General features: G+C 72.6%; 52 protein-coding genes (1 of these 52 running past the window's edge). 12 read left to right on the plus strand and 40 right to left on the minus strand.

Annotation, left to right across the window (positions count from 1 at the left end; genetic code table 11):
• The 3 genes in view from ACIGW2_RS17730 to hisI are tightly spaced (at most 25 nt apart) and all read right to left on the minus strand, a layout consistent with a single transcriptional unit that may run on beyond the window.
• Window positions 1-463: the 5' portion of a TIGR02234 family membrane protein gene (locus tag ACIGW2_RS17730; protein ID WP_392176166.1), read on the minus strand. 194 nt of this gene lie to the left of the window's left edge; only the first 463 of its 657 coding nucleotides appear in the window; the start codon lies at window positions 461-463; the stop codon falls past the left edge of the window.
• Between the two features lie 25 nt (window positions 464-488).
• Entirely contained in the window at window positions 489-2015 is a 1527-nt protein-coding gene (locus ACIGW2_RS17735; protein WP_399844377.1) for an anthranilate synthase component I, read from the minus strand.
• Between the two features lie 11 nt (window positions 2016-2026).
• On the minus strand, window positions 2027-2395 hold the full coding sequence (gene hisI / locus ACIGW2_RS17740) for a phosphoribosyl-AMP cyclohydrolase (protein ID WP_361588263.1): 369 nt from the start codon (window positions 2393-2395) through the stop codon (window positions 2027-2029).
• A gap of 119 nt (window positions 2396-2514) precedes the next feature.
• On the opposite strand from hisI, the gene ACIGW2_RS17745 reads away from it, so the two are divergent.
• The gene (locus ACIGW2_RS17745; RefSeq protein WP_361588264.1) at window positions 2515-3150 is read left to right on the plus strand and encodes a TIGR03085 family metal-binding protein; all 636 of its coding nucleotides are present in this window, start codon (window positions 2515-2517) and stop codon (window positions 3148-3150) included.
• 29 nt (window positions 3151-3179) lie between these two features.
• Here the strand turns inward: ACIGW2_RS17745 and ACIGW2_RS17750 are convergent, their stop codons facing one another.
• The 10 genes from ACIGW2_RS17750 to hisD all read right to left on the minus strand — a co-directional run bounded on the left by ACIGW2_RS17750 (window position 3180) and on the right by hisD (window position 10907).
• Entirely contained in the window at window positions 3180-4418 is a 1239-nt protein-coding gene (locus ACIGW2_RS17750) for an MFS transporter (RefSeq protein WP_399844380.1), read from the minus strand.
• A complete protein-coding gene (locus tag ACIGW2_RS17755) occupies window positions 4415-5002 on the minus strand; it encodes a helix-turn-helix domain-containing protein (protein ID WP_391655158.1) in 588 nt (195 codons plus the stop codon). The genes ACIGW2_RS17750 and ACIGW2_RS17755 overlap by 4 nt, the downstream gene beginning before the upstream one ends.
• Before the next feature lie 152 nt (window positions 5003-5154).
• Window positions 5155-5910, minus strand: a complete 756-nt coding sequence (gene hisF, locus ACIGW2_RS17760; protein WP_361588270.1) for an imidazole glycerol phosphate synthase subunit HisF — start codon at window positions 5908-5910, stop codon at window positions 5155-5157.
• Window positions 5907-6302, minus strand: coding sequence for a RidA family protein (locus ACIGW2_RS17765; protein ID WP_391655157.1), 396 nt, complete (start codon window positions 6300-6302; stop codon window positions 5907-5909). Before ACIGW2_RS17765 ends, hisF begins: the two co-directional genes overlap by 4 nt.
• A complete protein-coding gene (gene priA / locus ACIGW2_RS17770) occupies window positions 6299-7030 on the minus strand; it encodes a bifunctional 1-(5-phosphoribosyl)-5-((5-phosphoribosylamino)methylideneamino)imidazole-4-carboxamide isomerase/phosphoribosylanthranilate isomerase PriA (protein WP_356070317.1) in 732 nt (243 codons plus the stop codon). The genes ACIGW2_RS17765 and priA overlap by 4 nt, the downstream gene beginning before the upstream one ends.
• A 2-nt stretch (window positions 7031-7032) precedes the next feature.
• Window positions 7033-7680 (minus strand): imidazole glycerol phosphate synthase subunit HisH, encoded by a 648-nt coding sequence (hisH, locus tag ACIGW2_RS17775; protein WP_391655156.1) that lies wholly within the window; start codon window positions 7678-7680, stop codon window positions 7033-7035.
• Window positions 7677-7841 (minus strand): hypothetical protein, encoded by a 165-nt coding sequence (locus ACIGW2_RS17780; protein ID WP_356070270.1) that lies wholly within the window; start codon window positions 7839-7841, stop codon window positions 7677-7679. The genes hisH and ACIGW2_RS17780 overlap by 4 nt, the downstream gene beginning before the upstream one ends.
• Window positions 7842-7843: 2 nt before the next feature.
• Complete coding sequence (gene hisB, locus ACIGW2_RS17785; protein ID WP_030492957.1) at window positions 7844-8437, minus strand: imidazoleglycerol-phosphate dehydratase HisB; 594 nt, start codon at window positions 8435-8437, stop codon at window positions 7844-7846.
• On the minus strand, window positions 8434-9567 hold the full coding sequence (locus tag ACIGW2_RS17790) for a histidinol-phosphate transaminase (RefSeq protein WP_391655155.1): 1134 nt from the start codon (window positions 9565-9567) through the stop codon (window positions 8434-8436). The genes hisB and ACIGW2_RS17790 overlap by 4 nt, the downstream gene beginning before the upstream one ends.
• Window positions 9564-10907, minus strand: coding sequence for a histidinol dehydrogenase (gene hisD, locus ACIGW2_RS17795; protein ID WP_392176159.1), 1344 nt, complete (start codon window positions 10905-10907; stop codon window positions 9564-9566). Before hisD ends, ACIGW2_RS17790 begins: the two co-directional genes overlap by 4 nt.
• Before the next feature lie 193 nt (window positions 10908-11100).
• Between hisD and ACIGW2_RS17800 the strand changes: the two genes are divergently transcribed.
• The 4 genes from ACIGW2_RS17800 to ybaK all read left to right on the plus strand — a co-directional run bounded on the left by ACIGW2_RS17800 (window position 11101) and on the right by ybaK (window position 15316).
• Complete coding sequence (locus ACIGW2_RS17800) at window positions 11101-12702, plus strand: oxidoreductase (protein ID WP_361588279.1); 1602 nt, start codon at window positions 11101-11103, stop codon at window positions 12700-12702.
• Window positions 12703-12913: 211 nt separating this feature from the next.
• Window positions 12914-14023 carry a hypothetical protein gene (locus ACIGW2_RS17805; protein ID WP_391655153.1) on the plus strand — a complete coding sequence of 370 codons (1110 nt, stop codon included), beginning with the start codon at window positions 12914-12916 and terminating at the stop codon, window positions 14021-14023.
• 5 nt (window positions 14024-14028) lie between these two features.
• The gene (locus tag ACIGW2_RS17810) at window positions 14029-14766 is read left to right on the plus strand and encodes an LON peptidase substrate-binding domain-containing protein (RefSeq protein ID WP_392176156.1); all 738 of its coding nucleotides are present in this window, start codon (window positions 14029-14031) and stop codon (window positions 14764-14766) included.
• Window positions 14767-14818: 52 nt separating this feature from the next.
• On the plus strand, window positions 14819-15316 hold the full coding sequence (ybaK, locus tag ACIGW2_RS17815) for a Cys-tRNA(Pro) deacylase (protein WP_356070287.1): 498 nt from the start codon (window positions 14819-14821) through the stop codon (window positions 15314-15316).
• Between the two features lie 69 nt (window positions 15317-15385).
• Here the strand turns inward: ybaK and ACIGW2_RS17820 are convergent, their stop codons facing one another.
• The 4 genes from ACIGW2_RS17820 to ACIGW2_RS17835 all read right to left on the minus strand — a co-directional run bounded on the left by ACIGW2_RS17820 (window position 15386) and on the right by ACIGW2_RS17835 (window position 19219).
• Window positions 15386-16021 carry a DUF2567 domain-containing protein gene (locus tag ACIGW2_RS17820; RefSeq protein ID WP_399844385.1) on the minus strand — a complete coding sequence of 212 codons (636 nt, stop codon included), beginning with the start codon at window positions 16019-16021 and terminating at the stop codon, window positions 15386-15388.
• A gap of 66 nt (window positions 16022-16087) precedes the next feature.
• Window positions 16088-16915 (minus strand): ABC transporter permease, encoded by an 828-nt coding sequence (locus ACIGW2_RS17825; protein ID WP_399844387.1) that lies wholly within the window; start codon window positions 16913-16915, stop codon window positions 16088-16090.
• A gap of 31 nt (window positions 16916-16946) precedes the next feature.
• Window positions 16947-17927 (minus strand): ABC transporter ATP-binding protein, encoded by a 981-nt coding sequence (locus ACIGW2_RS17830; RefSeq protein WP_391655150.1) that lies wholly within the window; start codon window positions 17925-17927, stop codon window positions 16947-16949.
• 11 nt (window positions 17928-17938) lie between these two features.
• Complete coding sequence (locus ACIGW2_RS17835) at window positions 17939-19219, minus strand: NYN domain-containing protein (RefSeq protein WP_391655149.1); 1281 nt, start codon at window positions 19217-19219, stop codon at window positions 17939-17941.
• 228 nt (window positions 19220-19447) lie between these two features.
• Here ACIGW2_RS17835 and ACIGW2_RS17840 point away from each other — a divergent pair, with 228 nt between their 5' ends.
• Complete coding sequence (locus ACIGW2_RS17840) at window positions 19448-19621, plus strand: hypothetical protein (protein WP_356070295.1); 174 nt, start codon at window positions 19448-19450, stop codon at window positions 19619-19621.
• A gap of 117 nt (window positions 19622-19738) precedes the next feature.
• Here the strand turns inward: ACIGW2_RS17840 and dnaE are convergent, their stop codons facing one another.
• The gene (gene dnaE, locus ACIGW2_RS17845; protein ID WP_356070298.1) at window positions 19739-23278 is read right to left on the minus strand and encodes a DNA polymerase III subunit alpha; all 3540 of its coding nucleotides are present in this window, start codon (window positions 23276-23278) and stop codon (window positions 19739-19741) included.
• Window positions 23279-23434: 156 nt separating this feature from the next.
• Between dnaE and ACIGW2_RS17850 the strand changes: the two genes are divergently transcribed.
• From ACIGW2_RS17850 to ACIGW2_RS17870, 5 genes are all read left to right on the plus strand, one after another.
• A complete protein-coding gene (locus tag ACIGW2_RS17850; RefSeq protein WP_361588287.1) occupies window positions 23435-24760 on the plus strand; it encodes a DUF2252 domain-containing protein in 1326 nt (441 codons plus the stop codon).
• 62 nt (window positions 24761-24822) lie between these two features.
• Window positions 24823-25509, plus strand: coding sequence for a hypothetical protein (locus ACIGW2_RS17855; RefSeq protein ID WP_399844390.1), 687 nt, complete (start codon window positions 24823-24825; stop codon window positions 25507-25509).
• Between the two features lie 51 nt (window positions 25510-25560).
• Entirely contained in the window at window positions 25561-26376 is an 816-nt protein-coding gene (locus ACIGW2_RS17860) for a thioredoxin domain-containing protein (protein ID WP_399844393.1), read from the plus strand.
• A gap of 121 nt (window positions 26377-26497) precedes the next feature.
• Window positions 26498-28147 (plus strand): alkaline phosphatase D family protein, encoded by a 1650-nt coding sequence (locus ACIGW2_RS17865; protein WP_399844395.1) that lies wholly within the window; start codon window positions 26498-26500, stop codon window positions 28145-28147.
• A 314-nt stretch (window positions 28148-28461) separates the two neighbouring features.
• The gene (locus ACIGW2_RS17870; protein WP_391655145.1) at window positions 28462-29427 is read left to right on the plus strand and encodes a zinc metalloprotease; all 966 of its coding nucleotides are present in this window, start codon (window positions 28462-28464) and stop codon (window positions 29425-29427) included.
• Between the two features lie 69 nt (window positions 29428-29496).
• On the opposite strand, the gene ACIGW2_RS17875 is transcribed toward ACIGW2_RS17870, so the two are convergent.
• From ACIGW2_RS17875 to ACIGW2_RS17900, 6 genes are all read right to left on the minus strand, one after another.
• On the minus strand, window positions 29497-30066 hold the full coding sequence (locus tag ACIGW2_RS17875) for a dienelactone hydrolase family protein (protein WP_356070309.1): 570 nt from the start codon (window positions 30064-30066) through the stop codon (window positions 29497-29499).
• Between the two features lie 51 nt (window positions 30067-30117).
• On the minus strand, window positions 30118-31704 hold the full coding sequence (locus tag ACIGW2_RS17880; protein ID WP_391655144.1) for a Na+/H+ antiporter: 1587 nt from the start codon (window positions 31702-31704) through the stop codon (window positions 30118-30120).
• A 515-nt stretch (window positions 31705-32219) separates the two neighbouring features.
• Complete coding sequence (locus tag ACIGW2_RS17885; RefSeq protein ID WP_391655143.1) at window positions 32220-32687, minus strand: GNAT family N-acetyltransferase; 468 nt, start codon at window positions 32685-32687, stop codon at window positions 32220-32222.
• Window positions 32684-33625, minus strand: a complete 942-nt coding sequence (locus ACIGW2_RS17890; protein WP_391655142.1) for an RluA family pseudouridine synthase — start codon at window positions 33623-33625, stop codon at window positions 32684-32686. The genes ACIGW2_RS17885 and ACIGW2_RS17890 overlap by 4 nt, the downstream gene beginning before the upstream one ends.
• Window positions 33626-33642: 17 nt before the next feature.
• Complete coding sequence (lspA, locus tag ACIGW2_RS17895; RefSeq protein WP_361588302.1) at window positions 33643-34209, minus strand: signal peptidase II; 567 nt, start codon at window positions 34207-34209, stop codon at window positions 33643-33645.
• A gap of 67 nt (window positions 34210-34276) precedes the next feature.
• The gene (locus ACIGW2_RS17900) at window positions 34277-35056 is read right to left on the minus strand and encodes a TraR/DksA family transcriptional regulator (RefSeq protein ID WP_391655141.1); all 780 of its coding nucleotides are present in this window, start codon (window positions 35054-35056) and stop codon (window positions 34277-34279) included.
• A gap of 575 nt (window positions 35057-35631) precedes the next feature.
• Here ACIGW2_RS17900 and ileS point away from each other — a divergent pair.
• Complete coding sequence (gene ileS, locus ACIGW2_RS17905) at window positions 35632-38772, plus strand: isoleucine--tRNA ligase (protein ID WP_399844399.1); 3141 nt, start codon at window positions 35632-35634, stop codon at window positions 38770-38772.
• A gap of 185 nt (window positions 38773-38957) precedes the next feature.
• Here ileS and ACIGW2_RS17910 read toward each other — a convergent pair whose 3' ends face one another.
• From ACIGW2_RS17910 to rsmH, 16 genes are all read right to left on the minus strand, one after another.
• Window positions 38958-40031: a DivIVA domain-containing protein gene (locus tag ACIGW2_RS17910; protein WP_356075876.1), complete on the minus strand. Its 1074-nt coding sequence runs from the start codon at window positions 40029-40031 to the stop codon at window positions 38958-38960.
• 67 nt (window positions 40032-40098) lie between these two features.
• Window positions 40099-40389: a YggT family protein gene (locus ACIGW2_RS17915; protein ID WP_356075879.1), complete on the minus strand. Its 291-nt coding sequence runs from the start codon at window positions 40387-40389 to the stop codon at window positions 40099-40101.
• An 81-nt stretch (window positions 40390-40470) separates the two neighbouring features.
• Window positions 40471-41091 carry a cell division protein SepF gene (locus tag ACIGW2_RS17920; RefSeq protein WP_265861641.1) on the minus strand — a complete coding sequence of 207 codons (621 nt, stop codon included), beginning with the start codon at window positions 41089-41091 and terminating at the stop codon, window positions 40471-40473.
• 138 nt (window positions 41092-41229) lie between these two features.
• A complete protein-coding gene (locus ACIGW2_RS17925) occupies window positions 41230-41961 on the minus strand; it encodes a YggS family pyridoxal phosphate-dependent enzyme (protein WP_361588306.1) in 732 nt (243 codons plus the stop codon).
• A gap of 8 nt (window positions 41962-41969) precedes the next feature.
• Window positions 41970-42698: a peptidoglycan editing factor PgeF gene (pgeF, locus tag ACIGW2_RS17930; protein ID WP_391655139.1), complete on the minus strand. Its 729-nt coding sequence runs from the start codon at window positions 42696-42698 to the stop codon at window positions 41970-41972.
• 4 nt (window positions 42699-42702) lie between these two features.
• Window positions 42703-43917 (minus strand): cell division protein FtsZ, encoded by a 1215-nt coding sequence (gene ftsZ / locus ACIGW2_RS17935; protein WP_361588309.1) that lies wholly within the window; start codon window positions 43915-43917, stop codon window positions 42703-42705.
• A gap of 280 nt (window positions 43918-44197) precedes the next feature.
• Complete coding sequence (locus ACIGW2_RS17940; RefSeq protein ID WP_399844403.1) at window positions 44198-44977, minus strand: cell division protein FtsQ/DivIB; 780 nt, start codon at window positions 44975-44977, stop codon at window positions 44198-44200.
• A 23-nt stretch (window positions 44978-45000) separates the two neighbouring features.
• A complete protein-coding gene (murG, locus tag ACIGW2_RS17945) occupies window positions 45001-46092 on the minus strand; it encodes an undecaprenyldiphospho-muramoylpentapeptide beta-N-acetylglucosaminyltransferase (protein WP_356075895.1) in 1092 nt (363 codons plus the stop codon).
• A 6-nt stretch (window positions 46093-46098) separates the two neighbouring features.
• Window positions 46099-47439 (minus strand): putative lipid II flippase FtsW, encoded by a 1341-nt coding sequence (gene ftsW, locus ACIGW2_RS17950; RefSeq protein WP_361588311.1) that lies wholly within the window; start codon window positions 47437-47439, stop codon window positions 46099-46101.
• 55 nt (window positions 47440-47494) lie between these two features.
• Complete coding sequence (gene murD, locus ACIGW2_RS17955) at window positions 47495-48934, minus strand: UDP-N-acetylmuramoyl-L-alanine--D-glutamate ligase (RefSeq protein WP_361588313.1); 1440 nt, start codon at window positions 48932-48934, stop codon at window positions 47495-47497.
• Entirely contained in the window at window positions 48916-49986 is a 1071-nt protein-coding gene (gene mraY / locus ACIGW2_RS17960) for a phospho-N-acetylmuramoyl-pentapeptide-transferase (protein WP_361588315.1), read from the minus strand. Before mraY ends, murD begins: the two co-directional genes overlap by 19 nt.
• Window positions 49983-51413, minus strand: a complete 1431-nt coding sequence (murF, locus tag ACIGW2_RS17965; RefSeq protein WP_361588317.1) for a UDP-N-acetylmuramoyl-tripeptide--D-alanyl-D-alanine ligase — start codon at window positions 51411-51413, stop codon at window positions 49983-49985. Before murF ends, mraY begins: the two co-directional genes overlap by 4 nt.
• A gap of 4 nt (window positions 51414-51417) precedes the next feature.
• Window positions 51418-53115, minus strand: coding sequence for a UDP-N-acetylmuramoyl-L-alanyl-D-glutamate--2,6-diaminopimelate ligase (locus ACIGW2_RS17970; RefSeq protein WP_399844406.1), 1698 nt, complete (start codon window positions 53113-53115; stop codon window positions 51418-51420).
• A 121-nt stretch (window positions 53116-53236) separates the two neighbouring features.
• Window positions 53237-55201 (minus strand): peptidoglycan D,D-transpeptidase FtsI family protein, encoded by a 1965-nt coding sequence (locus ACIGW2_RS17975; RefSeq protein WP_391655136.1) that lies wholly within the window; start codon window positions 55199-55201, stop codon window positions 53237-53239.
• Between the two features lie 3 nt (window positions 55202-55204).
• A complete protein-coding gene (locus ACIGW2_RS17980) occupies window positions 55205-55729 on the minus strand; it encodes a septum formation initiator family protein (protein WP_399844513.1) in 525 nt (174 codons plus the stop codon).
• Between the two features lie 47 nt (window positions 55730-55776).
• The gene (gene rsmH / locus ACIGW2_RS17985; RefSeq protein ID WP_391655135.1) at window positions 55777-56736 is read right to left on the minus strand and encodes a 16S rRNA (cytosine(1402)-N(4))-methyltransferase RsmH; all 960 of its coding nucleotides are present in this window, start codon (window positions 56734-56736) and stop codon (window positions 55777-55779) included.
• Between the last annotated feature and the right edge of the window lie 198 nt (window positions 56737-56934).

The following is a 56934-nucleotide window of genomic DNA, read 5'->3' on the forward strand; positions in this document are numbered from 1 at the left end:
CGGCGGTGACGTACGGCCAGACGGTGTGGCTGAGGCCGTTCACGGCGGCGGCCGTGTTGCCGGTGATCCGGGCGGCCTCGGCGTCCAGGGCGGCGCTGTCGGAGGCGCCGAGGACGGCGGCGAGGGCCGCGCCGGCGCCGCTCAGGGCGAGCAGCGCGGCGACCATGGTGCGGCCGGTGCGGCGGACCGCGAAGACGGCGACGAGGGCGGCGAGGCCGACGATCGCGAGCGCGGTCGGGACGCCGGTGACGGTGCCGCCGTCGGCCTCGACGGGGACGGTTCCGCCGCCGACCGACGCGGTGCCCTCGGCCCAGATCTGGCCGGCGGAGAGCAGTACGACGGTGGCTCCGAGGGCGCCGAGCAGCAGGGCGGCGGCCAGGCCGCGGCGGGCGCCGGAGGGGGCGGCGCCGCCCGTTCGGGCGGCTCGGGGCTGGGGTACGGGTACAGCACTCACGTACCCCACTATCCCCTACCGGCTCGCCGTTCGTTCATCCGGTCGTGTGCATCCGGTTCGCCGTGTGGACGGCGCGGAGCACCGCGGCGGCCTTGTTGCGGCACTCGTTGTCCTCGGCGACCGGGTCGGAGTCGGCGACGACGCCGGCTCCGGCCTGCACGTAGGCCGTGCCGTCGCGCAGCAGCGCGGTGCGGATGGCGATGGCGGTGTCGGAGTCGCCGGCGAAGTCGAGGTAGCCGACGCAGCCGCCGTACAGGCCGCGGCGGGCGGGCTCCAGCTCCTCGATGATCTGCATGGCGCGCGGCTTGGGCGCCCCGGAGAGGGTGCCGGCCGGGAAGCAGGCGGTGAGGACGTCGAAGGCGGTGCGGCCCTCGGCGACCCTGCCGGTGACGGTGGACACGATGTGCATGACGTGCGAGTAGCGCTCGATGGACATGAAGTCGACCACCTCGACGGAGCCCGGTTCGCAGACCCGGCCGAGGTCGTTGCGGCCGAGGTCGACGAGCATCAGGTGCTCGGCGCGCTCCTTGGGGTCGGCGAGCAGCTCCTCGGCGAGCTCGTTGTCCTCCTGCGGGGTGGCGCCGCGGTGCCGGGTGCCGGCGATCGGGTGCAGCATCGCCCGCCCGTCCTCGACCTTGACCAGGGCCTCGGGCGAGGAGCCGACGACGTCGAAGCCGTTCTCGAAGCGGAAGAGGTACATGTACGGGGACGGGTTGGTGGCCCGCAGCACCCGGTAGACGTCGAGCGCGGAGGCGGTGCAGGGGGTCTCGAAGCGCTGCGAGGGCACGACCTGGAAGGCCTCGCCTGCCCGGATGCGCTCCTTGATGTCCTCGACGGCGTCCTGGTAGGCCGGGCCGCCCCACTGGGCGGTGTACGCGGGCAGCTCCGAGGCGGGCAGGGCGGCCGGGGTGGTCGCGACGGGGCGGGCCAGGTCGGCCTCCATCGCGTCGAGCCGGGCCACGGCGTGCGCGTACGCCTCGTCGACGCCGGTCTCCAGGTCGTTGTGGTTGATCGCGTTGGCGATCAGGAGCACGGTGCCGTCCCAGTGGTCGAGGACGGCGAGGTCGCTGGTGAGCAGCATGGTCAGCTCGGGCAGCCTCAGGTCGTCCCGGCCGTGCTCGCCGATGCGCTCCAGGCGGCGCACGATGTCGTAGCCGAGGTAGCCGACCATGCCGCCGGTGAAGGGCGGCATGCCGGAGGCGAGGTCGCGCGTGGGGGTACCTCCCATGCCGCCAGGCATAGGGGGAGTGTGCAGGGTCTCGACGGTGGCGCGCAGCGCGGCGAGCGGGTCGCCGTCCACGGGGACGCCGACGGGCGGGGTGCCGAGCCAGTGGGCCTCGCCGTCCTGCACCGTCAGCGTGGCGTCGCTGCGGACCCCGATGAAGGAGTAGCGGGACCAGGAGCGCCCGTTCTCCGCGGATTCGAGGAGGAAGGTGCCGGGGCGTTCGGCGGCGAGCTTGCGGTAGAGCCCGACCGGGGTGTCGCCGTCCGCGAGGAGCCGGCGGCTGACGGGGATGACGCGGCGGTCGGCCGCCAGCTTGCGGAAGGTCTCGAGATCCATGGCGCCAGACCCTACTCGGCCGCGAGCAGCACGTCGGTGTCGAAACAGGTACGGGTCCCGGTGTGGCAGGCGGCGCCCACCTGGTCGACCTTGACGAGGATGGTGTCGGCGTCGCAGTCGAGGGCGACGGCCTTGACGTGCTGGACGTGCCCGGAGGTGTCGCCCTTGACCCAGTACTCCTGGCGGCTGCGGGACCAGTAGGTGGCGCGGCCGGTGGTGAGGGTGCGGTGCAGCGCCTCGTCGTCCATCCAGCCGAGCATGAGCACCTCGCCGGTGTCGTGCTGCTGGGCGATGGCGGGCACGAGCCCGTCGGCGCTGCGCTTGAGGCGGGCGGCGACGGCGGGGTCGAGGTCGCTGGGGGTCCGGGGCGTGCTGCTCATGGGCCCATTGTGCCGCGACCGGGGGTGGTGACCGGGGGACGTCCACTGGGCGGGACGACGGGTCCGGTCGGCGGGCATCCGCTGGGCGGGGCCGCCGCCCCGGCCGTACGCTGGCGCCCATGTCGACCCATGCCAAGCGTGAACGTCTTCTGCTCGCCGACCTGTTGGAGGCGGCCGGTCCGGACGCGCCGACGCTCTGCGAAGGGTGGCGGACCCGGGATCTGGCGGCGCACGTGGTGGTGCGCGAGCGCCGGCCGGACGCCGCGGCCGGCACGCTGGTCCCGCTGCTCAGGGACCGGCTGGAGCGGGTGCAGGCGGAGTTCGCCGAGAAGCCGTACGAGGAGCTGATCGGGCTCATCCGTACGGGTCCGCCGCGGATGTCGCCGTTCACGATCAAGCAGGTCGACGAGGGCGCGAACGTGGTGGAGTTCTACGTGCACGCCGAGGACGTGCGCCGGGCGCAGCCGGACTGGTCGCCGCGCGAGCTGGACCCGGTGTTCGCGGACGCGCTGTGGTCGCGCCTGGAGAAGTCGGCGCGGCTGCTGGGCCGGAAGGTGCCGGTGGGCCTGGTGCTGCGCCGCCCGAACGGGCAGACGGTGGTGGCGCACCGCGGGACCCCGGTGGTGACGGTGTCCGGGGAGCCGGGCGAGCTGACCATGTACCTGTTCGGGCGGCAGGACGCGGCGAAGGTGGCCATGGAGGGCGACCAGGCGGCGGTGGAGCGGCTGCGGGAGACGAAGCAGCTGGGGATCTGAGCCACCGGCGGGGCGGCTCGGGATCCGGGCTACGAGCGGGGCAGCTCGGCCGTGCGCAGGGCCGGGACGAGCAGGGCGTAGACCCCGCTCAGGGCGCAGACGCCGGCGCTGACGGCGAAGACCGGGCCGGCACCCCAGAGGCCGATGGCGGCGCCGGTGAGCGGGAAGGTCAGCGGGGCGAGGCCGAGCGAGCAGAGGCTGGACACGGCCGAGACCCGGCCGAGGTACGCGGGGTCGCACTCGGTCTGCAGGAGGGCGTTGCACAGCGCGCCGGAGAGTCCGGCGAGCAGGCCGACGGAGAGGGCGACGCCGACGGCGGCGGGCAGCAGGGGGACGTGGGCGAGGGCGCCGATGGACAGCGCGCCGAGCACCATGGTCCAGCCGCTGACGGCGCCGGCGCGCGGGACGCGCCCGCACACGGTCAGGAGCAGGGAGGCGGCGCCGGCGCCCGCGCCGAATCCGAAGAGGATCCAGCCGATGCCGGAGGCGCCCCAGCCGCGCTGCTGGGCGAGGAGGGCGAGGCCGACGTTGAGCGGGCCGACGAAGCCGAGGTCGGCGAGCAGCACGACGATCATCAGCGGGCCGAGGACCCGGTGGCGGCGGAGGTAGCGCAGTCCGTCGGCGAGGTCGCGCAGGGCGGTGCCGTCCGTCCGCTCCTCGGTGGGCAGCGGGCGGAGCTTCAGCGCGCACAGCAGCGGCAGGGAGAGCGCGAAGAGCACGCCGGCGACGGTGAAGGCGGTGGCGGAGCCGCCGAGGGCGACGGCGAGGCCGCCGAGCGGGGAGCCGAGGACGGCGCCCATGCGGTACGCGAGGCCGCGCATGCCCTGGACGCGGGCGAGCTGGTCGCGGTCGGCGATCCGGGGCGGCAGGGCGCCCACGGCGGGCAGGAAGAGGGCGTCGACGGTGCCGAAGACGACGGCGACGGCGGCGAGCACCCACAGCCCGGGCAAGGAGAGGAAGAGGATCGCGGCGAGGCCGAGGGCGGACAGGCAGCGCACGGTGTCGGAGGCGATGACGACCCGGCGCGGTCCGAGCCGGTCGGCGAGCACTCCGCCGACGAGCATCAGCAGGGCGCGGGGCACGGCGGCGACGGTCATGACGAGGCCGGCCTGGGCGGGGCTGCCGCTGCTGACGGCGGCCCAGGAGAGGGCCAGGTAGTAGACGCTGTCGCCGAGGGTGGAGGCGGTGTAGGCGCCGAGCCAGCGCAGGACCTGGGGGCTGCGGGCGGCGGGTCGGGAGGTGGGCTCGGCCACCGTGGCGGCGGTCACGGGCGGTAGGGGAAGCCGTGGACGTGGACGGCGACGTTCTCGCGGCCCTCGGTGTCGCCGGCGGCCTCGGCGGCGCGGGCGGCCTGGTCGTACTTCCTGATGACGGCCTCCAGCTCCCGGCCCAGGGCGTCGAGTTCGCCGGCGGTGAGCCGGGGCAGCCACTCGGAGCTGATCGAGGCGGAGCGCCACTCCTCGGACCAGGTGAGGCGCTCGTCGAGGAAGCGGGCGTGCAGGGCCGCGCGCTGCTCGGTGACGGTACGGCCGAAGGCGGCGCTGGCGGCGGCGAGTTCGGGGGCGTCCTTGAGGTCCTCCTCGTGGATGCTGAAGCCGTACGAGCTGGGCTGCCACCAGCGTTCGCGGCCGTCGGCGGACTGGGGCTCGGCCTCCTCGACGAGGCCGCCGGCGGCGAGCTTGCGCAGGTGGTAGCTGACCAGGGACACGGCCTCGTCGACCTGCTCGGCGAGCTGGGAGGCGGTGGCGGTGCGGGCGACGAAGAGGGCCCGGTAGAGGCGCATCCGCAGCGGGTGCGAGATGGCCTTGAGGGTGCCGAGGTCGGTGATCCGGCGGGTCTCGGAGGAGGTCATGCCCACGACCATAGATACGAAAGAAAAGTTGCGCAACAGAAGTTGCACAAATTTTCCTGCACTTCTCGGGAGGGGCTCCCGGACGGGGCCGGGAACGGCCCGGAAAGGAAGAAGGGCCCCCGCGGGGGCCCTTCGACAAACGGAACGGGGTCTCAGCGGACCTCGTGGCCCGTCTCCCTCAGCGTCTGCTTGACCTCCGAGATCCGCAGGTCGCCGAAGTGGAACACGGAGGCGGCCAGCACCGCGTCCGCGCCCGCGTCGATCGCCGGCGGGAAGTGCGCAAGCTTCCCGGCGCCGCCGGAGGCGATCACCGGCACGGTCACGTGCTTGCGCACGGCCGCGATCATCTCGGTGTCGTAGCCGTCCTTGGTGCCGTCGGCGTCCATCGAGTTGAGCAGGATCTCCCCCGCGCCCAGCTCCGCGGCCCGGTGCGCCCACTCGACGGCGTCGATGCCGGTGCCCTTGCGGCCGCCGTGCGTCGTCACCTCGAAGGAGCCGGTGGCGGTGCGGCGGGCGTCCACGGACAGGACGAGCACCTGGCGGCCGAAGCGCTCGGCGATCTCCTGGATCAGCTCGGGGCGGGCGATGGCGGCCGTGTTCACGCCCACCTTGTCGGCCCCGGCGCGCAGCAGCCGGTCGACGTCCTCCGCCGAGCGCACGCCGCCGCCCACGGTGAGCGGGATGAAGACCTGCTCGGCGGTGCGGCGCACCACGTCGTAGGTGGTCTCGCGGTTGCCGGAGGAGGCGGTGATGTCGAGGAAGGTCAGCTCGTCGGCGCCCTCGGCGTCGTACAGCTTGGCCATCTCGACGGGATCGCCGGCGTCCCGCAGGTTCTGGAAGTTGACGCCCTTGACGACCCGGCCGTTGTCCACGTCCAGGCAGGGGATCACACGTACGGCGAGACTCATGACGACGCTCCTCGGTATGCCTCCAGCTCGACCTCGACCAGGATGCGCGGGTCGACGAAGCCCGCCACGACCATCAGGGTGGTCACCGGGCGCACCTCGCCGAAGACCTCCTGGTGGGCGCGGCCGACCGCGTCGATGTCCCGGGCGTGGGTGAGCAGCATCCGGGTCCGGATCACCGACTCGGGGCCGAGCCCGAACTCGGCGATCGCCTCCAGGGCGGTCCCGAAGGCCGCCCGGGCCTGCTGGTAGGGGTCGCCCTCGCCGTGCAGCACCGAGCCCTTGAAGGAGGTGGTGCCGCCGACGACGACCCGGTCGCCGGCGGCGACGGCGCGCGCGAAGCCGAAGGCGTCCTCCCAGGGGCTGCCGCTCTTCACCCGCTCGATGCCGGTCATGCGGCGGCCACCGCCTCCAGGGCCTCTTCGAGGGTGAAGGCCTTCGCGTAGAGCGCCTTGCCCACGATGGCGCCCTCGACGCCCAGCGGGACGAGGCCGGCCAGGGCCCGCAGGTCGTCCAGGGAGGAGACGCCGCCGGAGGCGACGACGGGCTTGTCGGTGGCGGCGCAGACGTTCCTCAGGAGCTCCAGGTTGGGGCCCTGCAGGGTGCCGTCCTTGGCGATGTCGGTGACGACGTAGCGGGAGCAGCCCTCGGAGTCGAGGCGGGCGAGCGTCTCGTAGAGGTCGCCGCCGTCGCGGGTCCAGCCGCGGCCCTTGAGGGTGGTGCCGCGCACGTCGAGGCCGACGGCGATCTTGTCGCCGTGCTCGGCGATGACCTTGGCGACCCACTCGGGGGTCTCCAGGGCGGCGGTGCCGAGGTTGACCCGGGTGCAGCCGGTGGCGAGGGCGGCGGCCAGCGAGGCGTCGTCGCGGATGCCGCCGGACAGCTCGACCTTGATGTCCATGGCCTCGGTGACCTGGCGGACCAGGTCCCGGTTGTCACCGGTGCCGAAGGCGGCGTCCAGGTCGACCAGGTGGAGCCACTCGGCGCCGGCCCGCTGCCAGGCGAGGGCGGCCTCCAGCGGGGAGCCGTAGGAGGTCTCGGTGCCGGACTCGCCGTGGACGAGGCGGACGGCCTGGCCGTCGCGGACGTCGACGGCGGGGAGGAGTTCGAGCACAGACGGCACAGTCACAGGGTTCCGATCCAATTGGTGAGGAGCTGGGCGCCGGCGTCGCCGGACTTCTCGGGGTGGAACTGGGTGGCCCACAGGGCACCGTTCTCGACGGCGGCCACGAAGGGCTCGCCGTGGGTGGCCCAGGTGACCTTGGGGGCCCGGAGGTTCGGGTTGCCGATCTCCAGGGTCCAGTCGCGCACCGCGTAGGAGTGGACGAAGTAGAAGCGGGCGTCGGCGTCCAGGCCGGCGAAGAGCTCGCTGCCCTCGGGGGCGTCCACGGTGTTCCAGCCCATGTGGGGGACGACCGGGGCGTTCAGCGGCTCGACCGTGCCGGGCCACTCGTCGAGGCCCTCGGTCTCGACGCCGTGCTCGATGCCGCGGGCGAAGAGGATCTGCATACCGACGCAGATGCCCATCACCGGGCGTCCGCCGGACAGCCGGCGGCCGACGATCCAGTCGCCGCGGGCCTCCTTGAGGCCCTGCATGCAGGCGGAGAAGGCGCCGACGCCGGGCACGAGGAGCCCGTCGGCGTTCATCGCCCTGTCGTAGTCGCGGGTGATCTCGACGTCCGCGCCGACCCGGGCGAGCGCGCGCTCGGCGGAGCGCACGTTGCCGAAGCCGTAGTCGAAGACGACGACCTTCTTGGAACCGTTCGCACTCATGACCACACGTCCAGCCGCAGTACGCCGGCGGCCAGGCACATGGCCGCGCCGAGGGAGAGCAGCACGATGAGGCCCTTGGGCATCTGCTGCTTGACGAAGGAGTAGATGCCGCCGAGCAGGAAGAGCCCGACGACGATCAGGATGGTGGAGAGGCCGTTCACGGTCAGAGGGCGCCCTTCGTCGAGGGAAGGATGCCGGCCGCGCGCGGGTCGCGCTCGGAGGCGTAGCGCAGGGCGCGGGCGAGGGCCTTGAACTGGCACTCGACGATGTGGTGCGCGTTGCGCCCGTACGGCACGTGCACGTGCAGGGCGATCTGCGCCTGGGCCACGAAGGACTCCAGGATGTGCCGGGTCATCGTGGTGTCGTAGGAGCCGATCATCGGCGCCATGTTCTCCGGCTCGGTGTGCACCAGGTAGGGACGGCCGGAGAGGTCGACGGTGACCTGGGCGAGCGACTCGTCCAGCGGGACGGTGCAGTTGCCGAAGCGGTAGATGCCGACCTTGTCGCCGAGGGCCTGCTTGAAGGCGGCGCCCAGCGCGAGGGCGGTGTCCTCGATGGTGTGGTGCGAGTCGATGTGGAGGTCGCCGTCGGTCTTCACGGTCAGGTCGAACAGACCGTGCCGGCCGAGCTGGTCGAGCATGTGGTCGTAGAAGCCGACCCCGGTCGACACGTCGACCTTTCCGGTGCCGTCGAGGTCGATCTCGACGACGACGGAGGTCTCCTTGGTGGTGCGCTCAACGCGGCCTACGCGGCTCATGCGTCCTGCTCCTTCTTCAGCTCACGAACCGCGTCGAGGAACGCGTCGTTCTCTTCGGGGGTGCCGGCGGTGACCCGCAGCCGGCCCGGTACGCCGTTGTCCCGGACCAGGACGCCCCGGTCGAGGATCTTCCGCCAGGCCTCGTGGGAGCCCTCGGCTCCGTCGAAGCGCCCGAACTGGACGAAGTTGGCGTCGGAGTCGGTGACCTCGTAGCCGAGCGCGCGCAGCTCGGTGACCAGGCGGTCGCGCTCGGCCTTGAGCTGCTCGACGTAGCCGAGGAGGGTGTCGGTGTGCTCCAGGGCGGCGAGGGCGGTGGCCTGGGTGACGGCCGAGAGGTGGTACGGCAGTCTCACCAGCTGGACGGCGTCGACCACGGCGGGGTGCGCGGCGAGATAGCCCAGGCGCAGTCCGGCGGCGCCGAAGGCCTTGGACATGGTCCGGGAGATCACCAGGTGCGGGCGGCCCTCGATGAGGGGCAGCAGCGAGTCCCGGTGGCTGAACTCCACGTACGCCTCGTCGACGACCACCAGCGAGGGCTTGGCGGCCTGGGCGGCCTCGTAGAGGGCGAGGACCGTCTCGGCCCCGACGGCGGTGCCGGTGGGGTTGTTGGGCGAGGTGACGAAGACGACGTCCGGCGCGTTCTCGGCGATGGCCTGCTCGGCCGCCTCGACGTCGATCGTGAAGTCCTCGTTGCGCGGACCGGAGATCCAGCCGGTGCCGGTGCCGCGGGCGATCAGGGCGTGCATCGAGTACGAGGGCTCGAAGCCGATCGCGGTGCGGCCCGGGCCGCCGAAGGTCTGGAGCAGCTGCTGGAGCACCTCGTTGGAGCCGTTGGCGGCCCACACGTTCTCCAGGGAGACCGGGTGCTTGCCGGTACGGGTGAGGTAGCGGGCCAGCTCGGTGCGCAGCTCGACGGCGTCGCGGTCGGGGTAGCGGTTGAGGCCGCGGGCGGCCTCGGCGACCCGCTCCGCGATCCGGGCCACCAGGGGCTCGGGCAGCGGGTACGGGTTCTCGTTGGTGTTCAGCTGGACGGGCACGTCGAGCTGGGGCGCGCCGTAGGGCGACTTGCCCTTCAGCTCGTCGCGGATCGGCAGGTCGTCGATCCCGATGGTGTCGTTCTTGTCGCTCACTTGCTCTCGGGCACCTTCCAGCCGAACCTCGCCTTGATCGCCGCGCCGTGCGCGGGCAGGTCCTCCGCCTCGGCGAGGGTGACCACGTGGTGGGCGACCTCGGCGAGGGCGTCGCGCGTGTAGTCCACGATGTGGACGCCGCGGAGGAAGGACTGCACGGACAGGCCGGACGAGTGGCAGGCGCAGCCGCCGGTGGGCAGCACGTGGTTGGAACCGGCGGCGTAGTCGCCGAGCGAGACCGGCGCCCAGGGGCCGACGAAGATCGCGCCCGCGTTGCGGACCCGGTCGGCGAGGGCGGCGGCGTCGGCGGTCTGGATCTCCAGGTGCTCGGCGCCGTAGGCGTCGACGACCTTGAGGCCCTCGTCGAGGCCGTCCACGAGGACGATCGCGGACTGCTTGCCGGCCAGCGCCGGGACGATCCGGTCGTCCACGTGCTTGGAGGCGGCGACCTGGGTCTTCAGCTCGGCCTCGGTGGCCTCGGCGAGCTCCTCGGAGTCGGTGACGAGGACGGAGGCGGCCATCGGGTCGTGCTCGGCCTGGCTGATCAGGTCGGCGGCCACGTGCACCGGGTCGGCGGTGGCGTCCGCGAGGATCGCGATCTCGGTGGGGCCGGCCTCGGCGTCGATGCCGATGCGGCCCTTGAGGAGGCGCTTGGCGGCGGCCACGTAGATGTTGCCGGGGCCGGTGACCAGGTTGACCGGGGCGCAGCCGGGCTCGTCGGCGGTGCCCTCGGTGCCGTACGCGAACATGGCGACGGCCTGGGCGCCGCCGGCCGCGTAGACCTCGTCCACGCCGAGCAGGGCGCAGGCGGCGAGGATCGTCGGGTGCGGCAGTCCGCCGAACTCACGCTGCGGGGGCGAGGCGACGGCCAGGCCCTCCACGCCGGCCTCCTGGGCCGGGACGACGTTCATCACGACGGAGGACGGGTAGACCGAGCGGCCGCCCGGCACGTACAGGCCGACGCGCTCGACCGGGATCCACTTCTCGGTGACCGTGCCGCCGGGCACGACCTGGGTGGTGTGGTTCGTGCGCCGCTGGTCGCGGTGGACCAGGCGGGCGCGCCGGATGGACTCCTCCAGGGCCGCGCGGACGGCCGGGTCGAGCTCGTCGAGGGCGCGGGCGAGCGCCTCGGCGGGCACGCGCAGGGCCGGAACGCGGACGCCGTCGAATTTCTCCCCGTAGTCGATCACCGCGGCCGCGCCATGATGCCGGACGTCCTCGCAGATCGGCCGCACCTTCTCCAGAGCGGCTTCCACGTCGAACTCGGCACGGGGCAGCAGGTCGCGCAGGGCGGAACCCTCGGGGAGGGCCTCACCGCGCAGATCGATTCGAGAGATCACGGGTCAATTCTCTCAGACGGCCCACAGGGCCGGTCTTCCGTATCACTGGCTGATACGAACCACTCTGACGTCTGATACGCACCACTGGCGTCTTGTCGCCACTCCTGACCGTTAGCGTTCAGTCCGTCACGCACCGGGAAGAACGGCTGTACGAATCCGGGGAAGCGGAATCGTGGAAAGCGAGGGGGCGGCAGTGACCGAGCCGCGCGAGGACGACGGGATGCCGGAGGGCCTGACCCGGCCCGAGCGGGTCATGTGGAGGGCGTTCCGGGTGGGTGCGATGTGCGATCTGAGGGAGGGGGTCCCCGAGCGGGACGATCCGTTCGCGGCGCGGCGGGTGTGGGGCGCGGAGCGCTGCGTGCGGGCGGAGGTGGTGCAGCTGCTGCTGCTCGACGGGCCGCCGGCGGTGTCCGGGCGGGTCGCGGCGCTGAAGCTGCGCGGGGCGCGGATCACCGGGGTGCTGAATCTGGCCGGCGGCACGATAGGGCCGTACGTGGAGCTGAACGGCTGCCGCTTCGACGGGGAGGTGGTGCTGCCGGAGGCGCACTTCGGCACGCTGCGGATGGTCGAGTGCGCGATACCCCGCCTGGAGGCGGCCCGACTGCACACGGCGGGCGACCTGCACCTGCCGCGCTGCCGGGTGGAGCGGGGCATCCGGCTGACGGACGCGCAGATCGGCACGGACCTGCTGATCAACCAGATCCGGGTGTGGCCGGACCGGCGCGGCCGGGCGATCACGGCGGACGGCATGGTGGTGGCCCAGGACCTCCAGGCCGAGCTGATCGAGACGCACGGGGAGCTGAGCCTGCGCGGCGCGAAGGTCGGGGTGTCGCTGAGCCTGCGGGGCAGCGTGCTGCGCGGCGCGCAGCAGCGCCGCGCGCTGAACGCGCCGCAGCTGACCGTCGAGCGCACCCTCTATCTGAACGCGGCGTGGGTCTACGACTCCTCGGGGCAGGCGACGGCCACCCCGCCCTACGGGGTGACGCCGGCCCAGGGCGCCCGGCGCAAGCCGCTGGAGTGCCACGGCGGGGTGCGGCTCGACGACGGGCGCTTCGGCGACTCCCTGGACCTGCACTACGCCCGCTTCGTGCTCGACGGCTCGCGCCGCGAGGAGCTGTCGCTGCGCCGGATCGTCACCCCGGAGCTGCGCTTCAACGGGGAGCGGCCCGAGGAGGGCCGGGTGGTGCTCAACGGGGCGAAGGTGGTGACGCTGATCGACCTGTCCAGCAGCTGGCCGGGCCCCGGCGGCCTCGCGATGGGCGGTTTCGTCTACGAGAACCTCGTGCCGTACGGGCACTTCCCGCTGGCCCGGCGCCTGGAGTGGGTCGCGGCGGCCACCCCGGAGTACGCGCCGGAGCCGTACGAGCGCCTGGCGACGGTGCTGCGCAACAGCGGGGAGGACGCCGACGCGCGCGAGGTGCTGCTCGCCAAGCAGCGGAGGCGCCGGGAGACGCTGCCGGTGGCCGGGAAGCTGTGGGGCTGGGTGCAGGACCTGACCGTGGCCTACGGCTACCGGCCGGGGCGGGCGGCGCTGTGGATGGCGGTGCTGTGGGCGGCGGGCGCCTTCGTGTTCTCCCGGCACGAGCCCGAGCCGCTGAAGCCGGGCGAGGCCCCGCACTGGAACGCCTCGCTCTACGCCCTGGACCTGCTGCTCCCGGTGATCGACCTGGGGCAGGTGGGCTACTGGCGCCTGGAGGGCTTCTGGCAGTGGGCGTCGACGGCGCTGGTGCTGCTCGGCTGGGTGCTCGCGACGACGGTCGCGGCGGGGGCATCACGGCTGCTGCGCCGGGGCTGAGACCGGCCGGGGAGGGCCGGGGCGGGCCGGGGCGGGCTGCGGGCGGATCGGGAGGGGCCGGGCAGGGGTCGCCGGGCGGCGCGGAAGGGGGTCGCCCGGACACCGTTCCACCCCTTTCTTTACGCTGTCTTGACCCCTGTCGGTACAACCTTCCCGCCGCTACGAAAGCTTCACAGTCCGCCACTGGCGCGGCTCTCACCTGCGGTTTTCAATGTTTCGCACGATGTCACTGCTCCGCGCCCTGATCGGCACCTCCCGTCTGGTCCGGCACACCCCGCGGCTCCTCGCCGCGCTCCCGCCGGACGACGACGTGCTGCTCGACCCGCCGGACAGCCGACTGGCGCCGGCCCTGGTGGCCGCGGCGCTCGACGACCCCGAGCCGGCCGCCAAACTGCTCGCCACCACCCGGGACGCCGCCGAGTGGGAGGACCGGGACCGCTACGCGATCCGGCTGAGCACCTTCGCGTACCGCAGGGACGGCTGGCTGGAGCACTGGCTCGCGACCGCGCCGGGGGACCCGGACGCCCTCCTCGTGAAGGCACAGCTGGCGGTCCGCCGGGCCTGGGAGTCACCCGCCCGGGCCGAGCGGCTGGCCGAGGTCGGCCCGCTGATCGAGGCGGCGGCCGCGGCGGCGCCCGAGGACCCGGTGCCGTGGCGGCTCGCCCTGGACCACGCGCGCGGCACCCACGCCTCCCCCGCCGTCTTCGAGACCCTGTGGGAGCAGGCGGTCCGCCGCGCACCGCACCACTACGGCAGCCACGTCGCCGCGCTCACCTATCTGTCGGCCCAGTGCTGCGGGCTGCGCGGGGAGACCCCGCGCACGCCGCACGCCGCGCACCACGAGTGCTTCGACTTCGCCGAGCAGGCCGCCGAGGACGCGCTGCCCGGCTCGCTGGTGCAGGCGCTGCCGGTGCGGGCGGCCTTCGAGCAGCTGGTCGCCGGGCCGCGCGCCGGGCACCCGGTGTGCGGGGACCGGATCGACGCGGCGGCCGACCGGGCGCTCGCCCTGTCGGCCCGCCATCCGGCCGGTCACCTGTGGCCGGGCGAGGTGCGCAACCTGCTCGTGTACGTGCTGGCGGCCCGGGGCCGCTGGCCGGAGGCGCTGGCCGAGTTCGGCCGGATCGGGCCGCACGCCAGCACCTTCCCCTGGTCGCTGACGGCCGAGGACCCGCTGCGCGGCTTCCTGGACGCGCGGTCCCGGGCCGTCCGCGAAGTGGCCCGGCGCACCCCGCTGCGGGCCGCCCGGCCGGAGCCGTACCCGGCGGGGTGGGGCGAAGCGGACGGGGACGGCCGGGCCGGGCCGTCCGGCCATTACGCTTGACCGCTGTGACCACCGCCCGTCTGCCCCTCTTCCCGCTGAACACGGTGCTGTTCCCGGGTCTCGTGCTGCCGCTGAACGTCTTCGAGGAGCGGTACCGCGCGCTGATGCGCGCGCTGCTTGCCACGGACGAGTCCGAGCCGCGGCGCTTCGCCGTCGTGGCGATCCGGGACGGCCGTGAGGTCGCGCCGACCGCTCCCGGCATGCCGGACCAGACGGCGCTGCCGGAGAAGGGCCCGGCCGCCGGCTTCGGCCCGGACCCGATCCAGGCCTTCCACCGGGTCGGCTGCGTGGCCGACGCGGCGTCGATCCGGCAGCGCGCGGACGGCGGCTACGAGGTGATGGTCACCGGCACCGTCCGGGTGAAGCTGCTGTCGGTCGACGCGAGCGGACCGTTCCTGACCGCCGAGACCGAGGAGATCCCGGAGGAGCGGGGCGAGGAGGCCGAGGCGCTCGCCGAGAGCGTGCTGCGCGCCTTCCGCAGCTATCAGAAGCGGCTCGCCGGGGCCCGCGAGCGCTCGCTGACCACCAGCGAGCTGCCCGACGACCCGTCGGTGGTGTCGTACCTGGTCGCGGCGGCGGCCGTGCTCGACATCCCGGCCAAGCAGCGGCTGCTCCAGGCGCCGGACACGGCGACCCGGCTGCGCGAGGAGCTGGCGCTGCTGCGCGCGGAGACGGCGGTGCTGCGCCATCTGCCCTCGCTGCCGGCAGTGGACCTCACCCGCGCGCCGACCAGCCCGAACTGACCGGCCCGGACCGGGCCCGTACCGAACCAGACTGTCGCGAGGAGAGCCCTCCGTGGCGAAGAAGCAGAAGAAGAACAGCGGCGGGACCCCGGCGACGGTGGCCCTGACCGCGGCCGGCACGGCGTACACCCTGCACGCCTACGAGCACGACCCGGCCGTCGCGAGCTACGGCGAGGAGGCCGCGGTGGCCCTCGGCGTCTCCCCCGACCGGGTGTTCAAGACCCTGGTCGCGGACGTGGACGGGGAGCTGACGGTCGCCGTCGTCCCGGTGGCCGGGCAGCTCGACCTCAAGGCGCTCGCGGCGGCCGTCGGCGGCAAGCGGGCGGCGATGGCGGACCCGGCGGCGGCCGAGCGCACCACCGGCTACGTCCGCGGCGGCATCTCGCCGCTCGGGCAGCGCAAGCGGCTGCGCACGGTCCTGGACGACTCGGCCGCCGCGCACGAGACGATCTGCGTCTCGGCCGGGCGGCGCGGTCTGGAGGTCGAGCTGGCCCCGGCGGACCTGGCGGCCCTCACCGCCGCGGTGCTCGCCCCGATCGGCCGCGGCTGAGCCGTCCCGTACCCCTGACGCGCGGAAGGGCCCGATCCGGTGGATCGGGCCCCTTCCCTTCACGTGGGGCTACGGGGTGGTGGTCTTCGGCTCCGGCGGCCACGGGCCGTCCTCCGGCTCCGGGTCGCGCGGGCCGAACAGGGCGGTCAGCGCGAGGTGGACGACCATCGCGGCGATCGGCCAGGCCAGCATCGCGGCGGCCCACATGTCGAGCTGCAGCGGGGCATCGAAGGTGACGTCCGGGCCGACCGCCTTGGCGTGCGCGACCACGTTCCGCTCCGGGCCGAGCCAGACGCCGACGCCCCAGCCGAGCAGCGAGCCCAGCACGCCGCCGGTGGCGAGCCCGAGGACCAGGGCGATCCCGCCGTGCCGGTGGACCAGGAAGACGAGCAGCGCGGCGAGCGCGCCGAAGCCCAGGGCGAGCAGGACGAACGTTCCGTCCGAGCCGATCGCCGCCTCCCCCTCGCTGTCCTTGAGGAAGACCGCCTTGCCGTCCGAGAACAGCTGGATCCGGGGCGCGAGCCACAGCCACAGCAGCCCGAGCAGTGCTCCGGCCACCACGGACGCGGCGACCACCACGGCGGACTGCCGCAGCTCGGCGGCCGTGCCGGGGGCGCCGTCGGACCCGGGCGGCTCCGGCAGCGGCTCGGGCCGGTGGTGATCGTGCGGCGAGGGCTGGTGCGGCGGAGTCAGAGGTGCGGTCACCACGCCATCGTGCCAGGTGTCCCTGTGCGCCGCCTCAGCGGACCGGAGGAAGCGGGCCGCGCCGGGTCAGCGCACCGCGGCCCTGCGGTAGGCCCAGGTCGCCACGGCCAGCGAGACCACGCCGACCGCCCCGCACACCGCCAGGTCCAGGCCGACCGCGGTCCAGTCCGGACGCGCGTCGAAGGTACGGGCCAGGGCCTCCACGCCGTACGTGGAGGGCAGCAGGTCACGGGCCCAGCCGACCGGTCCGGGCAGCCGGTCCGCGGGCAGCACGCCGAGCAGCAGCGCGGCGGACATGCCGAGCTGGCCGAGCAGCGTGGCGAGCTCCTGGCGGGGCGCGAGCAGGCCGAGCGCGGCGCCGAGCCCGGAGAGCGCGGCCCCGGCGAGCGGCACCACCGCCGCCAGGATCCACAGGTGCCCGAGCGGCAGCCCGAAGAGCACCGAGCCGGCCACCGCGGTGACCACGGTGCCGGGCACGGTGAAGGAGGCGTACGCGCCGGCCGCGCCGAGCACGACGGCCGCGGGCGGCACGGGCAGCGTGGCGTAGTGGTCGAGCCCGCCGCCGGCCCGCAGCTGCCCGAAGTACTGGGCGAGCAGATTGAGCGCCACGAAGGCGACCACGAGCACGGCGGAGCCGGCCACCACGGCGCGGGCCTCCGCGCCGCCGTCGACCACTCCGCGCATCAGGACCATGATCCCGACGGACTGGAAGGTCGCCACGAACAGCAGCGGGATCCGGGCCACCCGGGCCCGGCTGAGCTGCGCCCGGTAGACGGCGCCGAGCGCGGGCAGCAGCCGGGCGCGCGGCGCGAGCGGGGCCGCGGCGGGCTCCGCTTCGCGGGCCGGGGCGACCGGGGCGGTGCCCGTCAGGGCCTCCGCGGGCAGGGTGCTCAACTCGTCCAGCTCCTGAGGTCTTCTCGCTGACTCACGCCTTCACCAGCCCCCGGGTCTCGCCGCCGAGCGCCAGGTACACGTCCTCCAGGCTCGGCGTCGCCAGGGTGAAGTCGTCCAGGGCGGCGAAGGCGGCGCCGCCGGTGACGGCGGCGACCGCCGCCCGGGCCTCGTCCGGGGCGAGCCGGAGCACCCAGCGGCGCCCGGACTCCTGGGCCGAGGTGCGCAGCGCGGCGACCTCGGGGACGTCGAGGGGCGGGCGCTCGCGCCAGACCAGCTCGACCCGGACCTCGCCGGCGACGCGTTCCTTGAGCCCGGCGGGGGTGTCGCAGGCGATGACCCGGCCGCGGTCGATCACGGCGACCCGGTCGAGGACGGTCTCGGCCTCGATGACGTTGTGGGTGACGAGCAGCACGGTGGTGCCGTGCTCGGCGCGCCGCCGGTCGACGGCGGCCCAGACGGCACGGCGGGCGACCGGGTCCATGCCGGTGGTGGGCTCGTCGAGGACGAGCACGGGCCGCTCGCCGACGAGGGCGGCGGCGAAGCAGGCGAGCCGGCGCTGCCCGCCGGACAGCTTCTTCAGGGGGCGGCCGGCGATCTCGTCGAGGCCGAGCTCGCCGAGGACGGCGTCGCGCTCGGCGCGGGCCGCGGCGGCGCCGAGGCCGCGCAGCCGGCCGGTGGTCTCGGCGGCGAGGGCGACGGTGAGCTCGTCGAGGGCGGTGGACTCCTGGCCGAGGTAGGCGAGGAGGCGGGCGGCCCGTTCGGGGTGGCGGACCAGGTCGTGGCCGAGCATCCGCACGGTGCCGGAGTCGGGGCGCATGAGGCCGGTGAGCTGGCGCACCAGGGTGGACTTGCCGGCGCCGTTGGGGCCGAGCAGACCGAAGATCTCGCCGCCGCGCACATCGAGGCTGATCCCGTCGGTGGCCCGTACCTCGGGGGTCGCGGGGGCTCCGCGTCTGCCGCGTGTGGCGGGGTACGTCTTGACCAGGTCCCGCACCACGCACACCGTACTCACGAGGGATGAGCCTACGGGGTCCCCCGGCTCTCCTCGGGCGCGGGGGCGTGTTGCGCGGCGGCGTGGACGTCGATCTCGCGCCAGAATCCGGCCCGGATCGCGTAGCGGTCGTGCTCGTCGATCTGGTCGTCCTTGTGGGCGAGCAGGCCGAAGCGGGCGGCGTAGCGGAGGAGTTCGCCGTCGATGCGGTGCGGGATGCGCGGGTACATCGTGGCGAGCTTGGGGACGTGGCCGGACTCGGGGAGCCGGTCGAGCCAGCGGCGGGCGAAGACCTGGCCGACCTCGTAGGGGTCGCCGCCGACGGTGGTGATGTCCTCCTCGCGGTCGGCCCAGCGCTGCTCGGCGCTGGTGAGCTGGGCGAGGGTGGGCAGGGAGGCGGTCTCGGCGGGCTCGCCGAGGGGTGCGGCGGGGCGGTCGATCCAGCCGCGGTCGGAGGACCAGCGCAGGGTCGCCGCGGGCGGCGGCGGGGGCGGCACGCTGGGGCCGCGGAGCGCGGCGACGTCCTTGGGGGTGGGCACGGAGCGGGTGGCGGGCTGCGGGGCGGCGGTGCCGTCGGCCGGCTCGCCCGCGGCGGGCTCCGGGGTGCGCGCCGGGGCGGGCGCGGGCGGGCGGGTCCCGTTGTGCGCGGCGGAGCGTTCGGCGGAGGCGGCGAGGCCGGACTCGGGCAGCGGCGCGGAGAGGATCGCGGCGATCTCGGGGCGCGGCGCGGGCGGCGGGGCGCAGACGCCGCTGAGGTCCTTGGCGCGGACGGCGCGGGTGATCCAGGCGCGGTCGAGGACGCGCCGCTCGTCGGCCTCGGCGACCAGGTCCTCCGACTGGTTGTAGTCGCCGTCGGCGGCCTGGACGGCCCAGAGGTGGACGGCGACGCCGTGTTCCTTGGCGGACATCAGGCCGGGCAGCAGGTCGCCGTCGCCGGTGACGAGCACGATGTCGGAGCAGGCGCGGTTGCGGGAGAGCTCGGTGAGCTCGGTGTGCATGGCCGCGTCGACGCCCTTCTGGGCCCAGCGGCCGTCGCTGCGGGTCAGCGCGCCGAGCCGGACGGTGACCCGGGGCAGCACGCGCAGCCGGCGGTGCTCGGGCTGGGGCACCCGGTCGGGGGCGCCGTCGAACCAGTAGATCCGCAGCAGCGGCAGCTGGGTCTCGGCCTCGGCGCGGGCCCGCAGCTGCTGGATGAGGACGGCATGGTCGACGGTGATCCGGGAGCGGGCCGGTTCGCCGGCGAGCAGGCTGGCGGCGGCGCCGAGCAGATAGCCGGCATCGACCAGGACGACGCATCGGTCCACGTGTTCCACCCTCTTTCGCCGAACGTGCCGGAAACCTCGGGATCGGAAGCGCTCCGGGTCCCCCCGAGTCTGCCCGACGGGGCTGGTCCTGACGTCCGAAACTGGATCATCGGCGTGGCGGATGTCACCCCCGACCCTGCTCACTGTCGGTAATGATCCAAAATGCGGCGGTTTCTGCGGTGTGTGAGTCTGACAGCGGCCCTGGCCCCCAGACCCCCTTGAGGAGGCATCATCACCATGGCCAAGAATCGCAAGCAGGATCGCAGTCAGCAGCGCGGCTCCCAGGCGGAGCGCGGCCAGCAGCAGGCCGAGCGTTCGTCGATGGAGGCCCAGGCGGAGCAGCGCATGAGCCAGGTCACCCCGGGTGACATGGCTCGCAAGGGCCGGCAGAAGCGTTTCGGCCACAACTGAGGCCACTGACGAGCCGTAGGCAGTACGGCGAAGGGGCGCGCCCGTGACGACGGGCGCGCCCCTGGCGCGTGTCCGGGGCCCGGCAGGGGCCCTGCCGGGATCCAGCCGGCTGGCCGGCTAGCCGGCCAGGCAGGACGGGCCGAGCAGCACCTTCAGGTCGCCGAAGAGGGCCGGGTCGGGCTGGACGCGGTGCCGGTCGAGCCGGAGCACCGTGGTGGAGCGGGGGCCCTGGAGCTTGATCCGCACCTCGGTGTTGCCCTTGTGGTGCTGGAGGATCTCGCCGAGCCGGCTGACCATCGGCGGGGTGACCTTGACCGTGGGGATGGTGAGGACCACCGGGGCGTTGCTGCCCGCGTTGGACAGGTCGGGGACCATCAGCTCCATGGCGACCAGGCGGGGCACGTCCTCGCGCTTGTCGAGCCGGCCCTTGACGAAGACGACCGCGTCCTCGACCAGCTGGGTGGAGACCAGCTGGTAGGTGGCCGGGAAGAACATGCACTCGATGGAGCCGGCCAGGTCCTCGACGGTGGCGATGGCCCAGGCGTTGCCCTGCTTGGTCATCTTCCGCTGGAGGCCGGAGATGATGCCGCCGATGGTGACGACCGCGCCGTCCGCGTGCTCGCCGCCGGTGAGCTGCGAGATGCCCGCGTCGGTCTTGTCCGACAGCACGTGCTCCAGGCCGAAGAGCGGGTGGTCGGAGACGTAGAGGCCGAGCATCTCGCGCTCCTGGGCGAGCAGGTAGGACTTCTCCCACTCGACGTCGGAGAACTCCACGTCCAGGCCGAAGCCGGGCTCGCTGCTGTCCTCGTCGCCCATGCCGCCGAAGAGGTCGAACTGTCCCTCGGCCTCCTTGCGCTTGACCGCCACCACGGTGTCGATCATGGGCTCGTGCTGGGCGACCAGGCCCTTGCGGGTGTGGCCCATGGTGTCGAAGGCGCCGGCCTTGATCAGCGACTCGACGGTGCGCTTGTTGCAGACCACGGCCTCGACCTTGTCGAGGAAGTCGGGGAAGGAGCTGTACTTCCCCTTGCTCTTGCGGGTCTTGATGATCGACTCGACGACGTTGGAGCCGACGTTGCGGACGGCGGTGAGGCCGAAGAGGATCACGTCGTCGCCCTGGGCGGCGAAGTTCGCCTCGGACTCGTTCACGTTCGGCGGGAGCACCTTGATGCCCATGCGCCGGCACTCGTTCAGGTAGACGGCGGACTTGTCCTTGTCGTCCTTGACCGAGGTGAGCAGTCCGGCCATGTACTCGGCCGGGTAGTTCGCCTTCAGGTAGGCGGTCCAGTAGGAGACCAGGCCGTACGCGGCGGAGTGCGCCTTGTTGAAGGCGTAGCCGGCGAAGGGGACCAGGACGTCCCAGAGGGCCTGGATGGCCTCGTCGCTGTAGCCGTTCTTCTTGGCGCCGGCCTGGAAGATGGTGAAGTTCTTCGCCAGCTCGTCGGGCTTCTTCTTGCCCATGACGCGGCGGAGGATGTCGGCCTCGCCGAGCGAGTAGCCGGCGATGATCTGGGCGGCCTTCTGCACCTGCTCCTGGTACACGATGAGGCCGTAGGTGACGTCGAGGACCTCCTTGAGGGGTTCCTCGAGCTCCGGGTGGATCGGGGTGATCTCCTGCTGCCCGTTCTTGCGGAGCGCGTAGTTCGTGTGCGAGTTCATGCCCATCGGGCCCGGGCGGTAGAGCGCGGACACGGCGGAGATGTCTTCGAAGTTGTCGGGCTTCATCAGGCGCAGCAGGGAGCGCATGGGGCCGCCGTCGAACTGGAAGACGCCGAGGGTGTCGCCGCGCTGGAGCAGTTCGAAGGTCTTCGGGTCGTCCAGCGGCAGGGCGAGCAGGTCGAGGTCGATGCCCTTGTTGGCCTTCACCATCTTGACGGCGTCGTCCATGATGGTGAGGTTGCGCAGGCCGAGGAAGTCCATCTTCAGCAGGCCGAGCGACTCGCACTGCGGGTAGTCCCACTGCGTGATGGTGACGCCGTCGGTGTGCCGCACCCAGACCGGGGCGTGGTCGACGATCGGCTCGCTGGACATGATCACGCCGGCGGCGTGCACGCCCATCTGGCGGACCAGGCCCTCGACGCCCTTGGCGGTGTCGATGACCTTCTTGACGTCCGGCTCGTTCTCGTACATCGCGCGGATCTCGCCGGCCTCGCTGTAGCGCGGGTGGCTCGGGTTGGTGATGCCGTCGAGGTCGATGCCCTTGCCGAGGACGTCGGCGGGCATGGCCTTGGTGAGCCGGTCGCCCATCGCGTACGGGTAGCCGAGGACGCGGGCGGAGTCCTTGATCGCGTTCTTGGCCTTGATCTTGCCGTAGGTGCCGATCATGGCGACCTTGTCGGCGCCGTACTTCTCGGTCACGTACCGGATCACCTCGACGCGCCTGCGCTCGTCGAAGTCGATGTCGACATCGGGCATGGAGATGCGCTCGGGGTTGAGGAAGCGCTCGAAGATCAGGCCGTGCGGGATGGGGTCGAGGTCGGTGATGCCCATGGCGTACGCGACGATCGAGCCGGCCGCGGAGCCTCGGCCGGGGCCCACGGCGATGCCCTGCTTCTTGGCCCACATGATGAAGTCGGCGACCACGAGGAAGTAGCCCGGGAAGCCCATCGAGATGATGGTGTCCATCTCGTACTCGACCTGCTTCATGCGGTCCTCGGGGATCCCGTTCGGGAAGCGGCGGTGCATGCCGCGCATGGTCTCCTCGCGGAACCAGGTGACCTCGGTGTAGCCCTCGGGGATGTCGAACTTCGGCATGAGGTCGCGCTTCTCGAACATGCCGGTGGTGTCGATCTGCTCGGCGACCAGGAGCGTGTTGCGGCAGCCCTCCTGCCAGGCGTCCGAGGAGTCGATGGCGTACATCTCGTCCGTCGACTTCAGGTAGTAGCCGGTGCCGTCGAACTTGAAGCGGTCCGGGTCCGAGAGGTTCTTGCCGGTCTGGATGCACAGCAGGGCGTCGTGGGCGGCGGCCTCGTGCGCGTAGGTGTAGTGCGAGTCGTTGGTGACCAGCGGCGGGATGCCGAGCTTCTTGCCGATCTCCAGGAGTCCGTCGCGGACCCGGCGCTCGATCTCGATGCCGTGGTCCATCAGCTCCAGGAAGTAGCGGTCCTTGCCGAAGATGTCCTGGTACTCGGAGGCGGACTTCAGGGCCTCGTCGAACTGGCCGAGGCGCAGCCGGGTCTGCAGCTCGCCGGAGGGGCAGCCGGTGGAGGCGATCAGGCCCTCCGACCACTGGGAGATGGTCTCCTTGTCCATCCGGGGCCACTTCTGCAGCCAGCCCTCGGCGTAGGCGTCGGAGGAGAGCCGGAAGAGGTTGTGCAGTCCGGTGTTGTTCGCCGCCCAGATGGTCTTGTGGGTGTAACCACCCGAGCCGGAGACGTCGTCCTTCTTCTGGTGCGGCTGGCCCCACTGGATCTTGCGCTTGTTGCGGCGGGACTCGGGCGCCACGTACGCCTCGATGCCGATGATCGGCGTGACGCCGGCCTTCTGGGCGCTGTGGAAGAAGTCGTAGGCCCCGTGCAGGTTGCCGTGGTCGGACATCGCGATGTGGGTCATGCCCATCTCGTTGCACGCGTTGAACATGTCCTTGAGCCGCGCGGCACCGTCCAGCAGGGAGTACTGGGTGTGGACGTGGAGGTGCGTGAAGGGCGGCTTGGTCACGGGGGATGCCTCCTGTGAACTTCTGGGGGGACAGCGACGAAGTCTACGTCGCTCCACTGACAGGGGCGGGGCACTCCGCTGTACCGTCGCGCGTTGGGAGACGGGGAACACCTGTCCCATTTGTCATGCACAGTTTTCAGCCAGGAGGCACCTTCGATGTCGGTCCCGCAGCCCACCGCCGCCGAGCGCGGTGAGCAGATCCTCGCCGTCTTCGACACCGCCTTCGGCGAGCTGCTCGCCGCCGACCCGGCCGCCTTCAGGGTCAAGTTCCGGAAGATGGCCGGCTCGGCCTTCGCCTTCTACCGGGGCACGGCCTGCCTCTTCTACCAGGACCTGGAGCGGGAGGCGCACGGCGGGCCGTACCTGGACGAGCGCACCGGCCGGGTGTGGATCCACGGCGATCTGCACGCCGAGAACTTCGGCACCTACATGGACGCCAACGGGCGCCTGGTCTTCAACGTCAACGACTTCGACGAGGCCTACGTCGGCCCCTTCACCTGGGACCTCAAGCGGCTCGCCGCCTCCCTGGCGCTGATCGGCTACGCGAAGGCGCTCTCCGACGCGCAGATCACCCACCTGGTGCGGATCTTCGCGGCGGGCTACCGGGAGCGCATCCACGACCTGGCGACCGGCGCCAAGAGCGACGAGGTGACCGGCTTCACCCTGGAGACGGCCGAGGGCGCCCTGCTCGGCGCGCTGCGCGAGGCCCGCTCGCTCACCCGCTTCGGGCTGCTCGACTCGATGACCGAGATCCGCGAGTACGAGCGCCGCTTCGCGGCCGGCGGCGGTGCGATCGAGCTGGACGCGGCCACCCGCTACAAGGTGCTGGCCGCCTTCGACGGCTACCTGGAGACGCTGCCGGAGTCGAGCCTGGCCCGCCCGGACTCGTACCGGGTCAAGGACGTCGTGGGCCGGCGCGGGATCGGCATCGGCTCGGCCGGCCTGCCCTCGTACAACATCCTCCTGGAGGGCAACAGCGACGCCCTGGAGAACGACGTCGTGATCTACCTGAAGCAGGCCCAGACGCCGGCGGTCTCGCGGCACGTGCGGGACGCGGCGGTCCGGGACTACTTCCACCACGAGGGCCACCGCACGGTGATCTCGCAGCGGGCGCTCCAGGCGCACGCCGACCCGTGGCTGGGCTGGACCGAGCTGGACGGCGCCGGCCAGCTGGTCGCCGAGGTCTCGCCCTACGCGGTGGACCTGGACTGGTCGGACATCGACGACCCCGAGGACATCGCGGCGACCGTCGCCGACCTGGGCCGGGCGACCGCGACCATGCACGCCGCGGCCGACGACTCCAGCGGCCAGTCCCTGGTGCCGTTCTCCACCGAGCGGGCCATCGACGCGGCCATCGCCGCCGACGAGGAGGGCTTCGCGGAGCTCCTGGTGGACTTCGCGCACGGGTACGGCGCACGCGCGCGTGCCGACCACCAGATCTTCGTGGACCTGTTCCGCAACGGCCGGATCCCCGGCCTGTAAGCACCTCTCACAGGCTGCGCTTAGGGACGCCTTATGTCCCTTCGTGGCACACTTCGACGGCGATGAACACGGTGGGAATCCAGCTGCGGGCCCTTCGGGCGGCGCTCTTCACGACACTGGTCGTGGCGCTGTCCGTGGCCTCGCACGTCCTGCTGTCCGGGGTGCCGCTGCCGCTCGGCACGGTGGCCCCGGTCGCCGTCGCCGTCTTCGGCACGGCCTTCGCGCTCGCCGGGCGCGAGCGCGGCTTCGGCCCGATCGCCGCCCTCCTGGTCCCACTGGAGCTGGCCGCCGACACCTTCTTCACCAGCGGCCAGACCGCCTGTTACGGCCCCGCCGGCGGCCCGGTCGCCGGATCGCTCAAGGCCGTCGGCCTCGACCTGGACGCGCTGTGCGGCGGCGCCGTGGGCACCCCGCTGCCCGGCGTGGCCGCCCCGGACGGGGGCACGGCCTCCGCCCTGCTGAGCTCCCCCGAGCCGGCCGTGCCCTGGCTGCTGCTCGCCGCCCACGTGGTGGTCGGGCTGACCGCGGCCGCCTGGCTGCGCGGCGGCGAGCGGGCCCTCGCCCGGCTGCTGCGCGCGGCCGTGGCCCTGGCCTTCCGGCCGCTGCTCCTGGCGGCCGCCTTCCTGCGCTCCGCCGCGGCCGCGCCGCGGCGCGCCGGGCACCCCGTGGACCGGCCGCGCCGGTCCCGTGCCCGGCTGTGGGCGCACTCCGTGGGACGACGGGGACCGCCCGTGCTCGCGCTCGTCTGAGCGGCACGCGCATCCCTGTTCCTTTCCCTCCCCGACACGGAGACCTTCAGCATGAGCAAGCGCAACAGCCAGGCCAGCAAGGCAGCCGCCCGCGAGCGGCTGCGGATCGAGCGCGAGAAGCAGGCCCGGAAGGAGAAGGCCCGCCGGCAGGTGGTCGTGGCCGCCTCGGCGCTCGGCATCCTCGCCGTCGCCGGCGGCGTCGGCTTCGCCGTCGTCCAGGCCAACAAGCCGTCCGCCTGGGAGACCGCGGCCGACGCCAAGCAGGTCTCGGCCCCGAGGAACACCGAGGGCACGGACGGCACCACCGTGATCGTCGGCAAGCCCGAGGCCAAGAAGACCCTGGAGATCTACGAGGACTCGCGCTGCCCGGTGTGCGCGACCTTCGAGCAGAGCGTGGGCTCCACGGTCGAGAAGGACGTCGCCGACGGCAAGTACAGGCTCAAGTACGTGGGCGCGACCTTCATCGACAACGCCGACCAGGGCGAGGGCTCCAAGAACGCCCTGTCCGCGCTCGGCGCGGCCCTGGACGTGAGCCCGGAGGCCTTCCTGAAGTACAAGGCCGCGCTGTACTCCACCGAGTTCCACCCGGAGGAGAGCGAGGACAAGTTCGCCGAGGACTCCTACCTGCTGAAGGTGGCCGACTCGGTGCCGGCCCTGAAGGGCAACGCGGAGTTCCGCAAGCACGTCGAGGACGGCACCTTCGACGCCTGGGCGATGAAGATGTCGAAGACCTTCGACGGGAGCGGGGTGCGCGGCACCCCGACGCTGAAGATGGACGGCAAGACCCTGACGGCCGAGGGCAGCGAGAACCCGCCACTGACGGTGGATCAGTTCAACGCGGCCCTGGGCAAGGTCCTCAAGGGCTGAGCCCCCGGGGGCGGCGGATTCGGGGGACGGCGCGGGCCGGGGCGGAACGGCACGGGAAGGTTCGGCGAACATTGCGCACGGGTCTGCCCGCGCGCCCTACCTGTCGGTAATCTGACGGGCCGTGACCAGTCGTAACCACATATCCGCCCCCACCCGCCGTTCCGTGGTGAAGGCCGCCGCCGTGACCGCCGTCGCCGCGCCGGCACTGGCGGCCGCCGCCTCCCCCGCGAGCGCGGCCGCCGGGGCATCCGCCTTCCTGCACGGCGTCGCCTCCGGCGACCCGCTGCCCGACGGCGTCCTGCTCTGGACGCGCGTCACCCCCACCCCCGACGCCCTGCCCGGCTCCGGCCTGGGCCCCGACCTGACGGTCGGCTGGGAGCTGGCCGAGGACCGCGGCTTCGCCCGCACCGTGGCGAGCGGCAGCACCGTCGCCTCCGCGAGCGCCGACCACACGGTGAAGGTGGACGTACGGGGACTTCGCCCGGCCACCTCGTACTGGTACCGGTTCACCGCCGACGGCACCGTCTCCCCCGCGGGCCGCACCCGCACCGCGCCCGCCGCCGACGCGGCCGGTCCCGGCGTGCGCTTCGGCGTGGTGTCCTGCGCCAACTGGGAGGCGGGCTGGTTCTCGGCCTACCGCCACCTGGCCGCCCGGACCGACCTGGACGCGGTGCTCCACCTCGGCGACTACATCTACGAGTACGCCGCCGGCTCCTACCCGGAGGCGAAGTACGGGGTCCGGCAGCACCAGCCGGCGCACGAGATCGTCTCGCTGGCCGACTACCGGCTGCGGCACGCCACCTACAAGAGCGACGCCGACCTCCAGGCGCTGCACGCGGCGCACCCGGTGGTGGCGATCTGGGACGACCACGAGTTCGCCAACGACGCCTGGTCGGGCGGGGCGGAGAACCACACGCCCGGCGCCGAGGGGGCCTGGGCGGACCGGGTCGCGGCGGCCAAGCGGGCCTACTTCGAGTGGATGCCGGTGCGCACCTCGACCGAGGGGACGGTCTACCGGCGGCTGCGCTTCGGGCGCCTCGCCGATCTGCACCTGCTCGACCTGCGCTCCTTCCGCTCGCAGCAGGCGGGCGTGGGCAGCGGGAAGGTGGACGACCCGGAGCGCTCGATCACCGGGCGGGCGCAGCTGGACTGGCTGAAGTCGGGGCTCTCGGCCTCGGACGCGGCCTGGCAGCTGGTGGGCACCTCGGTGATGATCTCGCCGGTGGCCTTCGGGGCACTGCCGGCCGATCTCCTGGCGCCGCTGGCGGAGCTGCTGGGGCTGCCCAAGGAGGGTCTGGCGGTCAACGTCGACCAGTGGGACGGCTACACGGACGACCGGCGCGAGCTGCTGGCCCACCTGACGGACCGGGGCATCCGCAACACGGTCTTCCTGACCGGTGACATCCACATGGCCTGGGCGAACGACGTGCCGGTGAAGGCGTCGACCTATCCGCTGTCCCCGTCGGCGGCCACCGAGTTCGTGGTGACCTCGGTGACCTCGGACAACCTGGACGACCTGCTGCACGTGGCGCCGGGCACCCTCTCGGTGGTGGCCGCGGGCGCGGTGAAGGCGGCCAACCGGCATGTGAAGTGGGTGGACATGGACCACCACGGGTACGGGGTGCTCGACGTGACCGCCGAGCGTTCGCAGATGGACTACTACACCGTGTCGAACCGGGCGGACCGGGCCGCGACGGCGGCCTGGGCGCGCTCGTACCGCACGCTCAGCGGAACGCAGCGTGTCGAGCGGGTGTACCAGCCGGTCGGCTGACCGACTATTTTCAGCCAAGATCCCATTTGTTAACGGGAGATCACGCGGCTACGGCGGGTGGTGGGTCCGGAGCATCGAATCCGGACACACTGCCCGCCTTCGGCGGTTCTTCTGTTACGCCCACGTCTCAAACCCCGGAATCGGCGCAAGTTTTTCTTCTCGTTGCCCCGATTTGCCCCTCGAATGATTGGGCTTGATCACTCCTCAACGGTGTCTGACATGGACGCGTAATCTCCGGGCCGTGGCGAGGAAGTACCTCCCACGACCCCCACGAGGAGTCCCCCGTGCGCGCTCTTGCTCGTATATCGCCGCGTATGTCCCGTCGCCTGCTCGGCACCGCGGTCATGGCCGGAACCCTGGCCCTGGCCCCCCTGTCCGCCCCGGCGGCCGCCCCGTCCACCGGCACCACCACCCTGGCCTCGGCCGAGAAGTGCGCCGACGAGGCCGGCGTGTCCGCCGCGCGCAAGGCGAAGGACGGCGCCCACAAGGCCGAGCCCAACGAGGTCACCGCCGCCCAGGCGCTGGCCATGGACGCCGACCTGAAGAAGAAGGTCAACGAGGCCCGCCTGTCCGGCCGTTCCTCCGCCCCGGCCCTGGGCGCCACCGCGGTCTCGATCCCGGTCTACTTCCACGTGATCCACAGCGGCACGACGGGCAAGCTCAGCGCCACGGACGTCAACAACCAGATCGCCGTGCTCAACGCCGCCTACGCGGGCCAGGGCACCGGCAACGTGAACTCGGGCTTCCAGTTCACCCTGGCCGCGACCGACTACACGGACAACGCCACCTGGTACAACCTGTCCTCCGGCTCGCAGGCCGAGAAGGACATGAAGAACACCCTCCGCAAGGGCGGCGCGGGCGCGCTGAACATCTACACCGCCAACCTCGGCGGCGGCCTGCTCGGCTGGGCGACCTTCCCGTCCTCCTACGCCTCGCAGCCGAAGATGGACGGCGTCGTCATCCTCGACTCCTCGCTGCCCGGCGGCTCCGCCGCCAACTACAACGAGGGCGACACCGCCACCCACGAGGTCGGCCACTGGATGGGCCTGTACCACACCTTCCAGGGCGGCTGCACGGGCAACGGCGACTACGTCGCGGACACCCCGGCCGAGAAGAGCGCGGCCTACCAGTGCCCGACCGGCCGTGACACCTGCGCCTCCAAGGCGGGTGTGGACCCGATCCACAACTTCATGGACTACACGTACGACTCCTGCATGTACCAGTTCACCTCCGGCCAGGTGGCCCGGATGAACGACGCCTGGACCGCGTACCGCGCCTGACGCACCGTCCACGCACACGAGTGTGGCCCCCGGGATCCCTCCCGGGGGCCACACCCCTTTTCCGGCGTCCTACAGGCTGTCGAGGAAGTCCAGGGCGACCGCCCAGGTGCGCTCCGCCGCCTCCGCGTCGTAGTCCGGCAGCTCCGGGTCGGTGTACAGGTGCCCGGCTCCCCGGTAGCGGTAGATCTCCACGTCCGCGCCCGCCCGGCGCATCTGCAGGTACCAGGCCGACAGCCAGTCGTCCGTCTCGAACGGGTCCGGCTCGGCCACGTGCAGCTGCACCGGCAGCTCGTCCACGGCGGCCGACTCGGCGATGTCCGAGGTGCCGTGGAACAGCAGCAGCCCGCGGGCCCGCTCGTCGCCCAGCGCCAGCGTCTGGGCCACCGAGGCGCCGAGCGAGAGGCCCATGTAGACCAGGCCGCGCTCCGAGTAGGGCGCGGCGGCCAGGACGGCGCGCTTCAGCAGCTCGTCCTTGCCGATCTCGTCCCGGATCGCCATGCCCTCCTCGACGGTCCCGGCCGTCCGCCCGTCGAAGAGGTCCGGGGTCCAGACCTGGTGCCCGGCGGCCCGGAGCCGTTCGGCCGCGGCCTCCACCGCGGGACGCGGCCCGTAGGCCGAGTGGAAAAGCATGATGTCCATGCGCCCCATCCTGCCACCCGGCCCTCCCCCGACCCGCCTGACGGGCCCCGGTCAGCGCAGGCTGCGCACGTCCAGGTGCCGCAGCACCCGGTCCACCACCTCCGGGTCCGCCCCGGGCTCGCTGCGCGCCGAGAGCACCGCGTGCCGGGCGGCCGACAACATCTCCTTCTGGATCCGCTGCACCGAGCGCAGCCGCTCCACGCGCTGGGTGAACGCGGCCCGCCGCTCCTCGTCGACCATGTCCGGGCTGATCCGGGCCCCGATGTCGAAGGCGCCGCGCTGCAGCCGCTCGGCCACCTCCTCCGGCAGGTCCTCCTGCTCCTCGATCTCCTTCAGCCGGTGCCGGGCCGCCTTCGCCGCCCGGACCGCCAGCTCGCGCTCGAAGGCCCGCTCGGCGTCCGAGTCGGCCCGCACCCCGAGCCACCTCACCAGCCGGGGCAGGGTGAGGCCCTGCACCAGCAGGGTGGAGAGGATCACGCAGAAGGCGATGAAGACCAGCTCGTCGCGGCCGGGGAAGGGCGTGCCGTCGTCGGTGCGGAGCGGGATGGCGAGCGCGAGCGCCACCGAGGCCACCCCGCGCATCCCGGCCCACCACATGACCACGGACTCCCGCCAGCTCATCGGGACCTCCTCTGCGTAGTCCCGCCGGTCGTGCAGCTTCCTGGCCACCCAGGCGGCCGGCAGCAGCCACAGCAGCCGCACCCCGACCACCACGCCCACGACGGCCGCGCCCCAGCCGACCATCTCCCCGCCGCGGCCCTCGGCGACCCCGAAGACGTGCACCAGCTCCAGGCCGATGAGCCCGAAGGCGATGCCGGTGACGAGGGTGTCGACGACCTCCCAGAAGGCCTGCCCGGCGAGCCGGCCCATCACGTCGTCGGCGTCCAGCGCGTGCTCGGCCAGGAAGAGCGCGGTGATGAGGACCGCGAGCACCCCCGAGCCGTGCAGCTCCTCGGCGAGCACGTACGCGACGAAGGGCACGAGCAGGGTGAGCCCGGTCTGCAGGGTGGCCTCGCCGAGGAAGCCCATCAGCTTGTTGGCGGCCCAGCCGAGGGCGAGGCCGACCGCGACCGCGACGACCGCGGACAGGACCAGCTCGCCGAGCGCCCGCGGCCAGGAGAAGTCGCCGGTGACCACCGCCGTGATCGCCACGTGGTAGAGCACGATCGCGGTCACGTCGTTGAACAGGCCCTCGCCCTCCAGGATCGACACCAGCCGGCGCGGCAGCCCGAGCGAGCCCGCCACCGCGGTGGCGGCGACCGGGTCCGGTGGCGCCACCAGCGCCCCGAGGGCCAGCGCGGCGGCCAGCGGGATGCCCGGCACGAGGGCGTCCGCGACGGCGCCGACGGCGGCCGTGGTGACGAAGACCAGGGCCACCGCGAGCAGGAAGATCGGCCGCCGGTTGGCCGCGAACTGGCGCCAGGAGGTGCGCTGCACCGAGGCGTAGAGCAGCGGCGGCAGCACCAGCGGCAGGATGAGCTCGGGCGGGATGTCGACGTTCGGTACGAAGGGCAGGAAGGCCAGCACGGCCCCGACGAGGGTCATCAGGACGGGGGCCGGCAGCCCGAGCCGTTCCCCGAGGGGCACGGTCAGGACGGCGCCGAGGAGCAGCAGGAAGAGCAGGGCCAATTGATCCACGGCCCTACCCTGTCACGTACGTCCGTTTCGCCCGCGATTGCCCCCGCTGGAGCCGTCAACGGGCACGGCTAGGCCGTTTCCTTCGGATCAGGCCGGATCCGGGGGCACCTCCCGTGCCGGAAGGGCTACGGGGGGGGAGCGGCGTCCGATGCGTGGGGTCTCCCGGGCCCGCCAGGGCCCAGGGTCGGGGTCTCCCCGGGCCCGCCAGGGCCCAGGGTCGGGGTCTCCCCAGGCCCGCCAGGGCCCAGGGTCGGGGCCTCCCCAGGCCCGCCAGGGCCCAGGGGAAGGACCGCAAGGCGGAGGTGGGGGCACCTCCCCGGCCGCCGGGCCGAGGGGGCGGAAGCGATGCGGTGGGGGCACTCCCCCTGGGCTCCGCCGGGGGGGCGCCCCCACCCGGGCGAAGCCCAGGGGGCCATCGGCGACCGACGACAACGCGGCGAGGCGCGGTGCCGGGGGGGCCTCCCAGGCGAAGCTCCGGGGGAGTCGAGAACCCGGCACGATCCGGAAGAGACGGCCTAGAGCGCCCTGCGCATCGCCCGGTGCGGCATGCCGGCGTCCGGGAACTCGGGGCCGTAGGCCGTGTAGCCGAGCCGCTCGTAGAAGCCGAGGGCGTGGGTCTGGGCATGCAGGTCGACGGCGGCGAGCCCGCGCTCGCGGGCCGCGTCCTCGATCGCCCGCACCAGCGCCGCGCCGACCCCGAGACCGCGGGCCGCCTTGGACACCGCGAGCCGCCCGAGCGAGCCCACCGAGGCGTCGGCGCCGGTCTTGCCGGTCGCGTCGGCCCCGAGGAGGAGCCGTCCGGTGCCGAGCGGGACCCCGTCGGCGCGGACCGCGAGGACGTGCACGGCGGTCTCGTCGTACGTGTCGTACTCCAGCTCGCGCGGGACGCCCTGCTCCTCGACGAAGACCTCGCGGCGCACCGCGAAGCAGGCCTCCCGGTCGGCGGGACCGGCGGCCTCGCGGACCGCGTAGCCGACGCTCACCGGCTCTCCGCCTCGATGCGGTCGAGCGCGGTCTGGAGGTCGGCCGGGTAGGTGCTGGAGAACTCGACCCACTGCCCGTCGGCCGGGTGCTCGAAGCCGAGCCGGACCGCGTGCAGCCACTGCCGGGTGAGGCCGAGGCGCTTGGCCATGGTCGGGTCGGCGCCGTAGGTGAGGTCGCCGACGCAGGGGTGGCGGTGGGCCGACATGTGCACCCGGATCTGGTGGGTGCGGCCGGTCTCCAGCTTGATGTCGAGCAGCGAGGCCGCGCGGTAGGCCTCGATGAGGTCGTAGTGGGTCACCGAGGGCTTGCCGTCGGCGGTCACGGCCCACTTGTAGTCGTGGTTCGGGTGCCGGCCGATCGGCGCGTCGATGGTGCCGCTCAGCGGGTCCGGGTGGCCCTGCACCAGGGCGTGGTAGCGCTTGTCCACCACGCGCTCCTTGAACTGGCGCTTGAGCGAGGTGTACGCGTACTCCGACTTCGCCACCACCATCAGGCCGGAGGTGCCGACGTCGAGCCGGTGCACGATGCCCTGGCGCTCGGCGGCGCCGGAGGTGGAGATCCGGTAGCCGGCGGCGGCCAGGCCGCCGATCACGGTGGTGCCGGTCCAGCCGGGGCTGGGGTGCGCGGCCACGCCGATCGGCTTCATGATCACGACGATGTCGTCGTCGTCGTGGATGATCTCCATGCCCTCCACGGGCTCGGCGACCACCTGCACCGGCGCGGGCGCGCCGGGCATCTCGACCTCGAGCCACGCGCCGCCGCTGACCCGCTCGGACTTGCCGACGACGGCGCCGTCGACCTGGACCTTCCCTGCGGCGGCCAGCTCGGCCGCCTTCGTACGGGAGAACCCGAACATGCGGGCGATGGCGGCGTCGACGCGCTCGCCCTCCAGGCCGTCGGGTACGGGCAGCGTGCGGATCTCGGGACTCGTGCTCACCCGTCGAGTATGCCTTGTCAGTCCTTGTGGACGGTCCCGTCGGGGTCCAGGCCCCGGAAGGACAGCAGCACGATGAGGATGCCGCCGCAGACGATCGCCGAGTCGGCGAGGTTGAAGACGGCGAAGCCCTTGGGGGCGATGAAGTCGACGACCGCGCCCTCGAAGACGCCCGGCGAGCGGAAGATCCGGTCGGTGAGGTTGCCCAGCGCCCCGCCGAGCAGCAGGCCGAGCGCGATCGCCCAGGGCAGGCTGTAGAGCTTGCGGGCGAGTCGGATGATCACCGCGATGACCACGGCCGCGATCACGGTGAAGATGATCGTGAAGGCCTCGCCCATGCCGAAGGCGGCGCCGGGGTTGCGGACGGCCTCGAAGCGCAGCAGGTCGCCGATCACCTCGATCGGCTCGTGCCCCTCCAGCTTCGCCACGACCAGCATCTTGCTGCCGAGGTCGAGGAGGTAGGCGAGGGCCGCGACCACGAGCAGCGCGACGATCCGCCGCCTGCCCCTGGGCCGCTCCTCGGGAGCGGCCGCCTGGTCGGCCCCTGCTGAATCCGGCGTACCGATGACGCTCTCCGCCTCTGCCACGTGAGTGAGTCCCTCGACCTCGATGCCTGACTGTGCACCGAGGGTACGTCACACCCCTGCGGCCGGGTCAGCCCCGGCGCTCCTGCTTCTGCTTGTCCTCCACGCACAGCGTGGCCCGCGGGAAGGCCTGCATGCGCGCCTTGCCGATCGGCTTCCCGCACACCTCGCACAGGCCGTAGGTGCCCGCGTCGAGCCGTTCGAGGGCGTGCTCGGTCTGTTCCAGCATCTCGCGGGCGTTCGCCGCCAGGGCGAGCTCGTGCTCGCGCGTGATGTTCTTGGTGCCGGTGTCGGCCTGGTCGTCGCCCGCCCCGTCGCCGGAGTCGCGCATCAGGCCGGTCAGCTCCTCCTCGGAGTGCGCCAGCTCGCTGCGCAGCCGCAGCACCTCGGCCTGCAGCTCGTTGCGGGCCTCGGCGACCTCCTCGGGGGTCCACGGCTCCTCACCGGGGCGTACGGCGAGCTCCCCGGCACGGGCCGGGGGCACCGCGGCCCCGGCCGCGCCGGCCGTCGTGACGCCGACCGCGGTCTTCTTCGCTGCCACCGTGCTGGCTCCTGTCTTCCGGTTCGTCGGGGCGGCCGTCTTCGCCGCCGTCTTCTTCGCCGGCGCCTTCTTCGCTGCTGCCTTCTCGGCCGGCTTCTCGGCGGGCGCCTTCTTCACGGCCGCCTTCTTCGCGGGCGCCTTCTTCGCCGCCGTCTTCTTCGCGGGTGCCTTCGTCGCGGGTGCCGCGGGTGCCGCCCGCCCGGCCGGCTCGGCCGGCGGCTCGGCCTCGTCGGCGGTGGCCGCCGGCTTCCGGGCGGCGGTCTTCTTCGTGGCCGTCGTCCTCTTCGCGGCGGTCTTCTTCGCCACCATGTCGCGGCCCCTTCACATTTTGTGATCTTGCTCGCGAATCGTGCTGGGACGATAAATCGGCCCAGGGCCCGCGGCAACGGGGCACGCCGCCCGATCCGCCCGCCCCGGCGACCTGCGGGGCGGACCTGCCTCGGTTGTGCCCAGCTCCCCGGCGGGTTATCCGCCCCGGGCCTCCCCCACTTGGCCGCAGCGCAAGTCCGTGCCGGGCCGTGTGGCCATTCGGGTCACCCGGGGCGCCCCGGCGAGCCGGGGAAATCCGGTCGGCCGACCCCCCGCGCGCCCCGTACACTGGGCTGAGCGAAAGGCTTGGATGGGGACGAGTAGCGTCGTACGCAGCCATGAGCGACCCGGGGACGGTGCGAGCCCGGGGGCGAGCGCGAGGTGAAGCATCACCCCGGAGCTGCCGGAAGAAAGCCGCGAGGACCGTGAGGGCCGCGCGGCGACTAGACCCGGCGTCGCGACCCCAATGAGGGGGCTCAGGGCGTCCGCGCCCGGGGCCAAGGAGGGTGGTACCGCGGGAGCAGTGCTCTCGTCCCTCCGGACGGAAACGTGGCACATCCGCCGGAGGAAGATCGATGTCTTCGCAGTACCGCCAGGTACCCGCCCAGGTAGACCTGCCCGCGCTCGAGCACGCCGTGCTCGACTTCTGGCGCGAGAACAAGGTCTTCGCCAAGACGCTGGAGCAGTCCGAGGGACGCCCCGAGTGGGTGTTCTACGAGGGCCCGCCCACGGCCAACGGCATGCCGGGCGCCCACCACATCGAGGCCCGCGTCTTCAAGGACGTCTTCCCCCGCTTCCGCACCATGCGCGGCTACCACGTGGCCCGCAAGGCCGGCTGGGACTGCCACGGCCTGCCGGTCGAGCTCGCCGTCGAGAAGGAGCTCGGCTTCTCCGGCAAGAAGGACATCGAGGCGTACGGCATCGCCGAGTTCAACGCCAAGTGCCGCGAGTCCGTGACCCGCCACACCGACGCCTTCGCCGAGCTGACCACCCGCATGGGCTACTGGGTCGACCTCGACGACGCCTACCGCACCATGGACCCCTCGTACATCGAGTCGGTCTGGTGGTCGCTCAAGCAGATCTTCGACAAGGGCCTGCTGGTCCAGGACCACCGCGTCGCCCCCTGGTGCCCGCGCTGCGGCACCGGCCTGTCGGACCACGAGCTGGCCCAGGGCTACGAGACGGTCGTCGACCCGTCCGTGTACGTGCGCTTCCCGCTGACCTCCGGCCCGCTGGCCGGCAAGGCGGCGCTCCTGGTCTGGACGACCACCCCGTGGACCCTGGTCTCCAACACGGCCGTCGCCGCCCACCCGGAGGTGACCTACGTGGTCGCCACGGACGGCGACGAGCGGCTCGTCGTCGCCGAGCCGCTGCTCGACAAGGCGCTCGGCGAGGGCTGGGTGACCACCGGCGAGTCCTTCACCGGCAAGGAGATGGAGCGCTGGACCTACGACCGGCCCTTCGAGCTGATCGAGTTCCCCGAGCCCGCGCACTACGTGGTCAACGCCGAGTACGTGACCACCGAGGACGGCACCGGCCTCGTCCACCAGTCCCCCGCCTTCGGTGAGGACGACCTCAAGGTCTGCCGCTCCTACGGCCTGCCGGTGGTGAACCCGGTCCGCCCCGACGGCACCTTCGAGGAGGACGTGCCGCTGGTCGGCGGCGTCTTCTTCAAGAAGGCCGACGAGGCGCTGACCGCCGACCTGGACGCGCGCGGCCTGCTCTTCAAGCACATCGCCTACGAGCACAGCTACCCGCACTGCTGGCGCTGCCACACGGCGCTGCTCTACTACGCGCAGCCGTCCTGGTACATCCGCACCACCGCGGTCAAGGACCGTCTCCTGGAGGAGAACGAGAACACCAACTGGTTCCCGGACTCCGTCAAGCACGGGCGCTTCGGCGACTGGCTGAACAACAACATCGACTGGGCGCTCTCCCGCAACCGCTACTGGGGCACCCCGCTGCCGATCTGGCGCTGCGAGGACGACCACCTCACCTGCGTCGGCTCGCGCGCGGAGCTCACCGAGCTGACCGGCGCCGACCAGTCGGACCTCGACCCGCACCGCCCGTACATCGACGACGTCACCTTCGCCTGCCCGGCGGAGGGCTGCGGCAAGACCGCGACGCGCGTGCCGGAGGTCATCGACGCCTGGTACGACTCGGGCTCGATGCCGTTCGCGCAGTACGGGTACCCGTACCGGAACAAGGAGCTGTTCGAGAGCCGCTACCCGGCGCAGTTCATCTCCGAGGCCATCGACCAGACCCGTGGCTGGTTCTACACGCTGATGGCGGTCGGCACCCTGGTCTTCGACAAGTCCAGCTACGAGAACGTGGTCTGCCTGGGCCACATCCTCGCCGAGGACGGCCGGAAGATGTCCAAGCACCTGGGCAACATCCTCCAGCCGATCCCGCTGATGGACCAGCACGGCGCCGACGCGGTGCGCTGGTTCATGGCGGCCGGCGGCTCGCCGTGGGCGGCCCGCCGGGTCGGCCACGGCACCATCCAGGAGGTCGTCCGCAAGACCCTCCTGACGTACTGGAACACGGTCGCCTTCCAGGCGCTGTACGCCCGGACCTCCGGCTGGGCCCCGTCCGCCGCCGACCCGGCGCCGGCCGACCGCCCGGTCCTCGACCGCTGGCTGCTCGGCGAGCTGAACACGCTCGTGACCGAGGCGACCGAGGCGATGGAGGCGTACGACACCCAGCGCACCGGCAAGCTCCTGTCGGCCTTCGTCGACGACCTGTCGAACTGGTACGTGCGCCGCTCGCGGCGCCGGTTCTGGCAGGGCGACAAGGCGGCGCTGCGCACGCTCCACGAGGTCGTGGAGACGGTGACCCGGCTGATGGCCCCGCTGACCCCGTTCATCACCGAGCGGGTCTGGCAGGACCTGGTGGTCCCGGTCACCCCGGGCGCCCCGGAGTCGGTGCACCTGGCGACCTGGCCCGAGCCGGACGCGGCGCTCGTCGACCCGGTCCTCTCGGAGCAGATGCTGCTGGTCCGCCGCCTGGTCGAGCTCGGCCGGGCGACGCGCGCCGAGTCGGGCGTGAAGACCCGTCAGCCGCTGTCCCGCGCGCTGGTCGCCGCCAACGGCTTCGCCGCCCTGTCCGAGGAGCTCCAGGCGCAGATCACCGAGGAGCTCAACGTCTCCTCGCTGGCCTCGCTCTCCGAGGTGGGCGGCTCGCTGGTGGACACCACCGCCAAGGCGAACTTCCGGGCCCTGGGCAAGCGTTTCGGCAAGGGCGTGCAGGACGTCGCCAAGGCGGTCGCCGCGGCCGACGCGGCGGCGCTCTCGCTGGCCCTGCGCGCGGGCGAGGCCCCGCTGGAGGTGAACGGCGAGACGATCACCCTCACCCCGGAGGAGGTCATCATCACCGAGACCCCGCGCGAGGGCTGGTCGGTGGCCTCCGACTCCGGTGCCACGGTCGCCCTCGACCTGGAGATCACCCCGGAGCTGCGCAAGGCCGGTCTCGCCCGCGACGCGATCCGCCTCATCCAGGAGGCCCGCAAGAACAGCGGCCTCGACGTCGCGGACCGGATCGCGCTGCGCTGGACCTCGGCCTCGGCCGAGACGGTGGCGGCCCTGACGGACCACGCGGGCCTGATCGCCGACGAGGTGCTGTCCACGGACTACGCCCAGGGCGAGGCCGACGACAGCTTCGGCCCCGCGTTCGAGGACGAGGGCCTGGCCCTCTCCTTCCGCCTCCGCAAGGCGTAACACCGCACCGCGCCGCGCCGAAGGGCCCGGCTCCCCCACGGGGGCCGGGCCCTTCGGCGTACCCCCGGCGCCCTGCCCCGAACGAACGTGCGGGCACGCCGAAGGGCCGGCCCCCCTCGCGGGGAGCCGGCCCTTCAGGACTGCCGACGACGGCTACGCGCTCAACACGCGTTGACCGGCCGGCCTCAGTTGTCGTCCTCGTCGATGAGGAAGCCGCGCATCGGCGCCGGGGCCTGCTGCATCGGCTGCGGGGCCTGCGGACGGACCGGGGCCATCGGCTGGGTCATCGCCGGGGACATCTGCTGCTGGCCGCCGTAGGACGGGGCGCCGCCCATCGTGCCGTTGCCACCGAAGGACGGGGCGCCGGCGCCGGCCGGGGCCATCGACGGGGACGGCGGCAGGGACGCGGTGGCCGGGGTGCGCGGCGGGGCCAGCGAGTCGTCGGCCTGGGTCTCCAGCTGACGCAGCTGCGACTCCAGGTACGACTTCAGGCGGGTCCGGTACTCACGCTCGAAGCCCCGCAGGTCCTCGACCTTGCGCTCGAGGGTGGCGCGGGCGGACTCCAGGGAGCCCATCGCGACGCGGTGCTTCTCCTGGGCGTCCCGCTCCAGGGCGTCGGCCTTGGCGCGGGCGTCCCGCTCCAGGCCCTCGGCGCGCGAGCGCGCCTCGCCGACGATCTTGTTGGCCTCGGAACGGGCCTCCGCGATCGCTTGGTCGGCGGTCTGCTGCGCGAGCGACAGGACACGCGCGGCGCTGTCGCCGCCCGGGCCCTGGGCCGGCTGCATGGGCTGCATCGGCTGCTGCTGCGGGTGACCCATGGGGCCGCCCTGCATCGGGCCGGGACCCATCGGGCCGCCCTGCATCGGGCCGGGGCCCATGGGGCCGCCCTGCATGGGGCCGCCCTGCATCGGGCCGGCGGGAAGCGCGGGGGCACCGGACGGCAGCTGCGGCGGGCCCTGCATGGGGCCGCCCTGCTGCTGGGCCGGCGGTCCGGATATGGCGGCGGGCACGGGAGCGCCGGGACCGACGGGACGATCCTGCGGCTCCGGCGGCTTGCGCATGCCCTGCTGCTGGTTCTGCGCGGCGGCACGAGTCGCCGCGGCCAGCTTGGCGCGCAGGTCCTCGTTCTCGCGGAGCAGTCGCGTCAGTTCGGCTTCGACCTCGTCGAGGAAGGCATCGACCTCGTCCTCGTCATAGCCTTCTCGAAGGCGGACGGTCGTGAACTGCTTGTTCCGCACGTCCTCGGGGGTCAGCGGCATCTCTTCTTCACCTCTACGTAGTCGTCGGCAGTCGGCAAGACCGTATCGTCCACAGTTCCCTCCACCATCACCTCGCGAAGCTGCTCACGATGGAGATCAGGATGTAGACGATGATCATCAGAACGAAGAAGGACAGGTCGAGTGCCACGCCCCCGAGGCGCAGCGGCGGGATGAGCCGCCGCAGAAGCTTGAGCGGTGGATCGGTCACAGTGTAGGTGGCCTCGAGGACCACCACCATCGCCTTGCCGGGTTGCCATGACCGGGCGAACTGGAAGACGTAGTCCATGACCAGCCGGAAGATCAGAAGGACGAGGAAGCACATCAGCGCGATGTAGACCACCTGCAGTGCGACGCCCATCCCGCGGTTCCCTCTCCCCTGGCTCTCGTGCTCTCACTTGTCCGGCCGCTCCCGCGGCCGGCCGTTCTCGGTCTCGTGTTCTCAGCTCTGGTTGAAGAATCCGCCCTCTGCGATGCGGGCCTTGTCCTCCGCCGTGACATCGACGTTAGCAGGCGACAACAGGAACACCTTCTGCGTCACGCGCTCAATGCTGCCATGGAGCCCGAACACGAGACCGGCCGCGAAGTCGACAAGTCGCTTCGCGTCGGTGTCGTCCATCTCCGTGAGATTCATGATCACCGGGGTGCCCTCACGGAAGTGTTCCCCGATGGTACGGGCCTCGTTGTAGGTCCGCGGGTGCAGCGTGGTGATGCGGTAGGGCTCCCGCTCGGACACGACCTTGGGCATGATCACCGGCGCGTTCTTCTCCAGGCTCGGACGTTCGGGTGTGATGGATGCCACGGGGGCAATTCGGGCAGGACGTCCGCTTTCCGCGTGTACCGGTACAGACTGAGCAACGGGCTCGCGCGGCGCGGGCGGCTGCACGACCCGCACCGGCTCCTCCCGCTCGATCTGCCGGGGGGGCTGGTGGCGCCGGTCGCGCTCGGGCTCCGGCTCCAGCTCGGGTTCGAAGTCGTCGTCGGGATCGAATCCCCGGCCGTCGTAGCCATCGTCCTCCACGAGGCCGAGGTAGACCGCCATCTTGCGCATCGCGCCGGCCATTCTCTGCATCCTCCGCTCTGTGGTGGATCGCCCTTACCGAATGTCGCAGTGTCACCAAGTGCCCGCGATCCACGGGTCCCTCCGCCTTCCTGGCGGAATGACCATATTTTCTGCTGTGGTCCGACTTGCTTCGCGACGTTACCCGAGCTTCGGGCGGACTCCGAGTACCGCCGTACCGATGCGCACGTGTGTCGCTCCGGCCGCCACGGCCTCCTCGAGGTCCGCACTCATCCCTGCTGACACCATGTTCGCAGTTGGACGGGTCGCGCGCAGGACAGTCGACAAATCCATGAGCCGCTCGAAGGCGGCGCGTTGCCGGCCCGCGTACGGACCGGCGAGCGGCGCGACCGTCATCAGGCCGTCGAGCCGCAGGCCCGGAGCGGCGTCGACCGCCGCCGCCAACTCCTCGATCCCGTCCGGCGCGACCCCGCCGCGGTCCCCGCGCTCGCCCGACTCGGCGTCGAGGGCGACCTGGACCAGGCAGCCGAGTTCGCGCCCCGCCTTCTCCGCCGCCGCGGAGAGCGAGGAAACGAGCTTCAAACGGTCGACGGACTGCACCACATCGGCATAACCCACCACGGAACGGACCTTGTTCGTCTGCAACTGGCCCACGAAGTGCCAGGTCAGATCGAGGTCCGCGCAGGCAGCGGCCTTGGGGGCCGCGTCCTGGTCCCGGTTCTCCGCCACGTGGCGCACACCGAGTTCGTGCAGCAGCCGCACGTCGCTCGCGGGGTAGGTCTTGGTGACCACGATCAGGGTCACGTCCTCCCGCTTCCGTCCGGCGGCGGCGCACGCGGCGGCGATGCGCTCCTCCACCCGGGCGAGGTTCTCGGCGAGTTCCGACCTGCGGCCGGCCAGAGGGTCCGTCATATCTCTTCTCAGATCAACCAGACATATCCCGCGAGTCGCCCCGTGGTGCGATCGCGGCGGTACGAGTAGTGGTCGCGGGACTCCAGGGTGCAGACCCCGGCGTCCTCGACGTCCCGGACGCCGAGACGCTCCAACTGGGCGCGCACTCCGGCGGCCACGTCGACGGCCGGGGTGCCCCAGCTGGTCTCCGCATAGGCGGCCGGCTCGACCGCGGCGACCTCGGCGCGCATCGCCTCGGGCACCTCGTAGCAACGGCCGCAGACCGAGGGCCCGGTGCGGGCGGTGATCCGGGAGGGGTCGGCGCCGAGCCCGGCCATCGCCTCGACCGCGGCCGGGACGACCCCGGCGACCATGCCGGGCCGCCCCGCGTGGGCGGCGGCCACGACCCCGGCGACCGGGTCGGCCAGCAGGACCGGGACGCAGTCCGCGGTGAGCACCGCGAGGGCGAGTCCCCGGGTGGCGGTGACCAGGGCGTCGACCGCCGGGACGGGACCCCCGGCCCACGGCCCGTCGACCACGGCCACGCCGGCGCCGTGCACCTGGTTCATCCACACCACGCGCGCCGGGTCGAGGCCGAGCGCGTCCGCCGCGCGGGCCCGGTTGGCCCGTACGGCCTCCGGCTCGTCCCCCACCGCGCCGCCGAGGTTGAGCTCCTCGTACGGAACGGCGCTCACCCCGCCCCACCGGTCGGTGAAGGCGAAGTGGGCGCCGCTCGTGTCGAAACGCTGTCCTATCAAGGCGTCACTTCAGGAAGTCCGGGACATCCAGCTCTTCGGCCTGGGTGTCCGGGTACGGGCGGGCCGGCGGGACCACCGGCGGGGCGACGGGCGGCAGCGGGGTCTCGCTGACGGCCGGCGCGGGCTCGGCCGGGGCGGCCGGCTCCTCGCGCGGGGTCACGGTGCCCAGGCCGCCGAGCGGACGGGCGGGCTCGGTGACGCGCGGGGCCGGGGCGGGCTCCTCGCGCTTGGCGGAGACCGAGCCGATGATGTTGTCGCGGCGGGCCGGCGGCTGGCCGCCGTCGAAGCCGGCCGCGATGACGGTGACCCGGACCTCGTCGCCGAGGGCGTCGTCGATGACGGCGCCGAAGATGATGTTCGCCTCGGGGTGGGCGGCCTCGCTGACCAGCTGGGCGGCCTCGTTGATCTCGAAGAGACCGAGGTCGCTGCCGCCGGAGATGGAGAGCAGCACGCCGCGGGCGCCGTCGATGGACGCCTCCAGGAGCGGCGAGGAGATCGCCATCTCGGCGGCGGCCACGGCGCGGTCGTCGCCGCGGGCGGAGCCGATGCCCATGAGGGCGGAACCGGCCTCGGACATGACCGACTTGACGTCGGCGAAGTCGAGGTTGATCAGACCCGGGGTGGTGATGAGGTCGGTGATGCCCTGGACACCGCTGAGGAGCACCTGGTCGGCCGACTTGAAGGCGTCGAGCACGGAGACCTGGCGGTCCGAGATCGACAGCAGCCGGTCGTTGGGGATGACGATGAGGGTGTCGACCTCTTCGCGGAGCTCGGCGATGCCGTCCTCCGCCTGGTTGGCGCGACGGCGGCCCTCGAAGGTGAACGGGCGGGTGACCACGCCGATCGTGAGGGCGCCCAGCGAGCGCGCGATGTTGGCGACGACGGGCGCGCCGCCGGTGCCGGTGCCGCCGCCCTCGCCGGCGGTGACGAAGACCATGTCGGCCCCCTTGAGGACCTCCTCGATCTCCTCGCGGTGGTCCTCTGCCGCCTTGCGGCCGACGGCCGGGTTGGCCCCGGCCCCGAGGCCGCGGGTCAGTTCACGGCCGACGTCGAGCTTGACGTCGGCGTCGCTCATCAACAGCGCCTGCGCGTCGGTGTTGATGGCGATGAACTCGACGCCCTTGAGACCGACCTCGATCATTCGGTTGATGGCATTGACACCACCGCCGCCGACACCGATGACCTTGATGACTGCGAGGTAGTTCTGCGGTGCTGCCACGTCGAAGGCCTCTCGCCTCGAGTTACGTGTCGCCGCTTCGCGGTGGTTGACGCGTCGCGACGACGGATGCCGATTGGGACGGTCCATGACGCCGACCCAAACCCTAACGTTGAAGTTTAGGGTTACCAGTGTCTCTGTTCGCTGGACTCTTCCGAACAGGACACTAAGTCGACAAGTGGCGCACGTTCAACGAACACGCCGAACCTCCCGTTTTTCTTTTCACCCTATGTGATCACCCGTAGCGCTGGCCAACCAGGGTCCTGGCCAGCGGTGATGGGCGTCAACTTCCCGACGAGGCGGGTGCGGTGGGGGCACTTACATCGAAGTGCCCCGCTTTGGGAGTCGCTTTCATGAGAGCGGTGAGAACGCGCGCCTTCGCGGGCCCGTCCTCGCCGCTGCCCCAGAAGACGCTGCGGCCCTTGCCGAGTTCCAGAGTGATCGAATCGAAGGACGTGATCCGGACGACACGGACGTCCTGGGCGATTTTCTCCGGGAGTTCGCCCGTCACGCCTACGGCCGCGTCGAGCAGGCGCTCGGCGTCGAAGCGGCGCAGGCTCGGCGAGGCGGCGGCGTCGAGCACCAGGCGCGGCACGCCGGGGGGCGGGGTGGTGACGGTGGCGAACCGGACCGCCCCGGCGTCCACCTCGTCGAACTTTCCACCGTTCCGCAGGAGAAGGACCGGGCGCCGTTCCGTCACTTTCAGACCGATTCCGTGCGGCCAGGACCGCACCACGTCCACCGAGTCGATCCGGGGCAGTGCGGCGCGCAGCCGGGCCTCGATGGCGTCCGTGTCGACGGAGACGAGCGGCGCGCCGACGGGGACCGCGGCGACCCGCTCGACCTCGGCCGGGGTGAGCACCTTCGTCCCGGAGGTGCTCACCTTCTCGACCCGGAACCAGTCGGAGCCGTACAGCGCCCAGACGGCGCCGGCGGTGAGCAGGACGAGGCCGAGGGCGATCAGGAGGGCGCGCGGACCGGGCACCGTGAACCTCCGGGTGCCGGGCGGGGACGGACGGCGCGAAGCGCCCTGGGGCCTGCTGGTCGTGCCCGTCGCAACCACGTGCGCTCCTGATCCTCGGATCGCTACGCCTGACGGCCGGCGATCGCCTCGTACACCATGCCGACGAGCAGTTCGTCGGCGTCCCGGCGGCCGAACTCGGCGGCGGCGCGGGACATCTCGTACAGCCGGTGCGGATCGGCCAGTACGGGCAGCACGTTGGTCTGCACCCACTGCGGCGACAGTTCCGCGTCGTCGACGAGGAGTCCACCGCCGGCCTTGACCACCGGCTGGGCGTTGAGCCGCTGTTCGCCGTTGCCGATGGGCAGCGGGACGTAGGCGGCCGGCAGTCCGACGGCGGAGAGCTCGGCGACGGTCATCGCGCCCGCGCGGCAGAGCATCATGTCGGCGGCGGCGTACGCGAGATCCATCCGGTCCACGTACGGTACCGGCACGTACGGCGGCATTCCGGGCATGTTGTCGACGCGCGGAAGTTCGTTCTTCGGGCCGACCGCGTGGAGGATCTGGATGCCGGAGCGCTGGAGCACCGGGGCGATCTGCTGGATGACCTCGTTGAGCCGGCGCGCGCCCTGGGAGCCGCCAGAGACGAGCAGGGTCGGCAGGTTCGGGTCCAGGCCGAAGGCGGCGCGCGCCTCGGGGCGCACGCGGGCGCGGTCGAGGGTCGCGATGGTGTGCCGCAGCGGGATGCCGATGTAACGGGCGTTGCGCAGCTTGGAGTCCGGGGTGGCGACGGCGACCCCGGCCGCGTAGCGCGAGCCGATCTTGTTGGCGAGCCCGGGCCGGGCGTTGGCCTCGTGGACCACGATCGGCACGCCGAGCCGCTTGGCGGCGAGGTAGCCGGGCAGGGCCACGTAGCCGCCGAAGCCGACCACGCAGTCCGCCTTGGTGCGCTCCAGGACCTGCTCGGCGGCCTTGATGGTGCCGCGCAGCCGTCCGGGGACGGTGATCAGCTCGGGGGTGGGCTTGCGGGGCAGCGGCACGGCCGGGATGAGCGCCAGCTCGTAGCCGCGCTCGGGCACCAGCCGGGTCTCCAGACCGCGCTCCGTGCCCAGCGCCGTGATCCCCACGCCCGGGTCCCGCCTGCGCAGGGCGTCCGCGAGGGCGAGCGCGGGCTCGATGTGGCCGGCGGTACCTCCGCCGGCGAGGACGACATGCACCGAAATTCACCGCTCTCCGGACGGCCGCTTCTTGACGCGCCGTCGCATCGACTTCCATCTCCCCCCGACCCGCTTGCCCCAGCCGGGGCGGCGCATGGCCAGGGCCGCTCTCGCGGCGGGTTCCTGTCGCGCGAAGGCGATCAGGAGCCCGACGGCGAACATGGTCGGCAGCAGGGCCGAACCCCCGTAGGAGAACAGCGGGAGCGGGACTCCGGCGATCGGCAGCAGACCGAGCACCGCACCGATGTTGATCACGGCCTGCGCCGTGATCCAGGTGGTCACGCCTCCCGCGGCATACCTGACGAAGGGGTCCTCCGTGCCTCCGGCCACGCGGATACCCGCATAGCCTAGAGCCGCGAACAGGGCGAGCACCGACAGCGTCCCCGCCAGGCCCAGTTCCTCCCCGGTGACGGCGAAGATGAAGTCGGTGTGCGCTTCGGGGAGTTGACCCCATTTTTCCACACTTGCCCCGAGTCCGGAACCGAACCATCCGCCCGAGGCGAGAGCATAGATGCCGTGCGCGGCCTGCCAGCAGGGGTCCCCCGCGCCGCCCGGGTCGCTGGCGCCGAGGCAGCCGAAGCGTTCGAGCCGGTGCGGGCTGGTCTTGATGAGCACCCCGCCGATGACGGCGGCGACGGCGAGCACGCCGACGAAGAGCCGGGTGGGGGCGCCCGCGGTCCACAGCAGGCCGAACAGGATCGCGGTGAGGATGATCGCCGTCCCCATGTCGCCGCCCAGCATGATCAGGCCGAGCAGCAGGAAGGCCCCGGGGACCAGCGGCACCAGCATGTGCTTCCACTGCGTGAGCAGCTTCATGTCCTGTTTGCGGGCCAGCAGGTCGGCGCCCCACAGGATCAGCGCCAGCTTGCCGAACTCACTGGGCTGGAGCATGAACGGCCCGCCCAGCGAGATCCAGTTCTGGTTGCCGCCGACCGCGACCCCTATCCCCGGCACCTGCACCAGCACCATCAGGAAGATCGCGCCGACCAGGATCGGGTAGGCGAGCGCCCGGTGCAGCTTCACCGGCATCCGGGAGGCCAGGAAGAGCAGGCCGGCGCCGAGCAGGGCCGCGAAGAACTGCTTGCGGAAGAAGTAGGAGGGCACCAGGTCGTAGCGCAGCGCCGTGATCATCGACGCGGAGTACACCATCACCAGGCCGAGCGCGGTGATGAGCAGCCCGGCGCCGACGATCACGTAGTACGCCGTCAGCGGCCGGTCCCAGGCCCTGCGGGCCCGCTCGTAGAGCCCCCGCGGGCCGCCCGCGCGGGGCCTCCTCGGCGCCGCGGGAGCGCGGCCGGCGCCGCGGGCGGCGGGCGGCCGGCGCGGCCCGGCTGTTCTGCTCGGCATGGTCCCTGTCCCCTCCAGTCGTGTCCGGCCGTGCCGGACCCCCTTGCTGGTCAGGTCAGGCGTCGCCGGTGGCGGCGAGGGCGCGGACGGCGTCCGCGAAGGCCTCGCCCCGCTTGTTGTAGTTGGCGAACATGTCCATCGACGCACAGGCCGGGGCGAGCAGGACCGTGTCCCCCGGCCGGGCGAGCGCCGCCGCCTCCCGGACCGCCGCGGACATCGCCCCAGTGTCGGTCCGGTCGAGGTCCACCACCGGGACCTCGGGGGCGTGTCGCGTCAGGGCTTCGCGGATCAGCTCGCGGTCCCGGCCCATCAGCACGACGCCGCGCAGCCGCTTCGCGGACTTCGCGACGAGCTCGTCGAAGGTGGCGCCCTTGGCGAGGCCGCCGGCGATCCAGACGATCGGGTCGTAGGCCGCCAACGACGCCTCCGCGGCGTGGGTGTTGGTGGCCTTGGAGTCGTCCACGTAGACGACGCCCTGGATCTCCTCGACCAGCTCGATCCGGTGCGGGTCGGGCCGGAAGGCGCGCAGCCCGTCCCGTACGGCCTTCGGCTCGACGCCGAAGGCGCGGGCGAGGGCGGCGGCGGCGAGCGCGTTGGCGATGTTGTGCGGGGCCGGCGGGCGGACGTCGGCGACCTCGGCCAGCTCCTGGGCGTTCTTGTGGCGGTTCTCCACGAAGGCCCGGTCGACGAGGATGCCCTCGACCACGCCGAGCTGCGAGGGGCCGGGGGTGCCGAGGGTGAAGCCGATGGCCCGGCAGCCCTCCTCGACGTCGGCCTCGCGGACCAGGTCCTCGGTGGCCTTGTCGGCCACGTTGTAGACGCAGGCGACCCGGTTGCCCTCGTAGATCCGGCCCTTGTCGGCGGCGTACGCCTCCATGGAGCCGTGCCAGTCGAGGTGGTCGGGCGCCAGGTTGAGCACGGCGGCCGAGTGGGCGCGCAGCGAGGGCGCCCAGTGCAGCTGGTAGCTGGACAGCTCCACGGCGAGGACGTCGTACCGCTCCTCGCCGAGGACGGCGTCGAGCAGCGAGACGCCGATGTTGCCGACGGCGGCGGTCCGCAGGCCGGCCGCCTCCAGGATGGAGGCGAGCATCCGCACGGTCGTGGTCTTGCCGTTGGTGCCGGTGACCGCGAGCCAGGGTGCCGCTTCCGGGCCGCGCAGGCGCCAGGCCAGTTCGACGTCGCCCCAGATCTCCACGCCGGCCGCCTCGGCGGCCCGGAAGAGCGGCTTGTCGGGCTGCCAGCCCGGCGCGGTCACGATGAGCTCGGTGCCGGGCGGCAGGGTCGCCCCGTCGCCGAGGCGGACGGTGATGCCCGCCGCCTCCAGCTCCGCGGCCTGCGCCCGGGAGCGCTCGTCGTCGCCGTCGTTGACGACCGTGACGACCGCGCCCAGGCCGTGCAGGGCGCGGGCGGCGGGGATGCCGCTGACGCCGAGCCCGGCGACGGTGACGTGCTTGCCCTGCCAGTCCAGCTGTTCGCTCACTTTTCGGATGCCCATCCCGCGTAGAAGATGCCCAGGCCCACGATCACGTAGATGCCCTGGATGATCCAGAACCGGACGACGACCAGGACCTCGGACCACCCCTTGAGTTCGAAGTGGTGCTGGAGCGGTGCCATCCGGAAGACCCGCTTGCCCGTCAGCTTGAAGGAGCCGACCTGGATGACCACGGACATGGTGATCATCACGAACAGGCCGCCGAGCAGGGCGAGCAGCAGCTCCGTCCGGGAGCAGATGGCGAGACCGGCCAGCGCGCCGCCGAGGGCCAGGGAGCCGGTGTCGCCCATGAAGATCTTGGCGGGCGAGGTGTTCCACCACAGGAAGCCGAAGCAGGCGCCCATCAGGGCGGAGGCGACGACCGCGAGGTCGAGCGGGTCGCGGACCTCGAAGCAGGCGTTCGGGTTCGTCAGGGTCATGGCGTTGGCGCACGACTCCTGGAACTGCCAGAGCCCGATGAAGGTGTAGGCGCCGAAGACCATCACGGAGGCGCCGGTGGCCAGGCCGTCCAGACCGTCCGTCAGGTTCACGCCGTTGGACATGGCCAGGATCATGAAGAGCGCCCAGACCACGAACAGCACCGGACCGATGGACCAGCCGAAGTCGGCGATGAAGGAGAGCTTCGTGGAGGCCGGGGTGTTGCCGCGCAGGTCCGCGAACTGCAGCGAGAGCACGGCGAAGGCGATGCCGACGATCAGCTGGCCGGCCATCTTCGCCTTGGCCCGCAGACCGAGCGAGCGCTGCTTGACGATCTTGATGTAGTCGTCGAGGAAGCCGACCAGACCCATGCCGGCCATCAGGAAGAGCACGAGGACGCCCGAGTAGGTCGGGTCCTCGCCGGTGATGACCTTGGCCAGGGCGTACGCGATGAGGGTGGCCAGGATGAAGGAGATGCCGCCCATGGTGGGCGTGCCCTTCTTCCCGAGGTGGCCGCGCGGGCCGTCGTCGCGGATGAACTGGCCGTACCCCTTGCGGGCGAGCAGCTTGATGAGCAGCGGGGTGCCGATCAGGGTCAGGAAGAGCCCGATGGCCCCCGCGAAGAGGATCTGCCTCATCGGCCCGCACCCTCACCCTCGGCGGTGTTCTCGAGCAGTGCCAGGGCGACCCGCTCCAGACCCACCGACCTGGAAGCCTTCACCAGGACGATGTCCCCCGGGCGCAGCTCACTGCGCAACAGGTCGACCGCCGCCTGCGCGTCGGACACGTGCACCGACTCCTCACCCCACGAACCCTCGTTATAGGCGCCCAGTTGCAGCCAGGACGCTTCCCTGTCCCCGACCGCGACGAGCTTGCTGACGTTGAGCCGGACGGCGAGCCGTCCGACCGCGTCGTGCTCGGCGAGCGAGTCGTCGCCGAGCTCGGCCATCTTGCCGAGCACCGCCCACGTGCGGGACCCCTGGGCCTGTGCAGACCTGCCCATGGCCGCGAGCGCGCGCAGGGCGGCTCGCATGGACTCGGGGTTCGCGTTGTAGGCGTCGTTGACGATCGTCACGCCGTCCGGACGCTCGGTGACCTCCATGCGCCAGCGCGACAGGGTGCCTGCCTCGGAGAGCGCGGTGGCGATCTCCTCGACGGGCATGCCCAGCTCATGGGCGACGGCGGCCGCGGCGAGCGCGTTCGACACGTGATGCTCACCGTACAGGCGCAAGGTCACGTCGCTGCACCCGGTGGGTGTGTGAAGCCTGAAAGAAGGCTGTCCGCTTTCCGTGAGGCGGACGTTCTCGGCCCGTACGGCCGCTTCGTCCGCCTCTCCGAACAACGTCACCTTGGCCTTGGTGCGGGAGGCCATGGCGCGCACGAGGGGGTCGTCGGCGTTGAGCACGGCGATGCCGCCGTCCTCGGCGGCCGGCAGGGACTCGACGAGCTCGCCCTTGGCCTGGGCGATCTGCTCGCGGCCGCCGAACTCGCCGATGTGGGCGGTGCCGACGTTGAGCACGAGGCCGATGCGCGGCGGGGTGAGACCGGTGAGGTAGCGGATGTGGCCGATTCCGCGCGCTCCCATCTCCAGGACGAGATGGCGGGTCTCGGGCCCGGCGGTGAGCGCGGTGAGCGGCAGCCCGATCTCGTTGTTGAGCGAGCCGGGCGTCCACACGGTCGGCGCGTGGTGCTGGAGGACCTGGGCGATCAGGTCCTTGGTGGAGGTCTTGCCGGCCGAGCCGGTGAGCGCGACGACATCGGTGCCGAGGCGTTCGACGACCGCGCGGGCGAGGGCCCCGAGCGCCGTCTGGACGTCGTCGACGACGAGCGCGGGCACGCCGACGGGGCGGGCGGCGAGCACGGCCACGGCGCCCGCCTCGACGGCCCGGGCCGCGTAGTCGTGCCCGTCGACCCGCTCGCCGGCGAAGGCGGCGAACAGGCTGCCGGGCTTCACCTCACGGGAGTCGATGACGACGGGACCGGTGACCCGGGCGGCCGGATCCGGTATGTCGTGCGGCCGCCCGCCGACGATTTCGGCGATCTCGGCGAGGGAGAGGGCGATCACTGCTTCATCCCTGACTGTTCTGGTGACGACTGTTCTGCTGACGGGGTGCGTCCTGCCGGTCCTGCCGGTCGAGGATGGCCTCGCGCAGGACCAGGCGGTCGTCGAAGGGGCGGACCACGCCGCCGGCCTCCTGGCCCTGCTCGTGGCCCTTGCCCGCGACCAGGACGGTGTCGCCGGGCTCGGCGCGGGCCACGGCCGCGGCGATGGCGGCGGCGCGGTCGGCGTCCACGAGGACGGTGCCGCGCTCGGCCGGCGGCACCTCGGCGGCGCCGGCCAGCATGGCGGTGAGGATCGCGAGCGGGTCCTCGGAGCGCGGGTTGTCGGAGGTGAGCACCGCGGTGTCGGCGAGCCGGGCCGCGGCGGCGCCCATCGGGCCGCGCTTGGTGGTGTCGCGGTCGCCGCCGCAGCCGAGGACGACGTGCAGCCGGCCGCGGGTCACCTCGCGCAGCGAGCGCAGCACCGACTCGACGGCGTCGGTCTTGTGCGCGTAGTCGACGACGGCGAGGTACGGCTGGCCGGCGTCGACCTTCTCCAGGCGGCCGGGCACGCCGGGGACGGCGGCGACGCCGTCGGCGGCGGTCCGCGGGTCGATCCCGGCGGTGGCGAGGGTGACGATCGCGGCGAGGGTGTTGGCGACGTTGAAGGGGCCGGGCAGCGGGGCGGTGGCGGGGATCCGCACCCCGTCCGGGCCGACGACGGTGAAGACGGAGTCGGCGGCGCGGCTGACCACGTCATCGGCGCGCCAGTCGGCGGCGGGGTCGCCGGCGGCGGAGAAGGTGACGACGGGGACGCCGGACTCCTTCGCGAGCCGGCGGCCGTACGCGTCGTCGAGGTTCACGACGCCGCGCCGGCTGCGCCGGGGCGTGAACAGCTGGGCCTTGGCCTGGAAGTAGTCCTCCATGTCGGAGTGGAACTCCATGTGCTCCGGGCTCAGGTTGTTGAAGACGGCCACGTCGAAGACGCAGCCGTCGACCCGGCCGAGCACCAGGGCGTGGCTGGAGACCTCCATGGCGACCGCCTCGACGCCGCGTTCGCGCATAACGGCGAACAGGGCCTGGAGGTCGGTGGCTTCGGGGGTGGTGCGCTCGGACTTGATGCGCTCGTCGCCGATCCGCATCTCGACGGTGCCGACCAGTCCGGTGCGTTTCTCCGCGCCGCGCAGGCCGCCTTCGACGAGGTAGGCGGTGGTGGTCTTGCCGGAGGTGCCGGTGATGCCGATCTGCAGCAGGTGCTCGCCGGGCCGCCCGTAGATCTCGGCGGCGAGCTCGCCCATCCGCCCGCGCGGGTCGTCGACCGCGAGGACCGGCAGGCCGGTCGCGGCGGCGCGCTCGGCGCCGGCCGGGTCGGTCAGCACGGCGGCGGCGCCGAGTCCGGCGGCCTGGGCGACGAAGTCGGCGCCGTGCAGCCGGGCGCCGGGCAGGGCCGCGTAGACGTCGCCGGGGCGGACCGCCCGCGAGTCGTGGGTGATGCCCGAGACCTCGACGCCGCGGCCGGCGGCGGAGAGCTCGGTGCCCAGCCGGTCGGCGAGTTCGCCCAGGGGTGTCGGGCGGACCCGCTCGGGGCGGGGCGGGGTGGTTCGGGACTGATCAGCGTGTGGCACGGCGGTGAGCGTACCGGGCGCACCCTGCGCAGGGCTAAATCGGGCCGATGCGTCGCCGGAGTTCGATTTCCGGTTCCCGGAACGGGGGGTGATCGTTGTCACTGGAGCTCCCGGAGTGTCACGCGAGTCACGGTTGTACGGAGTGGGGGGAAAGGGCGTACGGGTACGGGGTCGGGTTCGGGTGCCGGTGACGGCCCGGCGGGACCGGCCGGGCCGGTCCGGTTCAGGGCTCGAAGGTCACCGGCAGCCGGGCGGGCCCGCTGCCGGTCGGCGGGACGCGCAGGGTCTTGAGGGCGAACTCCATGACCTTCTTGTAGATGGGGCCGCAGATCTGTCCGCCGAAGTAGCTGCCCTTGGTGGGGTTCTGGATGGCGCAGTAGACGGTGACCCGGGGCTGGTCGGCGGGGGCGAAGCCGGCGAAGGAGGCGGTGTAGCCCTTGTAGCGGCCGAGTTCGGGGTCGACCCGGTTGGCGGTGCCGGTCTTTCCGGCGACGCGGTAGCCGGGGATGGCGGCCCGGGTGCCGGTGCCCTCCTCGTCGTCGACGACGGACTCCAGCATCTGGGCGAGGGTGGTGGCGGTCTTCTCGCTGATCACCCGGCTCTCCTTGGGAGCGGGCGCGGCGCTGAAGCGCCCGTCGGGTCCCTTGGTGCCGCGGACCAGGCTGGGCTCGACGCGGACGCCGCCGTTGGCGATGGTCGAGTAGACGGAGGCGGCCTGCATGGCGCTCACCGAGAGGCCCTGGCCGAAGGGGATCGTGTACTGCTGCGAGGTGGACCAGTCCTGGGGCTTGGCGAGGATGCCGGGGGTCTCGCCCGGGTAGCCGAGGCCGGTGGGGCTGCCGACGCCGAACTTGCGCAGGTAGTCGTAGAGCACCCGGTTGGCCTCGGGCTGGGTCCTGCCCAGCTGGCCGGTGGCCAGGATGGTGCCGATGTTGCTGGACTTGGCGAGGACGCCGTTGAGCGTGAGGTACCAGGTCTTGTGGTCGACGTCGTCCTTGAAGAGGCGGTCGCCGCGGTGCAGCCGGTTGGGCACGGTCACCCGGGTGTCGGGGGTGGCGGCGCCCTCCTCCAGGACGGCGGCCATCGACATGACCTTGGCGGTCGAGCCGGGCTCGTAGGCGTCCTGGAGCGCGGCGTTGCCCATGGCGGTGGCGTTGGCCTGGGAGAGGTCGTTGGGGTCGAAGCCGGGGGCGTTGGCCATGGCGAGCACCTCGCCGGTGCGCACGTCCTGGACGACGACGTAGCCGCGGTCGGCCCTGGACTTCTTCACCTGCTCGGTGATGGCCTGCTGGGCGGCCCACTGGATGTCCCGGTCGATGGTGAGCTCGATGTCCGAGCCGGGGACGGCGGGGGTGCCCTGGGAGCCGGCGGTGGGGACCCGGCGGCCGCCGGACTGGGCGTAGCGGATCTTGCCGTCCTGGCCGGCGAGTTCCTTGTCGAGCATGGACTCGATGCCGCCGGCGCCGCGGCCCTCGGCGTTGACGTATCCCAGTATCCCGGCGGCGAGTTCGCCGTTCGGGTAGACCCGCTTGGTGCTGGGCTCGCCGAGGACGCCGCCGAGCAGGTTGACGCCGTTGCCGCCGTTGGCGGGCTTGGCCTTCTGCTCGTAGACCTTCTTGAGGTCCTTGATCTGGTTCCAGACCTGCGGGGTCTGCTTGCGGGCGAGCAGGGTGTAGCGGGACTTGGGGGTGCGCAGCTTCTTGGCGAGCTCGGCGGGTTCCTTGCCGAGGAGCGGGGCGAGCAGCGCGGCGGCCTGTTCCGGGGCGTCCTGGACCTTGGACTCCTCGGGCGTGAACAGCTTGGGGTCGGCGGTGACGTCGTACGCGTCGACGCTGGCGGCCAGCGCGACTCCGTTGCGGTCGGTGATCTCACCGCGGTCGGCGGAGAGCGTGTACTCCTGGTAGCGGTGCTTCTCGGCCTTGGCGGCGTACGCGTTGGCGTCGACGGCCTGGACCTGGAGCAGCCGCACCACGAAGACCAGCAGCACCAGGGTGAGGCCGAGGGAGACCAGGCGGAGCCGGGGCTTGGGGCTGCCGAGCCGGATGGTGCGGGCCTTCGGGGCCGGGCGGGGGGCCGGGCGCCGGGGCGGCGCGGGCCTCGCGGCGGGCCGGCCGGCGGCCGCGGGGCGGGGCCGGGCGGGCCGGGCGGGGCCGGGGACGCGGCGGCGCGGGGGCTCCTTGGGGGGCACGGGTCACCTGCCGGAGGTCGTCGGGGCGGTCGCGGTGGGAGGGGGCGTCGTCGGGCCGGTCGCGGTGGGGGTGGCGGGCGGCGCGGGCGTCGGGCTCGCGGTGCCGGCCGCTCCCTGCTGCGCCGGGGTCCGCGTCGCGGCGGCCCCGCCGGCCGGCGGCGTGGCGGGCGGCGTGGTGGCGGCCGGCGGGGTGGGCCGGGGGGACGGCTTCGGGGAGACCGCCACGGAGGGCACGCCCCGGACCTTGCCGTCGGGGTCGAGGAAGGCGGGGGTGCCGCCGGGGACCATGCCGAGCTCGCGGGCCCGGCGCTCCAGGGCGTCGGGGGCGGCGCTGTCGTCCACGTCGTGCTGGAGCGCCTGCTCCTCGTCGGTGAGCTCGGTGGTCCGCTTCTTCAGCTCGCTGAGCTCGAAGGAGCCCTGGTTGAGGGCGGAGTTGAGCAGCAGCAGGGTGATCAGGCCGCCGCCGAGCAGCAGCACGACGAGCAGGACGAAGGGGGTGCGGGCCGCGGTGCTCGTCCCGGACGGCATGAACCGCCCGAGCCGGGCGGCCCGTCCTTTGAGCGGCCCCTTCCGGTTCACGGCTGCACGTCCTCCCTGATCCGCTCGGCACCCCTCAGACGCGCGGGGGCCGCCCGGCGGTTCTCGGCGATCTCCTCCTCGGTGGGGAGCTCGGCACCGCGGGTGAGCAGCTTGAGGCGGGGCTGGTACTGCTCGGGCACGACGGGCAGCCCGGGCGGCGCGGTGGTCGCGGCGCCCGCCGCGAAGACCTGCTTGACCAGCCGGTCCTCCAGCGAGTGGTACGAGAGGACGGCGATCCGGCCGCCGACGGCGAGGGCCTTCACGGCCGCCGGGATCGCCCGCTCCAGGACCGACAGCTCGCCGTTGACCTCGATGCGCAGGGCCTGGAAGGTGCGCTTGGCGGGGTTGCCGCCGGTGCGCTTGGCGGCCTGCGGGAGGGCGTCGCGGATCAGCTCGACCAGCCGGGCGCTGTTGCTGAAGGGCTCCTTCTCGCGCTCCCGCACGATCGCGGAGACGATCCGCTTGGCCTGCTTCTCCTCGCCGTAGGCGCGCAGGATGCGGACCAGCTCGCCGGCCGGGTAGGTGTTGAGGACCTCGGCGGCGCTGATGCCGGTCGTCTGGTCCATGCGCATGTCGAGCGGGGCGTCCTGCGCGTAGGCGAAGCCGCGGTCGGCCTCGTCGAGCTGCATGGAGGAGACGCCCAGGTCGAACAGGACGCCGTCGACGCGGGCGATGCCGAGCCGGTCGAGGACCTCCGGCAGCTCGTCGTAGACGGCGTGCACCAGGGTGGCGCGGTCCCCGTAGGGGGCGAGGCGTTCGCCGGAGAGGCGCAGGGCCTCCTTGTCGCGGTCGAGGGCGACGAGCCGGGCCTCGGGGAAGCTCCGGAGCAGCGCCTCGCTGTGCCCGCCGAGGCCCAGGGTGCAGTCGACGACGACGGCGCCGGGCTGCTGGAGGGCGGGCGCCAACATGTCCAGGCACCGCTGGAGCATCACCGGGACGTGTCGGTCGTTGCTCAATGCGCCCTCTCAGATCCGGCGGGACAGGCACCGCCGGCGAGCGGATGGGGCCGAGCCGTGGGTACCGCCGCGTACATAGGGGGAGAATCGTGGGAGATCAGGGGAAATCGCTCGATGTCTCCGTGAACTTCGCGTCACTCTAGTCCACCGGACCCGCCGGTCAACCAACCGGCTGGCGCGTCGCGCGCCCCGCGACCG

The organism is Streptomyces sp. NPDC053541 (genome assembly GCF_044544705.1).
Taxonomy (GTDB): Bacteria; Actinomycetota; Actinomycetes; order Streptomycetales; family Streptomycetaceae; genus Streptomyces.

What these genes read in the sequence shown, in the direction of transcription:
- ACIGW2_RS17745 (WP_361588264.1), top strand. Translation starts at nt 2,515, where the DNA reads ATGTCGACCCATGCCAAGCGTGAACGTCTTCTGCTCGCCGACCTGTTG.
- ftsW (WP_361588311.1), bottom strand. Translation starts at nt 47,439, where the DNA reads ATGCCGAGCAGAACAGCCGGGCCGCGCCGGCCGCCCGCCGCCCGCGGC.
- ACIGW2_RS17855 (WP_399844390.1), top strand. Translation starts at nt 24,823, where the DNA reads ATGAACACGGTGGGAATCCAGCTGCGGGCCCTTCGGGCGGCGCTCTTC.
- ACIGW2_RS17850 (WP_361588287.1), top strand. Translation starts at nt 23,435, where the DNA reads ATGTCGGTCCCGCAGCCCACCGCCGCCGAGCGCGGTGAGCAGATCCTC.
- ACIGW2_RS17735 (WP_399844377.1), bottom strand. Translation starts at nt 2,015, where the DNA reads ATGGATCTCGAGACCTTCCGCAAGCTGGCGGCCGACCGCCGCGTCATC.
- murD (WP_361588313.1), bottom strand. Translation starts at nt 48,934, where the DNA reads ATGGGCATCCGAAAAGTGAGCGAACAGCTGGACTGGCAGGGCAAGCAC.
- ACIGW2_RS17920 (WP_265861641.1), bottom strand. Translation starts at nt 41,091, where the DNA reads ATGGCCGGCGCGATGCGCAAGATGGCGGTCTACCTCGGCCTCGTGGAG.
- hisH (WP_391655156.1), bottom strand. Translation starts at nt 7,680, where the DNA reads ATGAGTGCGAACGGTTCCAAGAAGGTCGTCGTCTTCGACTACGGCTTC.
- mraY (WP_361588315.1), bottom strand. Translation starts at nt 49,986, where the DNA reads ATGAGGCAGATCCTCTTCGCGGGGGCCATCGGGCTCTTCCTGACCCTG.
- ACIGW2_RS17875 (WP_356070309.1), bottom strand. Translation starts at nt 30,066, where the DNA reads ATGGACATCATGCTTTTCCACTCGGCCTACGGGCCGCGTCCCGCGGTG.
- hisI (WP_361588263.1), bottom strand. Translation starts at nt 2,395, where the DNA reads ATGAGCAGCACGCCCCGGACCCCCAGCGACCTCGACCCCGCCGTCGCC.
- ACIGW2_RS17925 (WP_361588306.1), bottom strand. Translation starts at nt 41,961, where the DNA reads ATGACGGACCCTCTGGCCGGCCGCAGGTCGGAACTCGCCGAGAACCTC.
- hisF (WP_361588270.1), bottom strand. Translation starts at nt 5,910, where the DNA reads ATGAGTCTCGCCGTACGTGTGATCCCCTGCCTGGACGTGGACAACGGC.
- hisB (WP_030492957.1), bottom strand. Translation starts at nt 8,437, where the DNA reads ATGAGCCGCGTAGGCCGCGTTGAGCGCACCACCAAGGAGACCTCCGTC.
- ileS (WP_399844399.1), top strand. Translation starts at nt 35,632, where the DNA reads ATGTCTTCGCAGTACCGCCAGGTACCCGCCCAGGTAGACCTGCCCGCG.
- ACIGW2_RS17840 (WP_356070295.1), top strand. Translation starts at nt 19,448, where the DNA reads ATGGCCAAGAATCGCAAGCAGGATCGCAGTCAGCAGCGCGGCTCCCAG.
- ACIGW2_RS17860 (WP_399844393.1), top strand. Translation starts at nt 25,561, where the DNA reads ATGAGCAAGCGCAACAGCCAGGCCAGCAAGGCAGCCGCCCGCGAGCGG.
- ACIGW2_RS17910 (WP_356075876.1), bottom strand. Translation starts at nt 40,031, where the DNA reads ATGCCGCTGACCCCCGAGGACGTGCGGAACAAGCAGTTCACGACCGTC.
- ACIGW2_RS17870 (WP_391655145.1), top strand. Translation starts at nt 28,462, where the DNA reads ATGTCCCGTCGCCTGCTCGGCACCGCGGTCATGGCCGGAACCCTGGCC.
- ACIGW2_RS17755 (WP_391655158.1), bottom strand. Translation starts at nt 5,002, where the DNA reads ATGACCTCCTCCGAGACCCGCCGGATCACCGACCTCGGCACCCTCAAG.
- ACIGW2_RS17900 (WP_391655141.1), bottom strand. Translation starts at nt 35,056, where the DNA reads ATGGTGGCGAAGAAGACCGCCGCGAAGAGGACGACGGCCACGAAGAAG.
- ACIGW2_RS17980 (WP_399844513.1), bottom strand. Translation starts at nt 55,729, where the DNA reads ATGCCGTCCGGGACGAGCACCGCGGCCCGCACCCCCTTCGTCCTGCTC.
- ACIGW2_RS17915 (WP_356075879.1), bottom strand. Translation starts at nt 40,389, where the DNA reads ATGGGCGTCGCACTGCAGGTGGTCTACATCGCGCTGATGTGCTTCCTC.
- ACIGW2_RS17765 (WP_391655157.1), bottom strand. Translation starts at nt 6,302, where the DNA reads ATGACCGGCATCGAGCGGGTGAAGAGCGGCAGCCCCTGGGAGGACGCC.
- ACIGW2_RS17805 (WP_391655153.1), top strand. Translation starts at nt 12,914, where the DNA reads ATGTTTCGCACGATGTCACTGCTCCGCGCCCTGATCGGCACCTCCCGT.